This window comes from uncultured Bacteroides sp. (assembly GCF_910578895.1).
GTDB lineage: Bacteria > Bacteroidota > Bacteroidia > Bacteroidales > Bacteroidaceae > Bacteroides.
This window is the reverse complement of the sequence record NZ_CAJTSC010000022.1, coordinates 1-54,544: the sequence shown is the minus strand read 5'-3', so window position 1 is coordinate 54,544 and position 54,544 is coordinate 1. Positions and strand designations below refer to the sequence as shown.

General features: G+C 49.1%; 36 protein-coding genes. 28 read left to right on the top strand and 8 right to left on the bottom strand.

The genetic code is table 11. The annotated features are described in order from the left end of the window. Nucleotides 1-377: UpxY family transcription antiterminator (locus tag QZ327_RS07525; protein WP_294618447.1), on the bottom strand; the 377-nt coding region annotated here is incomplete at its 3' end. A gap of 769 nt (nt 378-1,146) precedes the next feature. On the opposite strand from QZ327_RS07525, the gene QZ327_RS07520 reads away from it, so the two are divergent. The 3 genes from QZ327_RS07520 to QZ327_RS07510 all read left to right on the top strand — a co-directional run bounded on the left by QZ327_RS07520 (nt 1,147) and on the right by QZ327_RS07510 (nt 2,748). Further along, nucleotides 1,147-1,326, top strand: coding sequence for a hypothetical protein (locus QZ327_RS07520; RefSeq protein WP_294618445.1), 180 nt, complete (start codon nt 1,147-1,149; stop codon nt 1,324-1,326). 248 nt (nt 1,327-1,574) lie between these two features. Beyond that, the gene (locus QZ327_RS07515; RefSeq protein ID WP_294618443.1) at nt 1,575-1,919 is read left to right on the top strand and encodes an SH3 beta-barrel fold-containing protein; all 345 of its coding nucleotides are present in this window, start codon (nt 1,575-1,577) and stop codon (nt 1,917-1,919) included. Between the two features lie 49 nt (nt 1,920-1,968). Further along, the gene (locus QZ327_RS07510) at nt 1,969-2,748 is read left to right on the top strand and encodes a DUF4373 domain-containing protein (protein ID WP_294618441.1); all 780 of its coding nucleotides are present in this window, start codon (nt 1,969-1,971) and stop codon (nt 2,746-2,748) included. A 115-nt stretch (nt 2,749-2,863) separates the two neighbouring features. Here the strand turns inward: QZ327_RS07510 and QZ327_RS07505 are convergent, their stop codons facing one another. Next, nucleotides 2,864-3,838, bottom strand: coding sequence for a type I phosphomannose isomerase catalytic subunit (locus tag QZ327_RS07505; protein WP_294618439.1), 975 nt, complete (start codon nt 3,836-3,838; stop codon nt 2,864-2,866). 193 nt (nt 3,839-4,031) lie between these two features. Between QZ327_RS07505 and QZ327_RS07500 the strand changes: the two genes are divergently transcribed. The 4 genes from QZ327_RS07500 to QZ327_RS07485 all read left to right on the top strand — a co-directional run bounded on the left by QZ327_RS07500 (nt 4,032) and on the right by QZ327_RS07485 (nt 8,967). Next, nucleotides 4,032-5,129: an aldose epimerase family protein gene (locus tag QZ327_RS07500; protein WP_294618448.1), complete on the top strand. Its 1,098-nt coding sequence runs from the start codon at nt 4,032-4,034 to the stop codon at nt 5,127-5,129. A gap of 48 nt (nt 5,130-5,177) precedes the next feature. After that, nucleotides 5,178-6,488, top strand: coding sequence for an MFS transporter (locus tag QZ327_RS07495; RefSeq protein WP_294618437.1), 1,311 nt, complete (start codon nt 5,178-5,180; stop codon nt 6,486-6,488). A gap of 44 nt (nt 6,489-6,532) precedes the next feature. Further along, nucleotides 6,533-7,687 carry a galactokinase gene (galK, locus tag QZ327_RS07490; RefSeq protein ID WP_294618435.1) on the top strand — a complete coding sequence of 385 codons (1,155 nt, stop codon included), beginning with the start codon at nt 6,533-6,535 and terminating at the stop codon, nt 7,685-7,687. A 380-nt stretch (nt 7,688-8,067) separates the two neighbouring features. Next, entirely contained in the window at nt 8,068-8,967 is a 900-nt protein-coding gene (locus tag QZ327_RS07485; RefSeq protein ID WP_294618434.1) for an Abi family protein, read from the top strand. A gap of 75 nt (nt 8,968-9,042) precedes the next feature. On the opposite strand, the gene QZ327_RS07480 is transcribed toward QZ327_RS07485, so the two are convergent. Next, entirely contained in the window at nt 9,043-9,663 is a 621-nt protein-coding gene (locus tag QZ327_RS07480; protein ID WP_294618432.1) for a trimeric intracellular cation channel family protein, read from the bottom strand. Between the two features lie 79 nt (nt 9,664-9,742). Here QZ327_RS07480 and QZ327_RS07475 point away from each other — a divergent pair, with 79 nt between their 5' ends. From QZ327_RS07475 to QZ327_RS07460, 4 genes are all read left to right on the top strand, one after another. Continuing rightward, nucleotides 9,743-10,840, top strand: coding sequence for a UDP-N-acetyl glucosamine 2-epimerase (locus QZ327_RS07475; RefSeq protein WP_294618430.1), 1,098 nt, complete (start codon nt 9,743-9,745; stop codon nt 10,838-10,840). Between the two features lie 472 nt (nt 10,841-11,312). Further along, on the top strand, nt 11,313-13,898 hold the full coding sequence (locus QZ327_RS07470; RefSeq protein ID WP_294618428.1) for a DUF5686 and carboxypeptidase-like regulatory domain-containing protein: 2,586 nt from the start codon (nt 11,313-11,315) through the stop codon (nt 13,896-13,898). 175 nt (nt 13,899-14,073) lie between these two features. Continuing rightward, on the top strand, nt 14,074-15,339 hold the full coding sequence (locus QZ327_RS07465; RefSeq protein ID WP_294618426.1) for a replication-associated recombination protein A: 1,266 nt from the start codon (nt 14,074-14,076) through the stop codon (nt 15,337-15,339). 61 nt (nt 15,340-15,400) lie between these two features. Then, nucleotides 15,401-16,357 (top strand): D-2-hydroxyacid dehydrogenase, encoded by a 957-nt coding sequence (locus tag QZ327_RS07460; protein WP_294618425.1) that lies wholly within the window; start codon nt 15,401-15,403, stop codon nt 16,355-16,357. A gap of 28 nt (nt 16,358-16,385) precedes the next feature. Here the strand turns inward: QZ327_RS07460 and QZ327_RS07455 are convergent, their stop codons facing one another. The 3 genes from QZ327_RS07455 to QZ327_RS07445 all read right to left on the bottom strand — a co-directional run bounded on the left by QZ327_RS07455 (nt 16,386) and on the right by QZ327_RS07445 (nt 20,913). Further along, entirely contained in the window at nt 16,386-17,354 is a 969-nt protein-coding gene (locus QZ327_RS07455) for a glycoside hydrolase family 43 protein (RefSeq protein ID WP_294618423.1), read from the bottom strand. Nucleotides 17,355-17,424: 70 nt separating this feature from the next. Next, nucleotides 17,425-19,404, bottom strand: a complete 1,980-nt coding sequence (locus QZ327_RS07450; RefSeq protein WP_294618421.1) for an alpha-L-arabinofuranosidase C-terminal domain-containing protein — start codon at nt 19,402-19,404, stop codon at nt 17,425-17,427. Nucleotides 19,405-19,425: 21 nt separating this feature from the next. Next, nucleotides 19,426-20,913, bottom strand: coding sequence for an arabinan endo-1,5-alpha-L-arabinosidase (locus QZ327_RS07445; RefSeq protein ID WP_294618419.1), 1,488 nt, complete (start codon nt 20,911-20,913; stop codon nt 19,426-19,428). A gap of 228 nt (nt 20,914-21,141) precedes the next feature. Here QZ327_RS07445 and QZ327_RS07440 point away from each other — a divergent pair, with 228 nt between their 5' ends. The 17 genes from QZ327_RS07440 to QZ327_RS07360 all read left to right on the top strand — a co-directional run bounded on the left by QZ327_RS07440 (nt 21,142) and on the right by QZ327_RS07360 (nt 51,797). Continuing rightward, nucleotides 21,142-25,416, top strand: a complete 4,275-nt coding sequence (locus tag QZ327_RS07440) for a hybrid sensor histidine kinase/response regulator transcription factor (protein ID WP_294618417.1) — start codon at nt 21,142-21,144, stop codon at nt 25,414-25,416. A 413-nt stretch (nt 25,417-25,829) separates the two neighbouring features. Next, entirely contained in the window at nt 25,830-29,024 is a 3,195-nt protein-coding gene (locus QZ327_RS07435) for a TonB-dependent receptor (protein ID WP_294618415.1), read from the top strand. Nucleotides 29,025-29,064: 40 nt separating this feature from the next. Next, a complete protein-coding gene (locus QZ327_RS07430; protein ID WP_294618413.1) occupies nt 29,065-30,816 on the top strand; it encodes a RagB/SusD family nutrient uptake outer membrane protein in 1,752 nt (583 codons plus the stop codon). 29 nt (nt 30,817-30,845) lie between these two features. Continuing rightward, entirely contained in the window at nt 30,846-32,624 is a 1,779-nt protein-coding gene (locus QZ327_RS07425) for a bacterial Ig-like domain-containing protein (RefSeq protein ID WP_294618412.1), read from the top strand. A gap of 79 nt (nt 32,625-32,703) precedes the next feature. Continuing rightward, on the top strand, nt 32,704-34,602 hold the full coding sequence (locus QZ327_RS07420; protein WP_294618410.1) for an arabinan endo-1,5-alpha-L-arabinosidase: 1,899 nt from the start codon (nt 32,704-32,706) through the stop codon (nt 34,600-34,602). A 219-nt stretch (nt 34,603-34,821) separates the two neighbouring features. Then, nucleotides 34,822-35,961 (top strand): aldose epimerase family protein, encoded by a 1,140-nt coding sequence (locus tag QZ327_RS07415; RefSeq protein WP_294618408.1) that lies wholly within the window; start codon nt 34,822-34,824, stop codon nt 35,959-35,961. A gap of 27 nt (nt 35,962-35,988) precedes the next feature. Continuing rightward, nucleotides 35,989-37,683 carry a sodium:solute symporter gene (locus tag QZ327_RS07410; protein ID WP_294618406.1) on the top strand — a complete coding sequence of 565 codons (1,695 nt, stop codon included), beginning with the start codon at nt 35,989-35,991 and terminating at the stop codon, nt 37,681-37,683. 90 nt (nt 37,684-37,773) lie between these two features. Beyond that, nucleotides 37,774-38,451, top strand: a complete 678-nt coding sequence (locus QZ327_RS07405) for an NUDIX domain-containing protein (protein WP_294618405.1) — start codon at nt 37,774-37,776, stop codon at nt 38,449-38,451. 5 nt (nt 38,452-38,456) lie between these two features. Then, entirely contained in the window at nt 38,457-39,140 is a 684-nt protein-coding gene (locus QZ327_RS07400) for an L-ribulose-5-phosphate 4-epimerase (RefSeq protein WP_294618403.1), read from the top strand. Nucleotides 39,141-39,177: 37 nt separating this feature from the next. Next, on the top strand, nt 39,178-40,686 hold the full coding sequence (gene araA / locus QZ327_RS07395; RefSeq protein WP_294618401.1) for an L-arabinose isomerase: 1,509 nt from the start codon (nt 39,178-39,180) through the stop codon (nt 40,684-40,686). Between the two features lie 99 nt (nt 40,687-40,785). Next, nucleotides 40,786-42,384 carry a xylulokinase gene (locus QZ327_RS07390; RefSeq protein ID WP_294618399.1) on the top strand — a complete coding sequence of 533 codons (1,599 nt, stop codon included), beginning with the start codon at nt 40,786-40,788 and terminating at the stop codon, nt 42,382-42,384. Nucleotides 42,385-42,540: 156 nt separating this feature from the next. Next, nucleotides 42,541-44,886 carry a glycoside hydrolase family 127 protein gene (locus QZ327_RS07385; protein ID WP_294618397.1) on the top strand — a complete coding sequence of 782 codons (2,346 nt, stop codon included), beginning with the start codon at nt 42,541-42,543 and terminating at the stop codon, nt 44,884-44,886. Between the two features lie 109 nt (nt 44,887-44,995). Continuing rightward, nucleotides 44,996-46,540 carry an alpha-L-arabinofuranosidase C-terminal domain-containing protein gene (locus QZ327_RS07380; protein WP_294618395.1) on the top strand — a complete coding sequence of 515 codons (1,545 nt, stop codon included), beginning with the start codon at nt 44,996-44,998 and terminating at the stop codon, nt 46,538-46,540. Nucleotides 46,541-46,717: 177 nt separating this feature from the next. Then, a complete protein-coding gene (locus QZ327_RS07375; RefSeq protein ID WP_294618393.1) occupies nt 46,718-48,727 on the top strand; it encodes a transketolase in 2,010 nt (669 codons plus the stop codon). A 118-nt stretch (nt 48,728-48,845) separates the two neighbouring features. After that, nucleotides 48,846-49,283 carry a ribose 5-phosphate isomerase B gene (rpiB, locus tag QZ327_RS07370; protein ID WP_294618391.1) on the top strand — a complete coding sequence of 146 codons (438 nt, stop codon included), beginning with the start codon at nt 48,846-48,848 and terminating at the stop codon, nt 49,281-49,283. Nucleotides 49,284-49,517: 234 nt separating this feature from the next. Continuing rightward, nucleotides 49,518-50,921: a glycoside hydrolase family 28 protein gene (locus QZ327_RS07365; protein WP_294618389.1), complete on the top strand. Its 1,404-nt coding sequence runs from the start codon at nt 49,518-49,520 to the stop codon at nt 50,919-50,921. Nucleotides 50,922-50,939: 18 nt separating this feature from the next. Then, entirely contained in the window at nt 50,940-51,797 is an 858-nt protein-coding gene (locus QZ327_RS07360) for an RNA methyltransferase (protein WP_294618387.1), read from the top strand. 292 nt (nt 51,798-52,089) lie between these two features. On the opposite strand, the gene QZ327_RS07355 is transcribed toward QZ327_RS07360, so the two are convergent. Next, the gene (locus QZ327_RS07355; protein ID WP_294618385.1) at nt 52,090-52,764 is read right to left on the bottom strand and encodes a porin family protein; all 675 of its coding nucleotides are present in this window, start codon (nt 52,762-52,764) and stop codon (nt 52,090-52,092) included. Between the two features lie 163 nt (nt 52,765-52,927). Beyond that, on the bottom strand, nt 52,928-54,481 hold the full coding sequence (locus tag QZ327_RS07350) for a DUF4595 domain-containing protein (protein ID WP_294618384.1): 1,554 nt from the start codon (nt 54,479-54,481) through the stop codon (nt 52,928-52,930). Between the last annotated feature and the right edge of the window lie 63 nt (nt 54,482-54,544).

Genomic DNA, 54,544 nt, shown 5'->3' with positions numbered 1-54,544 from the left:
CCTTTGGACAGGTTCACCTCTTCGGGCTGGATGTAGAGAAGCTGGTCACTGTAACTGCCTGCCACAGCGATGAAGCGGCGCATGTCATTCTCAGGAACGATAATCTTCCGGCCGCTGCGGGTATCCGTGATGTATTGAAGATAAGCCGCCTTGGACTTGACACGCTGCAAATCCGAAGGACACGCACGCACAAATATCAGGTTGTGTATCACAGGAACCAGGACACGCACGCGCCTGCCTTTCCGGACGGTTATCTTATGCTGCATCGGGATGAAGCACTCCAGACCCTCCTTTTCGAGCAGGCGGGAGGCATCGGGCTCCCTGCGGTACGTGGCACGCATCGCATGCCATAATTCGGTCTCTTTCGCTGCTTCCATCATGGATGATTGTTCAGAAAAGGGTGTTCTCTTGGGGCTTTGAAACCCTCGCATACACTTGGATTTCAATCAGTTGCAGACACTTTATGTCGAATACGGCAAGCTGCGTGCCTTTCTTGCCCGGGAAATTTCCGTAATGATACACTATGGTACGGATAAAGCATTATAAACGAACGGGATAGTATGCAAATACTGTTTTTTAGACGTTCGTTTAATAAACGTCAAAATTATTCAATGCGAAAGGCGGGGATTTCAGATGAAACAAATAAACGCACTATTCCTATCAAGCAGAAACAGACGCCTGTTATACAGATATTTACCAACAAACTGAAATAGCAATAAAATATATTTTTATCGAACATTTTGCACATATCAAAAATAGCACGTATCTTTGTGCACATTAAACGAACGTTTAATAAACACCACCCTACCCCCATACAAACTTTTAATTATCTGTACCTTACAACGGTGCTTACACAAAAACAACAGCAGGGCGCTTGTATATTTCAGGCATTAACGTTAACTTCGTATTTCATGACATTTTGTCCAACAGTCAGGAATTGGCAAAAAACATTTGATATGACAAAAAGAACAAACAAGAAGACAGATAAAAAAAACTGTTGGCGTAAGTAACAGAAAGAGTAAAACAACTATCAGACAAAAGGTTAAAGGAAAGCAGGGACCGAAATCCGGGGAGAAAATCAGAGGGATTTTCGGGAAGCGCAGAGAGCTTGAAGAACTGCTGCTGAAGATATTTCTCAAAGGAGACATGGCAGTGGACCCGCAATACGGAACGGCAACCCTGTGCCGGTTCATAGCCGAATTGGGCATTCTCTATTCCAAAAGCGGGAAACCGCTATCACTCAACACTATAAAATGTGACATCAGCGAGATAAAGAAAGAAAACCTGTACAAAACTACCAAAAACAGACAACAGGGAAAAAAGTAATATAAAATAACAATAAACAGCCGATAAATAACGATGGACAATCTGTCATGAAAGGCTTTATCTTTGCATCACTTTAGCAAGGATCGAGCCGCACGAATAAGAGCCTGTTAAATTTTGCTTAAGACAATATTTAAACAGGCTTGATAAGGAAGATGTCGCTTTTTTCAGAAAAGACGACATCTTTTTTTATGCAGCCCACCGGCTAAACAGCGACATAACCTATTTATAAATCCATTAATCAACCGAAAATGAAAAAAGGAAAACACACCTCGCCTTACGAGGAAACAAGAAAACGATGGAAAATCCGCATCATGCTGGAAAAGAATTACACGGAAAACTGCGCCGCATGGATGGCGGAACGCATCGAAAAACTGATTGACCACATGCGATACGGGTGCGCACTCATTGCCTATCACCGGCAGGACGGGACATTCAGACTGGTCAGGGCTACCCTGATACCTTACAAAAACGCATTCGGAAAAGAGTATGACGCCGCAAGGGTAACCGGTACGGTTGCCTATTGGGACATCGAGCAGCAGGCATGGAGAACGTTCCTGATTGAAAATTTCCTGGAATGGAGACCGGTGGGGTAGGCAAAATTTGAATTTTGAATTAAAAATTGAGGACTGAAAAACAAAGATTATGGCAATGAATTATGGGGGAATCATGTATTTCCCGCTGAACGTGAATTTCTTTGACGACGCACCGATAGAACTGGTAGAAGCCAAATGCGGACTGGCAGGAATTACAGCCGTCATGAAACTGTTGTGCAAAATGTACAAGGAAAAAGGGTATTACCTGCTGTGGGACAAAGAGCAATGCACGCTCTTTGCCCACAAAGCGGGCATCGACGAGAAAAATATGGAAAAGATAATCGGCATCCTTATAGACAAGGGATTTTTCGACCGCAAATGTTACGAAGAGCACTACGTACTGACTTCCGCCACTATCCAAAAGGTGTGGCTGGAAGCCACCAAACGGAGAAAAAGAGACCTGAAAGCCTTACCCTACCTGCTGGAAAGCTGCATGCAAAACGAAGAAAACAACATACCGGACAAGGAATATGGCAGGCAGCCTGCAACCATTTCTTCGCAAAATGCAGACAATTACGAACAAAGTAAAGTAAAGCAAATAAAAGCAGAAACGGAAGAAGGAAGTTCCGGAGAGCATTCTCTTCTGCCTGTACCGGGATACGCCTACAACAAGCAAACACACAATTACGACGGACTGGTATTCACCTTGCGGCAAATGAAAATCACAAATCCCGAAGAGGTGAATGCCATCCTGCGCCTGTCCGACTATGGAAGACTGAAAGGCTACGTATGGCAAGTGATACACAACACGCGTTGGAGCGATATCATAGCCAAAGGGAAATACCTCATTGCGGCACTTGTGAAAGAGAAAAAGAAGAAAGAACAGTAGAAGAAAAAAATGAAGTTAACATCATGTTGCCAATGATGTTAACTTCATTAAGGCAACGATGTTAACCGGTTTCACACTACGCGGTTAACTTCATTGCAGCAATCATATTAACTTCCTATACGTAAGTCTCGAGCAGTTTCACCCTTCCGCCTTCCGGCACGATTGTCACTTCCTGCACAGCGGCGGGCAAAAGCACCGTTTCGCCGGCATGCAGGGTCACTTCATTCCGGGCGTCATCCGTCAGACGGCAGGCACCCTCCACGCAAACAAAGATCACGAACGAATCCAGTTCCGAATAATCGCAAGTAATCTCTTCCGTCATATCATATACGGAGGTGGTGAAATAAGGGCTTGCCAGCACTTCTACGGGCTCGTTCTCCGTGCGGTCGTATTCCGTACGGAAATCATCCTGCACATCAGAAAAGTTAATGGCATCCATAGCCTGGCCGATATGCAAGTCACGGGGTTTGCCGTCTTTGTCCTTACGGTTGTAATCGAAGATGCGGTAAGTGATGTCGGAAGTCTGCTGGATTTCCACCACAAACGCTCCGGCACCGATGCCGTGCACACGACCGGCAGGCACATAGAACACATCACCCGGCTCTACGGCAGAAGTCTGAAGAACCTCGGCAAACGTCCCGTTATACACCCTGTCCTTATATTCCCTCGGGGTTATCTCCTCGGCAAATCCGGTAATCAGTTTCGCGCCTTTGTCTGCGGCAACCACATACCACATCTCGTTTTTACCTAATTCGCCGTGACGTTTTTTGGCGAGCTCCTCACCCGGATGCACCTGGATGGACAAATCCAACCGGGCATCAATAAATTTCACCAATAACGGAAATTTATTTCCAAACCGGGCATAGTTCGCTTCGCCCACCAATTCGTCTTTATATTTACGGACCATTTCGGGCAAAGTATATCCTTTGTCCACGCCATTGGCTACTACGGATTCACTACCTTCTACCGCCGAAATTTCCCAACTCTCGCCTACATTCGGCAAGGATTCGCTCAAATGTTTGAATGGGATAATCTTGTCGCCCCCCCAAAGGGTTTGTTTCAGGATGGGCTCAAATTTTAGAGGATACATTCGTTGTTTTTAAAATTAGTACAATTCAATACTGTTTTAGATTATACGCGACAAACATACAAAAAATATCAATTTGTCTTCTGTTTGTTAAACGCTAAACTTTCATAAAATGTTCGCCACATTTCTCCTTAATCACTTGGGGGAACAAAAGAATTTCTCTTTATTTGCAAGAAAATTAAATAATACCATGAATATGACAGACACTACCGCAACAGAAAGAAATCTGTCCGGTCTGGACAGGAAAGACTTTCAAAAGAATATAAACAACAAGAGAACAGATTTATATATCCTCAGGAATGCGCTGGGCATGGAAGTGGCGGTGACCAACTACGGTTGCGCCATTCTTTCGATTATGGTGCCCGACAAGAACGGCAACTACGCCAATGTCGTTTTAGGGCACGACAGCATAGAGCATGTAATCAACAGCCCCGAGCCATTTTTAAGCACCACAATAGGCCGTTACGGCAACCGGATTGCCAACGGGAAATTCACGTTGTACGGCGAGGAACACTCATTGGCAGTCAACAATGGTCCCAACTCGCTGCACGGCGGTCCGACCGGTTTCCATGCCCGTGTATGGGATGCGGTGCAGCCCAATGAGTCGACCGTCATTTTCAACTACACATCCCCCGACGGCGAAGAGGGCTTTCCCGGCACATTAGAGGTGGAAATGACGTACCGCCTGGAAGACGAGACGAACGCCCTGGTTATAGAATACCGCGCCACTACCGACAAAGCCACTGTTGTAAACCTCACCAATCACGGTTTCTTCAACCTGGCAGGCATTTCAACCCCTACGCCTACCGTTCTGGACAATATCCTTACCATCAATGCCGACTACTATGTTCCCATCGACGAAGTGTCCATTCCTACCGGAGAAATCCTGAAAGTGGAAGGCACGCCGATGGATTTCCGTACTCCCCACACCATCGGCGAGCGTATCGACGACAAGTTCCGGCAATTGGTAAACGGCACCGGATACGACCACTGCTATGTACTGAACAAAACGGAAAGCGGTGAACTGAGCCTTGCCGCCACCTGCACGGAACCCGTAAGCGGACGTACGATGGAAGTATATACCACCGAAAACGGCGTGCAACTCTATACGGGCAACTGGCTGAGCGGGTTTGCCGGTGCCCATGGCGCCACTTTCCCCGCAAGAAGCGCCGTATGCTTCGAAGCGCAATGTTTCCCCGACACTCCCAACAAGGCGCATTTCCCGTCGGCGGTATTGCTTCCGGGAGACGAATACCAGCAAATCACCATCTATAAGTTCGGTGTACAGGAATAAATGAACTAACTAACCTAATTTATAAACTTAATAACTTTAAACAAAATCATGACACAAGAAAAACAAAACGGTAAACTCATTGCCATCATCACGATGATTTTCCTTTTTGGAATGATCTCATTCGTTACCAATCTCGCAGCTCCTATGGGAATTGTGCTTAAGAACCAGTTCTCCGTATCCAATGCCTTAGGAATGCTGGGTAACTTCGGCAACTTCATCGCTTATGCGGTAATGGGAATACCAAGCGGCATTTTATTACAGAAAGTAGGATATAAAAAGACAGCGCTTATCGCAGTGGCTATCGGCTTCATAGGTGTGGGCATCCAATTCCTGTCCGGACACTCCAGTCCTGAAATGGCATTCGCCGTTTATCTGATCGGTGCATTCATCGCAGGTTTCTCCATGTGTTTGCTGAACACGGTTGTAAACCCGATGTTGAACAAACTGGGCGGTGAAGGCAACAAAGGCAACCAGCTTATCCAGATTGGCGGCTCGTTCAACTCCGTAATGGCAACCATCACACCGATGTTCGTGGGTATCCTCATCGCGGGCTCCATCGAGAAAGCTACCATTTCCCAGATATTCCCCGTAATGTACACGGCAATGGCGGTATTCGCACTTGCATTTCTTGTACTGCTGTTCGTCCCGATACCGGAACCCAACGCAGCTACCACTACAGAACCTATCGGCAAGCTGATGTCCGGCGCGCTGAAGTTCCGCCACTTCATCCTGGGAGCCATCGCCATATTCGTATATGTAGGTATTGAGGTAGGTGTGCCGGGCACATTGAACCTGTTTCTCACCGACCCGATAGAAAAAGGCGGTGCAGGCATCGCATCTACCATTTCCGGATTTGTAGTAGGTACTTACTGGTTCCTGATGTTGATAGGCCGTTTGGCAGGCGCATCATTGGGTGCCAAGATTTCCAGCAAGGCAATGCTTACCTTCACTTCCGCTTTAGGTTTGCTTTTGGTATTCCTCGCCATCTTCTCGTCCACCCAGACGCTTGTAGACATACCGGTGCTTCAACAAAGCGCTACCGGAGGCCTCTCTTTCGGACTTGCAAAGGTTCCCGTCAACGCCATGTACCTGGTATTGGTAGGTTTGTGCACTTCCATCATGTGGGGCGGCATCTTCAACCTGGCAGTAGAGGGCTTGGGCAAATACCTGGCAGCCGCTTCCGGACTGTTCATGGTTTTGGTTTGCGGCGGTGGCATCCTGCCCGTAATCCAGGGTCTGGTTGCCGACATTGCAGGCTTCATGCCAAGCTACTGGGTAATCATCGCAGCCCTTGCATATCTGCTGTTCTACGGACTGATAGGTTGCAAGAATGTGAACAAAGACATTAAAGTTGATTGATAATATACAGGTAATCAGATTTATTCACCTTAAAAAACAATATCATGGATATAGAATACGTAAGAAGCCGTTTCATCAAGCATTTTGACGGAACAACAGGAGCTGTTTATGCTTCTCCGGGTCGCATCAATTTAATCGGCGAGCATACCGACTACAACGGTGGTTTTGTATTCCCCGGAGCAATCGACAAAGGTATGATTGCGGAAATCAAGCCCAACGGCACAGACACAGTGAAGGCTTATTCCATCGACTTGAAAGACTATGTGGAATTCGGCCTGAACGAGGAGGATGCTCCCCGCGCCAGCTGGGCAAGATATATTTTCGGCGTATGCCGCGAAATGATTAAGCGCGGCGTGGAAGTAAAAGGTTTCAATACCGCTTTCGCAGGCGATGTGCCTTTGGGCGCGGGCATGTCCTCTTCCGCCGCATTGGAAAGCACATACGCATACGCATTGAACGACCTCTTCGGCGACAACAAGATAGACAAGTTCGAATTGGCAAAGATAGGCCAGGCAACGGAGCATAACTACTGTGGCGTCAACTGCGGTATCATGGACCAGTTTGCTTCCGTATTCGGCAAAAAAGGCAGCCTTATCCGTCTGGACTGCCGCTCGTTGGAATATCAATACTTCCCGTTCGACCCGAAAGGTTACCGTCTGGTATTGGTAGACTCCGTAGTAAAGCACGAACTTGCTTCTTCCGCCTACAACAAACGCCGCCAAAGTTGCGAAGCCGTTGTAGCGGCTATCCAGAAGAAGCACCCGCATGTAGAGTTCCTGCGCGACTGCAACATGGAAATGCTTGAAGAAGCCAAGGCTGAAATCAGTGCGGAAGACTACATGCGTGCGGAATATGTGATTGGAGAAATCCAACGCGTGCTTGATGTGTGCGACGCTTTGGGCAAAGGCGACTATGAAACGGTGGGTCAGAAGATGTACGAAACGCACCACGGCATGAGCAAACTGTATGAGGTAAGCTGCGAAGAGCTCGACTTCCTTAACGACCTTGCTTTTGATTGCGGCGTAACCGGCTCGCGCGTCATGGGTGGCGGCTTCGGCGGCTGTACCATCAACCTCGTCAAAGAGGAATTATACAACACGTTTATCGAAAAAGCCAAAGAAGAATTTACAGCCAAATTCAACAGAAGCCCGAAGATTTACGATGTTGTAATCAGCGACGGGGCACGCAGACTGGAGTAATAGAGATGTAAAATAAATACGAACAGTATTGCAAGTTAGAACAAAGCGTAACGAATCGTTTGAAACAACGTTCGTTACGCTTTGTTTATGAAACGGAGATAACATGAATTATCTTATAACCTACTCAAAGAACAAATACCGACCGAGCCGATAGCATCGCTATACATCAACAGAGCTATCAGCTTCTAACTCCGGGTCCGAAGAACGATAACTCCTTCTAACTCCCTTTAACGACTCCTATAAATAAAAAGCCGTGCGTACAGTTGAAAAAACAGTAGAGAAAATTTGGCAGGCAGAATATTTTTTTCTATCTTTGTATTACGAGAACCCCCAAGCCTCTTAACAATGCTCAAATCGGGGGTCGTTTTATTTTTATACCTATGGTAATAAATTTCCCTAAACTGTATAATACCCCGGAGACTATAGTTTCATTACTTTCCGAAAGGGGGCTTGCCATCAATGACAGGCAAGCGGCGTGCCTATACATACGTAATATAGGTTACTATCGGTTAAGCGCATACCTTTATCCTTTCCTCGCACTTCCCAAAGAACAGCAGTCTTTTAAATCGGGAAGTGACTTTGAAACAGCTATAAAACTCTACCGATTTGATAAGAAGCTCCGTATATTCCTTTTCAACGAAATAGAAAAGATAGAAATCTCTCTACGTAGCACTTTGGCAAACACCGTAGCTGAAGAAACAGGAAATATCTTCTGGATGACTGACAGTTCCATATTCGCCAACTCAGCCAAATTCAACAGGACAATGGATTTGATTGACCGAGAGCTTAATAACTCAAAGGAGGATTTCATACTACATTTCAAACATAAATACAGCAATGATTATCCTCCCGCATGGATGCTTATTGAGATACTACCTTTGGGAGTAGTGACACGTATCTATGAAAACATCAAATCCAATTCTTTAAAAAAGAAGATTGCATCGCGTTACGACCTACCCATACCCGTTTTTACTTCATGGCTAACAGTCATAACCCTTACAAGAAATTCCTGTTGTCATCATTCGAGGGTGTGGAACAGGCAATACGCCATTAATCCGATGGTCGCACGGAAGATGAGACGTCCTTGGATAAGCAATGCTATCCCACCTCACAGAACCTTTTATGAAGTCTGCATAATCAAATGGTTCATTGATATCATATCACCTGAAAATGACATGAAATCGCATTTCCAAAAGTTGTTGGAACAATACCCGAATGTTGATGGTAAGGCAATGGGAATTCCCCTAAATTGGCAGAATGAACCTTTGTGGAAAATATAATGTCTGTTGATGCTAAAAACCACATCCCCTTTTGCAAATATCGGAAACTAACGGAAAAACCGGTTCTCCGTCTCCTTACTCTTCCTCACCATTGCCCGACAGTATGGGCAGGCAAATCTTATATTTCACAGCCAGGATACGGGTAATGAACACGGCACCTCCGCCTATCAGCTGACAACCGTAAGAGTGCATGCCGGCAAGATCGCAAAGCCAATAAATGGTGCCGCCCACCACACACGCCATCGCATAAATCTCCTTGCGGAATATAAGCGGTATCTCATTGATAAAGACATCACGTATCACACCGCCTGCCGCTCCGGTAATACTGCCCATGATAATCGCCACCCAAAAAGGATAGCCCGATGCAAGGCTCTTGCCCACACCCACTACCGTAAACAGCGCCAACCCCACCGTGTCGAATATGAAGAACGTATTGTGCAGGTGGATAAGATGTTTCCCGAAGAAAATGACCCATAGCAAGGCCAGTCCGGTACATATCAGGTAGATAGGGTCGACCATCCAGCCGGGAGGCACATCCAGCAACAGGTCGCGTATCGTACCGCCACCGATGGCAGTCACGAAACCTACCACGTAGGCACCGAACCAGTCGAAACGTTTCGCCGAAGCCAGCCGTATGCCGCTGATGGCGAAGGCAAATGTACCGATGAAATCGAGTATTTGAACAAATGTAGGCATGAGAAGCGTTCTTTTTCCGCAAAGTAACAAATAATTTCCCTAAGAAAGTGTATTTTTGTCTCATCAATTTATATCGGCAATGAAAATAACCATCGTATCGGGCGCACGTCCCAATTTTATGAAGATTGCTCCCCTCTGCCGCGCCATAGACGCAGCCAGAGAGACCGGTAAGAACATTTCCTACCGTATAGTATATACCGGTCCCCGGGACGACACTACTTTGGATGCCTCGCTCTTCTCCGACCTTGCCATGCGCAAGCCCGACGCTTACCTGGGCATCAGCGGACGCGACCACTCCCAAGTTGCCGCCGCCATCATGCTGGCTTTCGAACAGGAACTCAACGAGCATCCCGCCCAAGTGGTATTGGTGGTAGACGACATGACCGCCACCATGAGTTGTGCCATCGTAGCCAAGAAACGCGGACTGAAAGTGGCGCACGTCATAGCCGGCACGCGTTCGTTCGACATGAACATGCCGCGTGAGGTGAACCGTACGATTGTAGACGCCATTTCCGACTATCTTTTCACTGCCGGAATGATTGCCAACCGTAACCTCAACCAGGAGGGAATGATACCGGAATATATCCACTATGTAGGTAATATCCTCATCGATACCATCCGCTACAACCGCCACCGGCTGGTGCAACCGCTCTGGTTCTCCAGCCTCGGGTTGCGCAAGGGCAACTATATCCTGCTCACCCTGAACCGCCACGACCTGCTGGAAAAAAAAGCCGTGCTCGGTTCACTGATGCAGACGCTGGTGGAGAAAGCAGGCGATATGCCTATCGTGGCTCCCATACATCCCTATGTGGAACGGGCCGTGAAGTCATTGGGACTGGACATGCCCCACCTGCACATCCTGCCGCCGCAAAGCTATCTGCACTTCGGTTTCCTCATCAACCAGGCTAAAGGCATCGTGACCGACTCGGGCAATATAGCCGAAGAGGCGACTTTCCTTGATGTGCCTTGCATCACGCTCAACACTTATGCCGAGCATCCCGAAACTTGGCGCATCGGCACCAACGAACTTGTCGGAGAAAACTCTTTCGCCCTTTCTGCCGCCCTTGACAAACTGCTGCATGGCGAATGGAAGCACACCACCCTGCCCGACCGATGGGACGGAAGGACGGCGGAGCGCATCGTACAGACGTTGATAACATCGGAGACAAATATTTAGGCATTTCAAATCAGTCTATATTATTGAATATCAACAGAGCTATCGGCTTTCAACTCCTCTGTCCGAAAGGCGGTAGCTCCTTTTAATTCCCGATGACTTCTCCAAATGAAAAAGCCGTGGCACTGACAAAATAATCAATCATCAAGAGCCTGTCTGAATTTCGTTCTGCATTATTTTGAGAGTTCTTTCCGAGGATGTCTTTCTGCTTTTACAAAGAACATAGCGGACTATGTGACGAATAAAAAGAGGAAAACAGCCCGGAAAAAGGCTTGGAAAGCAACCGAAGAAAAACTTTTTGAAGAAAATTTAAACAGGCTCTGACATTTGACAAGCAACAACCAACTTTAAGGATGTTTTTCTGTTATTATAAAAGAGCATAGGGGGACTCTTAAACATCCCTCTCATTCTTTAAAATATATTGGCTTCTTGATTAACAGTAAATTGCTAACTTTGCAAATTGATTATGAAACGTATGAAACGACTATATAGCTTCTCCCTGATTCTCTTGCTTCTACTATTCGTCTCTGCAGGCGCATCGGCACAGATAAAAGGGGTCATTACCGACTCTCTCACCAACGAACCGCTGATGTATATCACCGTGCAATATGAGGGGAAAGGTGTGGGCGGCATTTCAAATGCCAACGGGGAATACCAGGTAGAAACGCGCAAGGGTTGGGATGAACTGACATTCTCCGCCATAGGCTATATCACCAAGAAAGTGAAATTCGCCCCCGGCACGAAAGTGCTCGACGTAAAGCTGGCACCTGCCGACGTGATGCTGTCTGAAGTGGTGGTAAAACCCAAGAAAGAGAAATACTCGCGCAAGAACAACCCCGCCGTAGAGTTCATGAAGAAAGTCATCGAGCACAAGAAAGCCTTGAAACTCGAAGAGAACGACTACTACCAGTATCAGAAGTACGAGAAGATGAAGATGTCCATCAACGATGTCACACCCGAGAAAATGGAGAAAGGCATCTATAAGAAATTCTCTTTCTTCAAAGACCAGGTGGAGGTGTCGCCCAAGACCAACAAGATGATTCTGCCTATCTCCATCAAGGAGACGGCATCAAAGACCATCTACCGCAAGAGTCCCAAAAGCGAGAAAACCATTATCGAAGGCATGAACTCCAACGGCATCGAGGAGTTCTTCAATACGGGCGATATGCTGGGCACCATCCTTACCGATGTATTCTCCGATGTCAACATCTACGACGATGATATCCGCCTGTTGCAACGCCGTTTTGTCAGCCCTATCGGGCGCGGAGCCATCAGTTTCTATAAGTTCTACCTTATGGATACGCTTACGGTGGACAAGCAGGAGTGTGTGCACCTCACTTTCGTGCCCCAAAACTCGCAGGACTTCGGCTTTACCGGGCATCTGTACGTGGTGAAGGACTCCACCTATGCCGTAAAGAAAGCCGTGATGAACCTGCCCAAGAAGACGGGTGTCAACTTTGTGGGGAACCTCGACATCGTGCAGCAATTCGAACAGCTGCCCGACAGCAACTGGGTGCTCACCGATGATGACATGACCGTGGAACTTGCCCTGATGAAAGGAATACAAGGCATGGAAGTGCAACGCACCACCAAATACAGCGATTACCGGTTTGACGAGATAGAGCCCCGCCTTTTCCGCCTGAAAGGGAGTGTCATCAAAGAGGCCAACATGCTTGCCAAAAGCGATGAATATTGGGCGAAGGTACGCCAAGTGCCGCTCACCAAGAAGGAAAGTTCCATGGATGTGTTCATGAACCGCATCGAGCAGATACCGGGTTTCAAGTACCTCATATTCGGTGCGAAGGCACTGATAGAGAACTTTGTGGAAACGGGCAGCAAGAAACACCCCAGCAAGTTCGACCTCGGTCCTATCAACACCATGATTACCAGCAACTACGTGAACGGTACCCGTTTCCGCCTGAGCGGAATGACCACCGGCAACCTGCATCCGCACTGGAGCTTCAGCGGATACGGAGCCTACGGCACACGCGACAAGAAATGGTTCTACTCCGGAGAAGCCGCCTACTCTTTCAACAAGCGCGAATATGTCCTTTGGGAATTTCCCAAGCACTACCTCGCTTTTCGGTATACGTACGATGTGATGTCTCCTATGGACAAATATCTGGCAACGGACAAGGACAACATGTTCGTAGGCTGGAAATGGACTACCGTAGACCAGATGTCGTACATGCGCGACGCTACCCTGACCTACGAACTGGAGACCAATGCAGGCTTCTCCGTCAAGGCAATGGCACGCCACCGCAACGACCAGCCTGCCGGCATGCTGCAATATTGGAGAAACAACGGTAGTACCCCGGGCAAATGGGACGAAAAGAATACCTTGGTGCACGACATTACCACTACCGAGCTGGGAGTGACACTGCGATACTCCCCCGGTGAAACGTTTGTCAACACCAAGCAACGCCGTGTGCCCGTATCGCTGGATGCCCCCACCTTCACCCTCTCACACACCATGGGCATGAAAGGCGTGCTGGGCGGCGAATACAACTTCAACCTTACGGAAGCCGGTATCCGCAAGCGTTTCTGGTTCGGTTCATGGGGCAAGTTAGACGTCACCGCCCGCGCCGGCGCGCAATGGAACACCGTTCCGTTCCCGCTGCTGAACCTGCCGATGGCTAATCTGTCGTACATCACGCAGAACAACGAATCGTTCAGCCTCATCAACAACATGGAGTTCCTGAACGACCGTTACGCTTCACTCGCCCTGAGTTATGACATGAACGGGAAGCTGTTCAACCGTATACCCCTTATCAAAAAGCTGAAGTGGAGAGAAATGTTCCGCATCCGAGGCATGTGGGGTACCCTGACGGACAAGAACAACCCGTACAAAAGCAGTAACCCCGACCTGTTCCTCTTCCCCATGCGCGACGGTATGCCCACCAGCCACGTCATGGGACACACTCCCTACATTGAAGCCAGCGTAGGCATCTACAATATTTTCAAACTGTTGCACATAGAATATGTGCGCCGCCTTACTTATACCGATATACCGGGAGTGAAAAAGGGGGGGGTACGGTTTATGATATTGATGATTTTTTAAATTTCAGGGATTTCAGGGATTTCAGATTTTAGATTTTAAATTTCAGATTTTCCGTACAACAGGAAAAAATTATAAATCTGTGAAGTCTAAAATCCGTGAAATCTGAAATTTAAAATCTAAAATCTGAAATCTGAAGTCTAAAATTTAAAATCTAAAATCTAAAATCATAAATCCCATGTTTCCTTTAGCTGAACGGCTCCGGCCGAAGACATTAGACGAATACATCGGTCAGAAACACTTGGTAGGACCGGGTGCCGTGCTGCGCAAGATGATTGACGCAGGGCGTATCTCCTCGTTCATCCTGTGGGGACCGCCGGGAGTGGGCAAGACAACGCTTGCACAGATTATTGCCAATAAACTGGAGACGCCGTTTTACACCCTCAGTGCCGTAAGCAGCGGGGTGAAGGATGTGCGCGACGTGATAGACCGTGCCAAAAGCAACCGCTTCTTCTCGCAGGCAAGCCCGGTACTGTTCATCGATGAAATCCACCGTTTCAGCAAGTCGCAGCAAGACTCGCTGCTCGGTGCCGTGGAACAAGGCACGGTGACGCTGATAGGCGCCACTACCGAGAACCCGTCGTTCGAAGTAATCCGTCCGCTATTGTCCCGTTGCCAGCTCTACGTACTGAAATCGTTAGAAAAAGACGACTTGCTGGAACTTCTCCAACGTGCCGTAACCACGGACGTGCAACTGAAAGAGCGGCAGATAGAACTTAAAGAGACCACTGCCATGCTACGCTACAGCGGGGGGGATGCCCGTAAGTTGCTCAATATCCTCGATCTCGTTGTGCAGTCCGAAGCCCAAGACCCCGTAGTCATCACCGATGAAATGGTGACCGAACGTCTCCAGCAAAATCCCCTTGCCTACGACAAAGACGGGGAGATGCACTACGACATTATCTCCGCTTTCATCAAGTCTATCCGTGGCAGCGATCCCGACGGAGCCATCTACTGGCTGGCACGCATGGTAGAAGGCGGCGAAGACCCTGCTTTCATAGCCCGCCGGCTCGTTATCTCGGCTTCCGAGGACATCGGGCTGGCAAATCCCAATGCCCTGCTGCTTGCCAACGCCTGTTTCGATACGATAATGAAAGTGGGGTGGCCCGAAGGACGTATCCCGCTGGCAGAGACTACCATCTATCTTGCCACCAGTCCCAAGAGCAACTCCGCCTACATGGCTATTAACGATGCCCTTGAACTGGTGCGGCAGACAGGTAACTTGCCTGTCCCCCTGCACTTGCGCAACGCTCCCACCAAACTGATGAAACAGCTTGGCTACGGCGACAATTACAAATACGCCCACAACTATCCCGGCAATTTCGTCCGCCAGCAGTTCATGCCCGATGACCTGAAAGACCGCCGTATCTGGCAACCGCAAGACAACGCTGCCGAACAGAAACACAAGGAGAGGATGGAAAGGTTGTGGGGGAGGGAGTTTTGAATTTTAAATTATAAATTTTGAATTTTGAATGAGGGATGTTTAACCGTTTATAATTAATCTCATGAATATTGTAGTATTAGACGGCTATGCCGCCAATCCCGGAGACCTTTCTTGGGACGGACTGAAAAGTTTGGGAGAATGTATCGTTTACGACCGTACCGCTCCCGCTGAAGTATTGGAACGTGCTGCCGGAGCAGACATTCTGCTGACCAACAAAGTTGTGCTCGATGCGGAAACCATAGCAGCACTGCCACAGTTGAAATATATCGGCGTGCTTGCCACCGGATATAATATTGTCGATACCTCCGCTGCCAAGGAACGCGGCATCATCGTCACCAATATTCCGGCATACAGCACACCATCCGTTGCGCAAATGGTTTTTGCACACATTCTCAATATCGCCCAGCAGGTGCAGCACTACACCGACGAAGCGCGCAGAGGCCGTTGGAGCAACAGCCCCGACTTCTGTTTCTGGGACAATCCGCTTATCGAGTTGCACGGCAAGAAAATCGGTATCATCGGTCTCGGACAAACCGGCTACGCCACCGCCCGCATCGCCATCGGCTTCGGCATGGAAGTGCATGCGTACACATCCAAATCGCCTTTCCAACTTCCTCCCGAAATCAAAAAGACGGAGCTTGACGAACTTTTCCGCCAATGCGACATCATCAGCTTGCACTGTCCCCTCACCGACTCCACCCGCGAACTGGTCAACGCCGCCCGTTTAAGGCAGATGAAACCCGGTGCCATCCTCATCAACACCGGCCGCGGTCCGCTCGTCAACGAACAGGACCTTGCCGATGCCTTGAACAACGGTACTATTTTTGCTGCCGGACTGGATGTCCTTTCGCAAGAGCCGCCCCGTGCCGACAATCCGCTGCTTACCGCCCGAAACTGCTACATCACCCCGCACATCGCCTGGGCAAGTGCCGCCGCACGCAAACGCCTCATGCAAATCATGCTGGAGAATGTAAAAGCGTTTTTGGACGGAAAGCCGATTAATCCGGTTGTAAAATAATGGAAAAAATCTTTCACTATAACACCGCTCAATATATCCCTTCCGACGTCATCTGTATACGCTTCATCGTCCCGTCCCGATTATAAGACAGACGTTCGATACAGATTGAGCGGCGGAAGCTTCCGCCGGATGTATTGATGCCGCCGTTGTGATAGATGAAATACCAGTCGCCTTTGAACTCGATGATAGCCTGATGGTTGGTATTGCAGTTTCCTGCCAATTCATTCAGAATGCCTTTGTACTCCCACGGTCCCGTTATGCTGCGGCTCATGGCGTAGCATATCTTCTCGGGAAATTCGGACGCATAAGAAAGGTAATACCAGTCGCCACGCTTGTGAATCCAGGGAGCTTCCGTATAACGGGGAAGGTCGATAGGAATAATCGGACCGTCCAGTTCGATCATATTCTTTTTCAGTTTGGCAAAATAGCACTGGCTGTTTCCCCAAAACAGATAAGCCTGCCCGTCATCATCGATAATGACGGTGGGGTCTATGTCGTCCCAATAACTCTTGCTCCGCTCGGTCGTCATATCGTTGGTGACAAGGGCGGAACCGCGTGCGTCGACAAACGGACCTATCGGTGAGTCGGATACCGCCACCCCGATAGACTTGCCGGGAACGGTTTTATGCTCTACCGTCACATACCAATAAAACTTACCGTCACGCTCTATGACCTGGCTTGCCCATGCCTCACCTTTCGCCCAAGAAAAATCCTGAGCCTTTAAGGGCACGGGATGTTCCGTCCAGGTCTTGAGGTCCGGAGAGGAAAAAACGCACCACTCTTTCAGGTCGTAGTGTTCTGCGGGCGGCGGACATTCGTCGTGACCGCCGTAAATATATACCTTCCCGTCGTGCACCATTGCCGCCGGGTCTGCAATGTACTTATGCCTTACTATCGGATTTCCCGTAGCCACAAAAGTGGTGTCGCTTTGTGCCGACAGCCCTTGCGGGACTGCCAGCATCAAAGAACTAACCCAAAATACAAACCAGTTATTCATTGTTTTCGATAAATAAGTACTTAAAATAGGATAATCAATCATTGCCACGTATCAAATTCTATCCTCAAAATCAATACTTCAGGATATATACGGCAAACGTAGCAGGTTCCAAATCCACATTCAATACTTGTCCGTCAATATTCAAAGACGTTTCTTGCGGCACAATTGCCATCGGGTTCTCCACCGTATTATCCTTATCCATGTCTGCGGAAGCAAGTTTGATGCAACGTGCACCCGACAGGACCTCCTTCTTCTTCAGTCCGTCAAACCTCAACGACAAAGGTTGCGCCTTGTGCGAAGTGTTGGCTACCTTTACAATGATCTCCTTCTTGTTCTTGTCGCACACGGCACTTGCGAAGAGCCCGTTCTGTCCGTCGGCACCTGTTACGGGCTTCTTATCCATGGTCAGCGGGAGTACATTCGTTCCTTTATACGTTGCAAAAAGCTGCTGTACATAGTAGCTTACCGTACGTACGGAATTCAGATTGTCGAACCATATCATGTCCGGACGCCACTGCCAACCCTCTACATGGGCAAACAACGGTGCATAAGTAGCCATGTGCACGATATCCGCATTCCGTTCCAGCCCGGTCATAAACGCCGCTTCGAGCAGTGAAGCATGAAAATGGTTCCACTTCTTGCCCTTGCCGTGGCAGGCATATTCGCCGGCAAAGACTTTCGGACCTTTACGGTCGTAGTTGTCGTAGCGTGCTCCCTGACTGAGGAACCACGATTCGGGACGATAGAAATGCTCGTCTACCAAATCTGCTTTCAATCTCTTCATTTCAGGCCAGAGAAAGTCGAATTGCCCTCCTTCCGAATCGGGACCGGAACTGCCCACAATATGGATGTCGGGATATGCCTTACGGATTGCCTTGACAAACGGTTCCAGATGTTCGGGATACTCCTTTCCCCACTGTTCATTACCTATACCGATGAATTTCAGATTGAAAGGAGCCGGATGCCCCATATCGGCACGTACCTTTCCCCACGGCGTATCGGCAGCACCATTCGCAAATTCTATCAAATCGAGCGCGTCTTGAACATAGCTGTCCAAATCGCAAAGAGCCACATGTGCATCCGCATCCGTATTCTGGAACTGGCAAGCCAGGCCGCAACTCAACACGGGCAAAGGCTCCGCGCCAATCTCTTCGGAAAGCAGGAAAAACTCATAAAATCCCAAACCGTAACTCTGATAATAATCGGGGAAGAAACGATGCGGAAAGGTATAATGCCAACGATTTTCGTTCAGCGGACGGTTCTCTACCGCACCTACCGATTTTTTCCAGTCGTAGCGTGATGCAAGGTCCGTACCTTCTACAATACATCCGCCAGGAAAGCGGAACACGCCCGGCTTTATATCCGCCAATGCCTGTGCCAAATCCTTACGGAGCCCGTTCTCATGCCCTTTCCAGGTATCTACCGGAAAGAGGGAGACATGCTCCAAATCCACCGTTTGCGGTGAAGCCAGGAAAATGCGGAGAATAGCTTTCGGATTAGTCACTGCCGGTTTCAGCACCACTTGGTACTTCTTCCACTCCTTTGAATCGATTGTCAGGTCGGCAGTGGCAAACGCCTGTTGTTCGCCCATCGACTTCGTATCCGCCAGTTCCACACGAATCTTGCTCGCGGCTCCTCCTTCCGGCACACGCGCCCACACCGAGAAACGGTACTCCTCTCCCTGCTTCACGCCGATACCGAAAAAGCCTTCGTTATCCAGCCCCGTTTGTTTATGCGGATGTCCGGCGTATTCCAAACGTACATAATGCGGATTCCTTTCAAAAGGGCCGTCGTCTTTCAGAGATACTTTGCCAAATACCTTCCACCCCATAAAATGCTGCGGAAACTCGAACGAACGGTTCTTCACAAGTTCGGCATACAGACCGCCGTCGGCGGCATAATTGATATCTTCGAAAAACAAGCCGTACATGGTAGGCTGAATTTCCGCTCCGGGTTTTCCGGCTTGTATCACCAATTCATTTGTCTGTGCCTGGAGTGCTGTTCCTGCTGCCAGTGCCAACACAGCCAATAGTCCTTTGTATTTCTTCATAGCATAAAAATATATATATGATTATTGAATTCTCTTTCCCCATACGGACCTGCCACGGCTGTCCAAGCCTGTGAAAAGGACGGTCTCCCTCTCGTTCTCCCAATCGTGTCCGGCAAATACAAGCAGGTTGTCCACGGACTCGCCGTCCAACGTCAGGGACAACAGTTGTCCTGCTTCCGCAAACGTCCAGCTTCCTTTGTCCTCGCCCAGCAATCCGTCCTTCTTCAACGAGAACGTGCCGGAAACATTCCACTCCTCATTTTTAAGCTCGCCTTCGCCCCACAGGATTTGTCCTGCCTGCAACCGGCGTTCGTACATGGGTTCCTGCACGCGTACAATCTCCCACTCGCCTACCATATCCGCTGCCGAGAATTTACGGGGAGTGCTGCCGGTATAGCGTTCAGGCGATACCACCGGCCAGCCGTCGGGTGTGAAGAAAACCTGGCGCAGATGGAGATCCATCATCTGGTTATGCGGCGACAAACGCCCTTGATGCGCCATGAAATATTGTCCTTCGTCCGAAGTGAAGACAGCACAGTGTGCCGTACCCGCCCAACCCGGATGATTGTTGAAACGATACGGAGCTGTCAGGATAGGGAAATTGTTAGTGGTGTCTTTCAGTTCCACGCCGAAGAAATCGACAAACGGGCCTTCCGCCTTATCCGAACGTCCTACCCGTACGTTATAAGTAGTCATCAGCGGGTCGTACGAAACAAACAGGTAATACTGCTTCAATTCGGGGTTATAAATAATTTCGGGAGCTTCCAGATTATCCTTCCAATAAGCGGCGCGACGGGCGACAAGATGTCCCCGGTCTCCTTCACGGACGGGAAGTCCTGTTTCGGGATTCAACTCCACGCAATATAATCCGCCGAAAAACGAACCGTAGTGCATCCACCACTTCCCGGTAGCGGGATCTGCCATGACACTCGGATCGATGGCGTTCATCACCGAAGTATCATCGGTCTTGACCACACATCCCCGTTGCGTCCAGGGACCTTCGGGCGATGCAGACTCCGCCAACCCTATATAAGACGTCTTAAGGCCGAAAGCCGAGACGCAGTAATAAAGCCTGTATTTATCGCCGAACGGAATTATATAAGGAGCCCAGATATTGGTTGCCCCCTTCCCGTCCGCATGCGTGCGTACCCACTCCACCGCCTCTTGCGGAATTTCGGGGAAAGCCCAGCCTACAAATTCCCACTTGACAAGGTCTTTGGAGCGACGCACCTGTATGAATCCTAAGGGAACATCCTTCTCCTCGGCTTCCTTACGGTTTTCACCCAAAATGGCATCGGTGGAATACATGTAATAATAATCGCCCAGTTTACGGCACGACGGGTCGTGTACATTGTAAGTTCCCCACGAACGGTAGCTATCCATAGAAGCCAGCGCGGAATAGTCGTCCTGCCAAGGATTGGGCGAAGCCACGGGAGTAAAGACCGGAGAGTTGCAGCCGGCAAACAAGATGCCCACGGACATGGCAAGCATACATAACAATTTTCTCATAATATTAGTCAATTAAAAAAGTGGATGTTGAAAATCTATCTATATCGTTTATATCATATAAATACTTAATTATAATGCAAATGTACGCCACGCCCAAAGGTGCAGAGGTGGATATATGACCTTTTAAGGTGGACAATCTTCCAACCGCGCAAAAAAGGCAGCAGACTTTTTATGTTCATCGCAAGTAATCTATTAACTTTGCTTGTACTAATACCAACTGATAAAACCATGCGTAAGATTTTCCACCTTATTATATTATATACCGTCCTGGCAAGCCCCGCTTTCCTGCGGGCGCAGGAGTCTTTCACCAACCGGTACAACACCATTTACATCACCATGAACGAAGGGCTTCCCAATAACTTTGTCGATGATATATACAAGGACCGGCAGGGCTTTCTCTGGATAGCAATGTCGGGCGGCGGACTGTCCAGATACGACGGTTACGAATTCATCAACTTCACCCCCGCCACCCCGCATTGCCGGCTCAAAAGCAACTTCATCCGCAAAGTCCACGAAGACAACTTCCGGCGGCTTTGGGTGGTATCGGAAGGAGGGACGGACATTATCGACCTGACCACCATGCAGTCCGTAATGCCCTACGACTCCCGGAAAAAACTGGAAGCACTCATCCGGCAACCGGCATTCATGGTCACGCAAGATGCCAATGGATGCATCTGGGTGTATTGCGGGGACAGCCTGCACCGCATTGCTTTCCATAGCAACGGAGACATAGAAAACATCCATTCGCTGAAAGTACCCAATCCTTACCGGTACGACATCTACTTCAAGGACGTGGAAAACGATGGCAAAGTATGGATAGGCATCAACGGCCGGTTATGCAAAGTAGGCATGACCGCACAAGGCGAACTGAAAGAGACAGCGGTCGCAACATGCCTGAGCTTTGCGCCGGATATCTATTTTACGGATTTTATAACCAAAGAGAATGAAGTATGGATTGCCACCGACAAGGGTCTGTACCGGTATAATAAAAACGAGGACATCGTGAAACAATATGTGCATGTCCCCGGCAATCCGCATTCCCTTTCGCAAAACTTCCTGACCTGCCTTGCCATAACCAATGACAAGCAGTTGTTGGTTGCCAGCCTGAAAGGCATCAATATATACAACCCCATAAAAGACGATTTCGAACGCATAAGTGACCAGGTGTCCAATACCGGCAGCAGACTGCTGAACAGCAATTTCATCAACTGCATCACCATCGAGGGAAAACACATCTGGGTAGGAACCGAAAGTGGCGGCATCAATAAGATAACCGCCAAACGCCTGTCTTTACAAAACTACCGGCATGACAAGCAAAACCTCCAAACCATCTCACACAATCCGGTGAACGCCATCTACGAAGACCGTAGCGGCAACTTATGGGTAGGTACGGTGGAAGGAGGGCTGAATAAAAAGGCACCGGAAAGCGACAGTTTCATCCATTATACGCACGAAAGCGGCACGCTTACCCACAACTCGGTAAGCGCCATCACCGCCGACGGGCAAGGAAGGTTATGGATAGGCACATGGGGCGGCGGCATCAACCTTATCAATCCGCAAAACCCACAGCACAGAATAGAAGCGATTACGGCGGAAAACAAGGACAACTACCCCATCGACTTTATCGGAGCGCTTGCCTACGACTCCATCAACAACGGCATGTGGATTGGTGCGAACTACGGATTATTCTTCTACGACCTGAAACGAAAGCAACTCCACTCACCGTTTGCCAACCGTGCGGCAGAAAACATACGCGGTTGCATCGGCTCCATCATAGACAAGGACGGGCAGCTATGGATAGGCTGCCTGGACGGTGTTTACATCATCGACCTGCATTCCCGTTCCGCCTCATCGGCGGACGGAACATTCCGATACCGCCATCTGAAATACAAGCTGGACGACCCGTCCTCCGGACTGATAGAAAAAATATGCTGCTTCTACGAAGCCCAGGACGGCACACTATGGCTGGGAAGCAACGGCTACGGCATTTACAAACGCACAATAGACGAGCACGGAGAAGAACAATTCATCTGTTACAGTTCCCTTCACGAACTGCCCGGCAACAGTGTCCGCAGCATTCTGGAAGACGACAAAGGGTATATCTGGATAGCGACCAACAACGGCTTGTCGCGCTTTCAGCCCGATGAAAACCATTTCATCAACTACAATCGCCAGGATGGCCTTGCCGATACCCGGTTTTATTGGAATGCCGCCTACCGTTCCCGGCACAGCAAGCTCTACTTCGGCACGGTATCCGGTCTGGTAGCCATAGACTGCATGCAGCCTGCCGCTCCAGCACACACTTCCAAAGTCCGGTTTACCCGCCTGAAAGTGGGAAATGAGGAGATATTGCCCGGTAACGGATACCTGTCGCAAGACATTGCCGTAAGCAAGGCCATCAGCATCCACGAACGTGAAAAGTCTTTCTCATTGGAGTTTTCCGCGCTCAATTACGAGACGGACAATACCGCCACCTATAGTTACCGCCTGCTCGGTTTTGACAACCGGTGGATACACGTGTCCGGCAACCGGCGTTTTGCCACCTACACCAACCTGTCACCGGGCCGCTATACGCTGCAAGTAAAATATACCTCTTACGAACAAGAGCAGGACGAAGAAGAAAACATAACGGAACTCCGGATTACCATCCGCCCTTATTTTTACAAGACGATATGGTTCACGCTGATTATAATCGTCCTTGCTTCATTCGCCGCCTGGCAGTTCTACCAATGGCGCATACGGAGCCTGAAAGAACAGAAGGCAAGACTACACCAGAAGGTGGAGCAACGTACCCATGAATTGGAAAGGCAAAAACAACTGCTGGAGGAACAGACCGAAGAGCTGTCTCGCCAGAACCAAATGCTGAAACATCAGAACGAGAAAATCACCCGGCAGAAAGCGCAACTCACTAAAATGACGCGCAAGATACAGGAGCTTACATTAGACAAGATAGCGTTCTTCACCAACATCACACATGAATTCCGTACGCCGATTACGCTGATTATAGGTCCGATAGAACGCGCGTTGAAGTTAAGTTACAATCCGCAGGTCATCGAACAGCTTCACTTTGTGGAGCGCAACTCCAAATACCTGCTGTCGCTTGTCAACCAGCTGATGGACTTCCGCAAAGTGGAATCGGGCAAGCTGGAGATAGTGAAGACGAAGAACAATTTCCTGAAATTCGCCAACGAACTGATAGTGCCTTTCGAGGTCTTTGCCAAAGAGAGGGATATCACGCTGAAACGTTATTACCGCATGCCTTCGCCGGAGATATCCTACGATGAGGAAGCCATGCACAAGGTGTTGACAAATCTGCTGAGCAATGCCATCAAGTTCACTCCCAACGGCGGAAGCGTATCTCTGTTCATCGCCCTGCTGCCTGCCGCCGCTGCCGGCAAGGCAACACTTTACATCTGCATCAGCGACACCGGAAGCGGCATTCCCGATGAAGATATCGGCAAGATATTCAACCGCTTCTACCAGTCGCAAGGACAAACCAAATATCCCATGTACGGGCAGGCGGGAAGCGGCATCGGGCTTTACCTGTGCAAACGTATCGTACAAATGCACGGCGGAGAAATTCATGCGCAAAACAACCATACAAGCGGTTGTTCACTGCGTATTCTCCTGCCGGTAACTCCGGAAAACGGCACAACGGAAACCATAGCCGAAAATGTTCCGCAGCTTGCGGTCGCCAATGAGACGGTGCAGGCTCCCGAAAATTCCGGAAAATGCCTGACTATCCTAATCGTAGAAGACAACGCAGACATGCGCGGATATATCCGTTCCATTCTGCGGGACAAGTATAACGTACTCGAAGCGGCCCACGGTGGAGAAGCCCTGCGCATACTGAACTCGCAGGCGGCAGATTTCATCATCAGCGACTTGATGATGCCTGTTATGGACGGTATCGAACTGTCACGCCGGGTAAAGGAAAATTTCGCCATTTCCCACATCCCCTTCCTCATGCTCACCGCCAAAACATCGCAGGAGTCGCGTTTGGAAAGCTACCGCACAGGAGTGGACGAATATCTGCTGAAACCCTTTGACGAGACTCTGCTGCTTGCCCGTATAGAGAATATCCTTGAAAACCGCAAACGCTGCCAGAAGAAGTTTGCCATAGCCATGGATGTAGACGCACTGAACATGGAAGAAGAATCCGGAGACAAGAAATTCCTCAACCGCATCATGGATGTCGTCAAGGAGAACTACAAGAACTCCTATTTCGAGGTGAGCGACTTCTGCGAGGCGGCGGGTGTAAGCAAAAGCCTGCTGAACAAGAAACTGCAAAGCCTTGTCGGGCAATCAGCCGGTCAGTTCATACGCAACTACCGCCTGAACATCGCCCGCGAACTACTGTTGAAAAACAGGGAAAACAAAAGCATGAATATTGCCGAAATAGCATACGAGGTAGGATTTAATGATCCTAAATACTTTACCCGTTGCTTCACCAAATACTTTAATACGACACCGAGCACACTACTTAACGAGGAAATTGCATGACCTGCATCGAAGGTCTCTCAGTCGTATACTCACAGGGTATGTCGAAATTCCGGCAGAATGATACGGTTGCCGGAATTCCGGCATACATTTCAAAAGGCTGCGTGAGAGGGGATATCCGGTTCAAACTGCCGGGAAACACGATAAACTGTACTTTCTACACTCAAAACACGTTTATCCACCTCTAAAATACGTTTGTCCACCCTTGTTAACAGCGCAAGCCCTACATTTGCCATGCAATCGGTATCCAATCCGTCAAGGAAAAGAACCATGCGGCTATGTTTAATTTTAATCTTAATATTATGAAACCTGTAATCCGACTACCCGGATAGTCTATGCCACTCCGTATGTCAACCCCGACTCCGTAATACAGTTAACAACAATCTAATCTATTAACAACCTTAATACTTTTAAAAATGAGGAAACATCTATTTTTTTCCGTAATGCTTAGTCTATGTACCTTCGGAAGCATAGCGGTGTATCCCACACCCGCAATGGCTACCGTGGCACAATCTCCGACTATCAAGGTTCGCGGTCAAGTTACCGATGAACAAGGTGAACCCATGGTAGGAGCCACCATCAAGATTAAAGGCGGACAAGGCGGAACCATCACCGACCTGGATGGAAACTTCCAACTGGAAGTCGCCGGAAACGCCACCCTTATAATAAGTTATGTAGGTTATAAGGAGCGTGAAATCGCCGTTCGTAACCGTGCCATCCTCGAGCCCGTCCAACTGCAATCCGATGACCAGATGCTCGAACAGGTAGTGGTTGTGGGCTACGGTACACAAAAAAAGTCCGACCTGACAGGCTCCGTTGCCGTAGTAGACGCGGAAGCCTTGAAACAAACCTCCAACTCCAATATCTCCACCATGCTCGAAGGTAAGGTTTCCGGCGTACAAATCACTTCCGACGGACAACCCGGCGCCGATCCTACCGTTCGTATCCGTGGTGTCGGGTCTTTCGGCAGCACCGCTCCTCTTTACGTCATCGACGGTGTTCCTATGGGAACCACTATCCGCGATTTCTCTTCAAACGATATTGAAACAATCCAGGTGCTGAAAGATGCCTCGGCTGCCGCCATCTACGGTTCGCGCGCTGCCAACGGTGTGATTATCATCACCACCAAACGCGGTCAGAAAGACCAACCGCTGAAAGTGGACTACAACGGATACTTTGGTACGGACTTCATCCCTGAGGGTGTTTACGATGTAATGAATGCCGACCAGTACAGTCAATATCTCGGTCAGGCGTGTGCCAACTCCAACACTCCGTTGCCATCGGGATACAAATTGGACAGCACCACCGGCAAATACCATTTCCAGGATGCCACCAACACCAACTGGTTCGACGAGGTATTCAAAACGGGCATCCGCCAAAACCACAATGTGAACCTCTCCGGCGGAGGCGCCCATAACACTTATAATATATCTTTGGACTATTTCAACCAGAAAGGAACCCTCGAAGGCGCCGGTCCCAACTACGAACGCTACACCGCACGCGTCAACAACACGATGGACACCAAGTTCATAAAGTTCCATACCAGCCTTGTCTACTCTCACTCCGACCAAGACAACATGGGCTTGTCCAATGCTTCCGAATACGTTCAAGGTCTGTATGGCGATGTGACCAACGTGCTGCGCGGCACCCTGCTGATGCAGCCCACCATCAAGGCATACGACTCTTCCACATGGGTGCTTGACAACTTGGTGGGAATTGCCAACAACTTCAATTACGATGCTTACGGCTATGGCGTATACTACGACACCGTGCATGGAGATATCTCCGCTTCCAACCCGCTGCTGGTGAACAACCTGATGAAACGCAACACCCGTGTAGACCGTTTCGTAGGGACAGCTTCTGCAGACGTGGACATCTTCAAGATGTTTGGCTTCGACAATAAAAACCACAAACTAAACTATAAGATAAATCTCTCTTACAGCAAAACGTTCTGCAAGGATTTCACTTGGATTCCGGCATGGGTACAGAGCAACCGCGTCTACCTCGCCAAGAGCAACGAACGGTTGACCAAAGCTTCGCGTAACTATTCGGATGCCTTGATAGAAAACGTGCTCACGTATGACGGCACGATAGGCAAACACCACATCAATGTAGTGGCGGGCCAGACCTATGAAGAAGAGGATACCGACCTGCTGACCGGATGGGGAGTGAACTTTACGGAACCCTATTTCCTACAGTTGCAGAATGCTGCCGACACGTACTCCAACAGTTACGAATACAAACATGCCATCTTATCCTACATCGGACGTATCAATTACAATTACGATGACCGATACCTGCTTTCGGCAACAGTGCGCCGGGACGGCAGTTCGCGCCTGACCAGAAGCATCCGCTGGGGAACATTCCCCTCCGTCTCCGTGGGCTGGCGTTTCGATAAAGAGAACTTCTTCCCTTTCAACCAGGATGTAGTGAACATGTTCAAGGTACGTGCCAGCTATGGCGAGCTCGGCAACGAGAACATCGGCGAATATATGTATCAGGCAGTCATGTCGCGCAACAACATGACCTACAACTTCAACGGCAATGTAGTGACCGGTTCCGCCGTCTCCACTTTTGTGGACAACAACCTGGCATGGGAGAAAAAGAAAACCTATAATGTAGGTATCGACCTCGCTTTGTTCCGCAACCGGCTGGAGTTTACCGCCGAGTGGTATAAGAACACCAGCGAAGACCTGCTGTATGCCGTTCCCGTACCGGAACAAGCCGGTGTGTCCAACACTACCGTGACGATGAATGCCGCCTCCATGAACAACTCAGGCTTCGAGTTCTCCGCCACTTACCGCAACCGGGACCGTGATTTCAAGTATGAGGTATCTGCCAACCTCAGTACGTTGCGCAACCGCGTAACCTCGTTAGGTTTCGGCACCGACTCCTATATTTCGGGTGCATACATCACCAAAGTAGGTGAAGAAATCGGACAGTTCTACGGCTGGGTTTACGAAGGTATCGCCCGCACACAAGAGGATCTTGACAGCCACGCCACCCAGGAAGGCGCCCAAATCGGCGACTGCCTCTATAAAGACGTGAACGATGACGGCAAGGTAGACGCCAACGACCAAGTGGTATTGGGCAGCGGTATGCCTAAAATCAATTTCGGCGTGAACGCCCGCTTCGAATACAAGCGTTTCGACTTGAGCATCGCAACCTTCGGCGCATTGAACTATCATGTAAGCGACGACATCTACAACTCGCTCAACTCTTGCTACGGCTGGGGCAACAAAGAGGTGGGCATGCTCGATGCCAACCGCTTCAGCGAAGACGGCAGCACTTACCTTTCCAACGTGCCGCGTACTTATGTCACCAACAACGCCAGCCTGGGCTGGAACGACCTCTTCAGCCAACGCAAAATCCAGAACGCAGCCTACTGGAAGATTGCCAACATAGAACTGGGATACAACTTCCCCAACACATGGTTCGGCAATTATGTATCCGACGTACGCCTCTATGTGTCGGCACAGAACCTCCACACATTCACCGGCTATCACGGTTATAATGTAGACTATGCGGGCGGAACTTTCACTCCGGGATACAACTTCTGTTCTTATCCTACCGCACGTACTTTCATGTGTGGCGTTCATTTTACATTCTAAATCGTTACTATCCGGTATCTAAATACTAAAAACATATCTTATGAAACTAAATAAATATTTACTTGCTTTCATGTTAGGAGCCAGCACGCTGACTTCTTGCACTGACAGATTGGATTTGTTGAATCCCAACCAGCAAACCTCAAGCACTTTCGGTTTTAACGCCGATGATTTGGAGGAATGCGTGATTGCCGCTTACAACCACATCCGCATGGAAGGTTCATACGCCCGTGTAGGCTATACCATCGATGTGTGCCGCGGTGATGAAGCCTGGAACTCTTCACAAGTGTGGTATCTGCCTTTCGATGATTTGAATGCCGAAGTCACCTCGGACATTACGTGGTGGCCCTGGCGGGAATGGTACTATACCATCAATGTGTGCAACTTTGCCATTTCCCGTTGCGGTGAAGACAACAGCCAGCTCTCCGAAAAGATGAAATACATCAAAGGGCAGATGCTTTTCCTGCGCGGCCTGTCGTACTACAACCTGGTAGGTTACTATCAAAACCCGCCTCTCATCACGGATTATGCCACCTACTCTTCGTTAGAGGGACTTTATGGCGCCAACAGCACCTATGACGGCGTACTCGACCAAATCGAAGAAGATTTCAAGGAAGCGATGGAGCTGCTGCCTTCACGCGACAAAGGCAGTGAATGGGCAGGCGGACGCGCCACCTGCGGCTCTGCGGCAGGTTATTATGCCCGCGCCCTCATGATGCGCCATAAATACAACGAAGCACTCCCCGTGCTGAAGGATATCATCGGCAAGAAATACGGCACCTACCGGCTGATGGACAACTACGGAGACAACTTCCGTGAAGGTTCGGCATACGAGAACAATGCGGAGAGCCTCTTTGAAGTGCAATTCCTCGATTTCGGTTCGCAAGGCACCGACGACGAGTGGACTCCGGTGAACACAAGTCCCAACGCCACACAAGGTTCTGCCATTGAAAGCAACTTTGCTCCCGGCAACTATGGCGGCTGGGCGGATATCTCAGCCTCGCCCTGGCTCTACCAACTCTTTAAAGGAGAGCGCACCAAGAACGGCACACTCGATCCCCGTCTTTACTGGACCATAGGAACCTACGAATCCGACTGGGCGGATTTCGAATACGGCAATGTGGCTTATACGCAAACGCTCACAGCCTCCGACAATATTGTGACCAACAACACCTACGGCGGCCTGCCGATTGCCAAATTCACCAATCTCCGTACCGGGCTGTACAGTACCGTTGTCACAGGATTGCACGATGGCATCAACCTGCGCCTGATGCGCTATTCGGATGTACTGCTACGTGCTGCGGAATGTGAAAACGAAGTCAACGGTCCCACACAGCAAGCCATCGACTGGATTAACGAAGTGCGCAGACGGGCCAATCTGGCAGACCTGGAACTTGAGGACTTCAATACCGCCGACAAACTCTTCGAACAGATTGCCAATGTGGAACGTCCCAAGGAGTTCGGTTGCGAATTCGGCAGAGGCTTCGACCTTATCCGCTGGGGCTTCTTCTACGACAACGGCCGCTTACAGCAACTCAAGGAACACGGCACTGTACGCCGCTCTACGGAGAGGGTAAAAGAACCTGTCAGCTACAGCGACATGGCAAACGACCCTACACTGAAAAGTACTTTCGACACCTATCTGCCGGGACACGAATTTCTGCCCATTGTACAGCAATTGCTGAACAACAACCCCAATCTGGAAGGCAACTCCGCCAACTATAGCACGGACAACTCCTCTTACTTCCGTGACAACGGTTGGACAGTGCGTCCGGTTGTAGATTTAAGCAAATAAAATCAATCACACTCTTTAAATTCAAGACAATGAGATTACTTAAGAAAATAGCATACGCTTGCTGTTCCGTAACCTTCGGGTTGCTGACACTGACAGGCTGCACGGATGGCGAACTTTATGACGTAAACGCCCCCGACTGGATTTCCGATAAGATACAAGAAATTGAGGATTCGAAGAAACAACCGGTGGAAGACGAAGTGCTTGAAGGCATGCAGGAAGACGTGTATTCTTTCGGAAATACGGACTTCAGTTCCGGATTCTGGGCTGCTTTCTCCAAATATTACGTGATACCGGATGGCGAAAAGTGGAATGCAGTGTTCAACCTCCACATCAACCCGGCTGTCGACACTAAATATTACAAGAACTTCGCCCTTATCATCACCAACGATGTGGAGCGTGGCGGTGCAGGCTATACCGAATACGGTGCCATCCGCTTTGATGTGACGGGCAGTCCCGAAACTTACAATTCCCAATGGGGCGACCATATCGATTTCCAATATATCTCGGGCACATTGCTTCTCAATCCCGATGAAAACGAGGTAGATGCCAACCTGCAAAAGTTTGGCGGCAAGGTGACACTCACCGTAGACCGTACCAGCGCAGAGGCTTTCACCGTGAAGATGACCAACGGCGAGGTTACCAAGACGTATGCGCAGCCATATAAGGAAGAAAATCTAAATGCAGATGCAAGCAATACCAATATCCGCTGTTTTCTGGTTCCCGAAGGTTCCTACATTGACTTCCAGCAAACCAATATCGAGCCTATCGGCGGACTTACATCCGCTCAAGACAAGAACCCTGTGTCCATGGTATTGCAGGATGTACCCGCACAAATTTCTTTGGGTACCTCGTTTGAAGAGACCATAACTAATATCTCTGCCATTGTAACCTTTGAAGAGGGAGTGACTAAAACCGTAACGGCTTCCGAACTCTCATTCTCAGTCATCCCTGATATAAATCAAACGGGAGATAAGACTCTTGTAGCTGTCTACAACAAAACCTTTAAGGGTGAAAACTGCGACAAACCGATTGTGGCTAACGCGTCTTTTAAGGTTGTGGGAATACTTCAATCTATTTCAATAACCACTGTACCCTCGCGTACAAAACCCTATTACTATACCTCGGAAGATACCAAGAGTTGCACGATACCTTTCGATCCAACAGGCATGGTAGTTACGGGCACCTACTCCGACGGAAGTTCGGTAGTCATTGACAACGCGAAACTCAGCTTCTCTGCCATTCCGGCAAAGGCCGGTTCACAGCCGGTTACCATTACTGCCGGAGAAAACATCACCGCAACAGTAAATGTCACCGTCTCCGAAGCGACTGTTGTGAAAAACACAAGCGGACAGTTAGGAAATACAGACAACTCAACTCTGTGGTTTAATCCGGAGACTTACTCAGATAATTTCAATGTACCTTCAGGTCAGACAAAGTGTATTTCGTTTACAAATTACAGTAATCTGGCAGGGAACTGGAACAATTTCCTTATAGTTCTCCGTAAGAGTACCGGTGAACACTACGCAGTGGTCCGCGCTGACAATTGGGGTTGGGGCGATGGATATGACGCCTGCACTCCTAACGGCACACAAGGCGATTGGGGTACTTGGCTTGCCGGAATGAACGGAGCAAAAGTTACGGTCTACGTGACTAACTGCGGTGATGGCACCGCCGATGTTCAGGCTGTAATGGCAGGTACTACAAGTACAATCTCCACCCAATGCTATTGGGGTATCAACACCATAGATGCAAACGACTTAAACTTTGCACTGTCTGTTGACGGTTGCCATCTCGTCTTCAATAAATAAGAATAACTATTAAATTCTTTATCATCCATATCGTTCCTGTTTATCAACGGAACGATATGGATCTTAAAAACTTACCCAAATGAAAAAAACAACATTTCTCTTACTATCCCTGTTGGCAGTCTTCGCCGTCACGGCTTGCTCCGATGGGCTGGACAATATCGAATACAACAGAAACAGCGACATAGCCATAACCGTTCCCGAAGCAACTGCAACTACAAGTACTTCGCTGACCGTCACTTCATCGGTCACCGGCAATCTGAACAATGTCGCCAAGAGAGGTTTCTGTTACAGTTTAAACGCTCCCAATCCTACTATTAAAGACAATGTAGTGGAAGCAGACGAAAACTTCAGCGCCACTATTTCCGGACTGACCGGCAATACCGCTTATTATATACGTGCATACGTTTATGGCAACAGCCGTTACACTTACTCGGAAACGTTCAAGGCAACCACTACCGCCCAAAGCCTTGACGAACAGCTGAAAAACTACACGGCACCGGCATACGCAGACTATTACGTGGACATAGCCGGTTGGGACAAACGCAACGAATGGAATTTGGCAAACGTACACGACCCTACAGTAGTGCTGGCAGAAGACGGATACTATTATATGTATCAGACGGACGCCTCCTACGGCAATGCGCATATAGCCGGCGGACACTTCCACGGCAGACGCTCCAAAGACCTCGTCAACTGGGAATACTTAGGCGGAGTTATGCCCGAGTTGCCCGATTGGGTAATTACGAAACTGAACGAAATCCGCAAGGAGATGGGGCTTGCCGAAGTTTCACCCGCCACCGCAGACTTCGGTTACTGGGCACCATGTGTTCGCAAAGTGAAAAACGGCCTTTACCGCATGTACTACTCCATTGTGTGCCCCGGCACTATAGACGGTCCTAACTCTTGGAGCGAACGCGCCTTCATCGGTTTGCTGGAGAATGACAACCCCGCCAACAATGCCGGATGGGTAGATAAAGGTTACGTAATCACCAACGCTTCGGACAAAGGGCTGGACTTCCGGATTAGACCCGACGACTGGGGCAACTGCTACTACAAATGGAATGCCATCGACCCAAGCTACCTGATAGACAATGACGGGAAGCATTACCTGGTTTACGGTTCATGGCACAGCGGCATAGCCTTGGCAGAGCTAAATGCGGAAACCGGCAAAGTAAAGGCGGAACTTTCCCAACCGTGGAGTGACAACGGTGAAGGCATTGCCGCTTACGGCCGGTTGATAGCCACTCGCCAGATGAATAATCGTTGGCAAGCCTCAGAAGGTCCGGAAGTGATTTATCACGACGGATACTACTACCTGTTCCTGGCTTATGACGAATTGGGAGTAGCTTACAATACCCGCGTTGCACGTGCCACCGATATTGCAGGTCCCTATCTGGATATGGATGGCAAGGATGTGACTGCAAACGGTGGCGACATCCTGCCGGTCGTGACCCATCCTTATAAATTTAAGAACAGCCACGGCTGGGTGGGTATTTCACACTGCTGTATCTTCGATGACGGAAACGGCAACTGGTTCTTTGCCTCACAAGGCAGGTTTCCGGCAAATGTGGAAGGTAACGAATACAGCAACGCCCTTATGATGGGACATGTGCGCAGCATCCGTTGGACGAAAGACGGTTGGCCGTTAGTTATGCCCGAACGTTACGGAGCCGTGCCGCAAGTAGCCATTACCGAAGAGGAACTTATCGGAAACTGGGAACACATCGATTTGTCCTACCGGTTCGGTGTCCAAAAAGAATCGGTTACGATGACACTGGCAGCCGACCATACCATCACCGAAGGAACGTGGAAAGGCGGTACATGGAGCTATGATGCGAAGAGTCAAATTCTGACAGCCAACGGCATTGACCTCTACCTGCAACGGGAAGCAGACTGGGAAACCACTCCCCGAACACATACCATCGTCTACTCCGCTTATGGAAATAACAAGACCTATTGGGGCAAGAAAGTAAAGTAAACATCACCTGACATGCCGAAACGGGTGTGGGTCAATACTCCGATAGTCGTATCATTCTGTCATTCAGAACAAAATGATAGCCGATTTTAGTATTGACACACACCCGTTTTTTCTTTTTATGTTACATAACATATTAAAGTGTACATATTACACCAAACAAAAGTGTTACTTTTACACCCGAAAGAAGATAAGAATCTAATTTTCAAATTAAATATAACCATGAAGAATCACATTCTTATTGCCGGAATAGCTACATTGATGTTAGCTTCCTGCGCTCAGAAAAGTCAAACGGAACTTACTCTTTCCGGACTGAATCCGACAAAATTTCAAACCGTAGTGAATGATGCCCCAACCGCTCTTTATACATTAAAGAACAAAGCAGGCATGGAAGTATGTATTACCAATTTCGGCGGACGTATCGTATCCGTTATGGTACCGGACAAGAACGGAGATATGCAGGACGTTGTCCTCGGTTTCGACAGCATAGCCGACTACATCAATGTACCAAGTGATTTCGGCGCATCCATCGGACGTTATGCCAACAGAATCAACCAAGGCAAAATAGTATTGGACGGCGACACGATTCAATTGCCGAAAAACAATTTCGGACACTGCCTGCACGGCGGTCCTAAAGGATGGCAATATCAGGTGTATGAAGCCAACCCAATTGATGGAACGACCCTGGAGCTGACGCGCATTTCTCCGGACGGAGACGAAAAATTTCCGGGCAACGTCACTGCCAAAGTCCTGTTCAAGCTGACGGAAGACAACGCTATAGACATCAAATACAGTGCGACAACAGACAAGAAAACGGTCATCAACATGACCAACCATTCTTATTTCAACTTGTCGGGCAATCCGTCCAAAGCAGCCACAGATCATATTTTATATGTAAACGCAGACAGTTACACCCCTGTAGACAGTACTTACATGACTACCGGAGAGATAGTGACCGTGAAAGATACTCCGATGGATTTCACGACTCCTAAAGCCGTAGGACAGAATATCGCCGATTTTGACTTCGAACAAGTGAAGTTCGGCAACGGATACGACCACAACTGGGTACTCAACACCAACGGCGACATAAAGCAGGTAGCCGCCAAGCTGACTTCTCCCGAAAGCGGCATCACATTGGAAGTATATACCGACGAACCGGGCATTCAAGTATACACGGGCAACTTCCTGAACGGAACCGTAAAAGGCAAGAAAGGTATCGTTTACAACCAGCGCGCTTCCGTATGCCTGGAGACACAGCACTATCCGGACAGCCCCAACAAGCCGCAATGGCCTTCCGTGGTTCTGGAACCGGGACAAACTTACAACAGCGAGTGTATTTTTAAATTCTCGGTAGAGAAATAAACAATAACCTTTTAAATCATTATTATCGTGGGAACATTAGATTGGTTAGTCATTGGAATTTTCTTCCTGGCTCTGATAGGAATTATCGTTTGGGTGGTCAGACAAAAGCAGAACGACTCGGCAGACTATTTTTTAGGCGGACGTGACGCCACTTGGATTGCTATCGGTGCATCCATTTTCGCATCCAACATCGGTTCGGAACACTTGATCGGATTGGCAGGCGCCGGCGCATCCAGCGGTATGGCAATGGCACACTGGGAAATACAAGGCTGGATGATTCTTATTCTCGGTTGGGTATTCGTCCCGTTCTATTCGCGAAGCATGGTATATACAATGCCCGAATTTCTGGAGCGCCGCTACAACCCGCAGTCGCGTACAATTCTTTCTGTTATCTCATTAATCAGCTACGTGTTGACTAAAGTGGCTGTTACCGTATATGCTGGCGGTCTCGTATTCCAGCAGGTATTCGGTATCAAGGAGTTGTGGGGAATCGATTTCTTCTGGATTGCGGCAATCGGTCTGGTATTGCTGACGGCGCTTTACACAATCTTCGGTGGAATGAAATCCGTGCTCTACACATCCGTACTGCAAACCCCTATCCTGCTTTTAGGTTCGCTGATAATCCTTGTACTCGGTTTTAAAGAACTGGGCGGTTGGGACGAAATGATGAAAATATGCGGCGCTGTCACTGTCAACGAATATGGAGATACCATGACGCAACTTATCCGCAGCAACAGCGATCCTAATTTCCCGTGGTTGGGCGCGTTGGTAGGTTCGGCGATTATCGGTTTCTGGTACTGGTGTACCGACCAGTTCATCGTGCAGCGCGTGCTTTCCGGCAAGAACGAAAGAGAAGCCCGTCGCGGTACCATCTTCGGCGCATATCTGAAACTGTTGCCCGTATTCCTGTTCCTGATTCCGGGTATGATTGCTTTCGCTTTGCACCAGAAATACATTGGAGCCGGTGGCGAAGGTTTCCTTCCCTTGCTTGCCAACGGCAATGCCAATGCAGACGCCGCCTTCCCTACACTGGTAGCCAAGTTGCTTCCTGCGGGAGTAAAAGGCCTGGTGGTTTGCGGTATTCTTGCCGCTTTGATGAGTTCGCTGGCTTCCCTGTTCAACTCTTCCGCCATGCTCTTCACAATTGACTTTTACAAACGGTTCAAACCGAATACTCCGGAAAAGAAGCTGGTAGGTATCGGACAAATGGCAACGGTGGTTATCGTGATACTGGGTATCCTGTGGATTCCTATCATGCGCAGTGTGGGTGACGTACTCTATACTTATCTGCAAGACGTACAGTCCGTATTGGCTCCGGGTATCGCCGCCGCATTCCTTCTGGGTATCTGCTGGAAACGGACTTCTGCCAAAGGCGGTATGTGGGGACTGATTGCCGGTATGATTATCGGTCTTACCCGCCTGGGAGCAAAAGTATATTACAGCAACGTAGCCGTAACAGACGGTTCCATGTTTAAATATCTGTTCTACGATTTGAACTGGCTGTTCTTCTGCGGTTGGATGTTCCTGTTCTGCATTATCGTAGTAATCCTGGTCAGCTTGATGACCGAAGCGCCAAGTGCCGAAAAGATACAAGGACTTGTGTTCGGCACATCCACCCCCGAACAGAGAGCAACCACGCGTGCCAGCTGGAATCATTGGGATGTTATCCACACGATAATCATTCTGGCCATTACAGCTGCATTCTATTGGTATTTCTGGTAAACATCAAGTATCAAAGATAAGGCATAAACTAATTCCCGACATTTGCTTAATGCAGATTAGGATAAGATTCAAATTATAAAAACAAAAGACATGAGTAGTTACTACAGTTCCAATCCCCGATTTTATGTAGGTATCGACTGTATCATTTTCGGTTTCAACGAGGGTGAGTTAAACCTGCTGCTGCTGAAAAGAAACTTCGAACCCGCAATGGGCAACTGGTCGTTGATGGGCGGGTTCGTCCAAGAGAACGAGAGTGTGGATGATGCCGCCAAGCGGGTTCTCGCCGGGCTGACGGGATTGGACAATGTATATATGGAGCAGGTAGGTTCTTTCGGCGCCATCGACCGCGACCCGGGAGAGCGTGTAATCTCCATTGCCTACTATGCGCTGGTAAACATCAATGAATACGACAAGGATTTAGTACAGCAGCACAACGCCTTTTGGGTAAACATCAACGAGTTGCCGCCTCTTATCTTCGACCATCCCGAAATGGTGGAAAAAGCACGCGCGCTGATGCAGCAGAAAGCATCTACAGAGCCTATCGGCTTTAATCTGTTGCCCCAGATGTTTACACTCTCGCAACTGCAAAGCCTGTACGAAGCCATCTATGGAGAAGCCATCGACAAACGTAACTTCCGCAAGAGGATAGCCGAAATGGATTACATAGAAAAGACGGATAAAATTGATAAAACAAATTCCAAACGCGGTGCCGCTTTATACAAATTCAATGAAAAGGCATATCGCAAGGCACCGAAGTTTAAAATTTAGCCATTATGTTAGAAGAACTGAAAGAAAAAGTATTTCGTGCCAACCTTGATTTGGTGAAGCATGGACTCGTCATCTTTACCTGGGGGAATGTATCCGCCATCGACCGTGCAACGGGACTGGTCGTTATCAAGCCCAGCGGAGTAAGCTATGACGATATGAAAGCAGAAGATATGGTTGTCGTCGACCTCGACGGCAATGTGGTGGAAGGTAATTTAAAACCTTCTTCCGACACTCCTACCCACATTGTGCTTTACAAAGCGTTTCCGGAGATTGGCGGTGTGGTACATACACACTCCACGTATGCCACAGCCTGGGCACAGGCGGGCTGCGACATTCCCAACATAGGAACGACCCATGCAGACTACTTCCACGATGCCATCCCCTGCACCGACAGCATGACGGAGGAAGAGGTGAAAGGAGCTTATGAACAGGAAACCGGAAACGTAATCGTGAAACGGTTTGAAGGCTTGAACCCGGTTCACACACCCGGAGTGTTGGTAAAAAACCATGGTCCTTTCTCTTGGGGAAAAGACGCGCACGATGCAGTACACAATGCCGTAGTCATGGAGCAGGTTGCCAAGATGGCTTCCATAGCCTATGCCGTCAATCCGCATCTGACGATGAATCCGCTGCTTGTAGAGAAACATTTCAACCGCAAGCATGGACCGAACGCTTATTACGGGCAATAAACAATTAAAAATCAACAACTAAAAACTTAAAAACAGTATGAACGCATTTGATCAATATGAAGTATGGTTCGTAACAGGAGCACAGCTTCTGTACGGCGGCGACGCAGTTATCGCAGTAGACGCACACAGCAATGAAATGGTAAAAGGCCTGAATGACTCCGGCCGTCTGCCTGTAAAGGTGGTATATAAAGGTACCGTAAACTCATCCAAAGAGGTAACCGCCGCTTTCAAGGCTGCCAACAATGACGAGAAATGTATCGGTGTCATCACCTGGATGCACACTTTCTCTCCTGCCAAAATGTGGATACACGGCCTGCAGGAACTGAAGAAACCGCTATTGCACTTCCATACACAATTCAACAAAGAAATTCCTTGGGATACGATGGATATGGATTTCATGAACCTGAACCAGTCTGCTCACGGCGACCGTGAATTCGGACACATCGTTACCCGTATGCGCAAAAACCGCAAAGTCGTTGTAGGACACTGGCAAGATGAAAAAGCACAGAAACAGATTGCCGCATGGATGCGCGTGGCAGCCGCATGGGCGGATGCACAAGACATGCTCATCATCCGATTCGGCGACCAGATGAACAACGTGGCGGTAACGGACGGTGACAAGGTCAGTGCCGAACAAGTATTGGGCTATCATGTGGACTACTATCCCATCAACGACGTAATGACCTACTATAACGCTGTTGACGATGCCGATGTAAAAGCCCTCGTAGCCGAATACTTCAAACTTTACGACCACGATGCCGCACTCGAACAGGAAGGAACCGAAGCCTACACTAAGGTATGGAACTCTGCAAAAGCGGAAATTGCCATCCGTCGCGTATTGAAAGACACCGGTGCCAAAGGTTTTACAACCAACTTCAACGACCTGGGCGACTTCGACCAGATTCCCGGTCTTGCCTCTCAACGCCTGATGGCGGAAGGTTACGGCTTCGGAGCAGAAGGCGACTGGAAAACCGCCGCCCTCTACCGTACTACCTGGTTCATGAGCCAAGGCATGCCCAACGGATGTTCCTTCCTCGAAGACTATACCCTGAACTTCGACGGTGAGAAGAGCGCTATCCTGCAAGCACACATGCTGGAAGTATGCCCATTGATAGCAGAACAGAAACCGAAACTCGAAGTACACCGCCTGAGCATCGGTATCGACAGCGAAACAGCCCGTCTTGTATTCACCAGCAAGCAAGGCGAAGGGGTAGCGGCAACCATTGTGGACCTCGGCAACCGTTTCCGCCTTATCGTAAACAAAGTGGAATGTATCAAGAGCAAACCGCTGCCGAAACTTCCCGTAGCAAGCGCATTGTGGATTCCGATGCCTAACCTCGAAGTGGGTGCGGCGGCATGGATTCTGGCAGGTGGCACGCACCACACCAGCTTCTCTTACGACCTCACCGTAGAATACTGGGAAGACTTTGCAGAAATGGCAGGTATCGAAATGATAGTCATCGATGAAAATACCACTATCAGCGAGTTCAAGAAAGAACTGCGCATGAACGAGGTATATTATATGCTGAATAAAGCACTTTGCTGATATTGACGAGGGTGTGCCAAAACCTTGACAGCCTATTTGGTTTTGGTACACCCCCATTTATAATGAACCACTCCTCCCCTTTTATAACAATTTAATCACATGACATTAGATCCAAAATCAACAATCGAAGCAGGCAAAGCCATTCTCGGCATAGAGTTCGGTTCGACACGAATAAAAGCCGTTCTGATTGACCAAGAAAACAAGCCCATTGCCCAGGGAAGCCATACTTGGGAAAACCAATTGGTCGACGGGCTTTGGACATACAGCGTCGAAACTATCTGGTACGGGTTACAGGATTGCTATGCAAACCTTCGCGCCAACGTGAAGAATTTATACGATACGGAAATAGAAGCGTTGGCCGCTATCGGTGTCAGTGCCATGATGCACGGTTACATGGCATTCAACGGAAAAGAGGAAATCCTTGTTCCGTTCCGCACATGGAGAAACACCAACACAGCCCAGGCGGCAGCGGCTTTGTCCGAACTGTTTGTCTACAATATCCCGTTAAGATGGAGCATTTCCCACTTATACCAAGCTATCCTGGATAATGAGGAACATGTTAAGGAGATTGATTATCTGACAACACTTGCCGGATTTGTACATTGGCAGATAACCGGCCAGAAGGTGTTGGGCATAGGCGATGCATCGGGCATGCTTCCCATAGATCCCGCCACCAAGAACTATTCCGCCGAAATGGTAGCGAAGTTCGATGAACTGATCGCTCCGAAAGGTTATGACTGGAAACTTACGGATATTCTGCCCAAAGTATTGCCGGCAGGCAAGAATGCCGGTTTCCTCACCCCGGAAGGAGCCAAAAGGCTTGACGTATCAGGCCATCTGAAGGCAGGGATACCGGTATGCCCGCCCGAAGGAGATGCCGGAACAGGCATGGTGGCGACCAATGCCGTAAAACAACGTACGGGAAACGTATCGGCAGGCACATCCTCATTCTCCATGATTGTTTTGGAAAAGGAGCTGTCGAAACCATACGAAATGATTGACATGGTAACGACTCCCGACGGCAGCCTCGTGGCAATGGTACATTGCAACAACTGTACTTCCGACCTCAATGCCTGGGTCAACTTATTTAAGGAATACCAGGAACTGCTGGGTATCCCCGTAGACATGGACGAGGTATACGGCAAACTCTATAACCATGCACTGACAGGCAATGCCAATTGCGGCGGTCTTATTGCATACAATTACATTTCCGGCGAACCCGTGACAGGACTTGCGGAAGGACGACCGCTGTTTGTGCGTTCGGCAAACGACAAATTCAACCTTGCCAACTTCATGAGAGCCCATCTGCATGCTTCGGTGGGAGTCCTTAAAATCGGCAACGACATCCTGTTCAAGGAAGAGAAAATCAAAGTAGACAGAATTACGGGACACGGCGGCCTGTTCAGAACCAAAGGTGTAGGCCAAAGAATTCTTGCCGCAGCCATAAACTCACCCATTTCCGTCATGGAAACGGCGGGTGAAGGCGGCGCTTGGGGTATTGCCCTGCTCGGTTCTTACCTTGTGAACAATGACGGACAACAAACACTTGCCGATTTTTTGGACGAAAAAGTGTTTGCAGGCGATGCCGGTGTAGAAGTGTCGCCGACTGCCGAAGACGTGGAAGGTTTCAACGCATACATAGAAAATTACAAAGCAACCTTGCCCGTCGAAGAAGCAGCTGTCAATTTCAAAAAGTAATTCCTGCAAAAACAGGCTCTTGGCAAAATTCTTCTCCAAGAAAAGGGAAGACCCTGGCTCAAGAGCGGTCATGAACACAAATGTAACGGGAGGCAACTCCCGCTACATTCGTTCATATAAAAAAGTTTTTCTTCATACTATAAAAACCTGATACAAATGAAATCATCACTCACCTGTCTATTACTTCTTTTCTTTCTCTTTACCGGAAAAGCCCAGACAAGACAAGCAGTGTCCTATTTTCCTCTCCAAGATGTCAGACTGTTGGACAGCCCTTTCTTACAGGCGCAGCAGGCCGACTTAAAATACATAATGGCAATGAACCCGGACAGGCTGCTCGCTCCCTTTCTGCGCGAAGCCGGACTCACCCCTAAGGCACCAAGTTATACCAACTGGGAAAATACCGGTCTGGACGGACACATCGGCGGACATTATATCTCCGCACTCTCCATGATGTATGCCGCTACCGGAGACACAGCCGTGTACAACCGGCTGGATTATATGCTGAACGAACTACATCGCGCGCAGCAAGCCGCAGGCAACGGTTTCATCGGAGGAACGCCCGGAAGCCTGCAACTTTGGAAAGAAATCAAAGCAGGGAATATCCGTGCCGGAGGTTTCAGCCTTAACGACAGATGGGTACCCCTATACAACATACACAAGACTTATGCCGGACTTCGTGACGCATACCTTTATGCCGGGAGCGACCTTGCCCGCCGGATGTTGATTGCCCTCACCGACTGGATGGCAGATGTCACATCCGGACTCACCGACCGGCAGATGCAAGACATGTTGCGCAGCGAACACGGAGGACTGAACGAAATATTTGCCGATGTTGCCGACATTACGGGAGATAAGAAATACCTGGAACTGGCACGCAGATTCTCCCATGAAATCCTCCTTGAACCGCTCACCCGGGATGAGGACCGCCTGACAGGCATGCACGCCAACACACAGATACCGAAAGTCATCGGCTACAAACGTATCGCCGACTTCACGCAAGACCGCGACTGGGACCATGCTGCACGCTTCTTCTGGAACACGGTCGTTGATCACCGTTCCGTCTGTATCGGTGGTAACAGCGTGCGCGAGCATTTCCATCCGGCAGACAACTTCACATCCATGCTCAATGATGTACAAGGACCGGAAACCTGTAACACTTACAACATGCTCCGCCTGACAAAGATGCTTTTCCGGACCTCTCCCGACATCCGCTTCGCCGATTATTACGAACGTGCCTTATACAACCATATCCTTGCCTCACAGCAGCCTGAAAAAGGCGGTTTTGTATACTTCACTCCCATGCGTTCGGGCCACTACCGCGTTTATTCGCAACCGGAAACATCCATGTGGTGTTGCGTGGGCTCCGGACTGGAGAACCATACCAAGTACGGAGAGTTTATTTATGCCCACGCAGAAGATACCTTGTACGTAAACCTGTTCATCCCTTCCCGGCTGACCTGGAAAGAGAAAAAAATCACACTGGTGCAGGAAAGCCGCTTCCCCGATGAAGAACAAATCAGATTCAAGGTGGAGAAGAGCAACAAGAAAGCATTCAGCCTGAAGTTCCGTTATCCCTCTTGGGCAAAAGGAGCGAGTGTATCCGTCAACGGCAAAATACAGGATATAAATGCCGCATCGGGAGAATACCTGACAATCCGCCGCAAATGGAAAGCCGGAGACGAAATCACACTGAACTTGCCCATGCAAGTCACTTTGGAGCAGATACCCGACCAGGCGCATTATTACGCTTTCATGTACGGTCCCATCGTTCTTGCCAGCCCTACCGGCACGGAAAACATGGACGGACTTTATGCCGACGACAGCCGCGGCGGGCACATCGCCCACGGCAAACAGGTTTCCCTGGAAGAAATGCCTATGTTGATAGGCGCTGCCGCATCACTGCCGCAAGCACTCCGCAAAACGGATGACAAGCAACTGTCATTCAGCTATACCGGAAATGTCTATCCCGCACGAAAAGAGGCATTGAAACTGATACCTTTCTTCCGTCTGCACGATTCACGGTATGCCATCTATTTTCATCAGGTGACCGCAACGGAAGCCGAAAGTATCCGAAAAGAGACGGAACTGAAGGAACGCAAAGCCATGGAACTTGCCAACCGGACGATAGACGTTATTTTCCCCGGCGAACAACAACCGGAATCCGACCACGGCATCCGATACGAACAATCGGAAACGGGAACGGACAACGACCGGCATTTCCGGCGTGCCGAAGGTTGGTTCAGCTATAATCTGAAAGTGAAGAAAGAAGCAAGCCAACTGACAGTCACCGTGCGGAAAAGCGATCCGATGAAACTTGCAATCACTCTCAACAACGAGAAACTGACCGTCGCTCCCGTCATCAGCCAACCGGACAAGGAAGGTTTTATAACCCTCTGTTATCCCCTATCCCGGAAATTAAGTACCGGCAGTTGTCCGATACTTTTCAGTCCGGACGGAACGGAACGGACTCCTGCCATCTACGAAGTCCGCTTGCTCAAATAACCGTATATCCCGACAGGAATATCAGTAACACTTAAAAGTACTAATAATCAATTATCTTAATGCAGGTACAGTCTGCCATTTTACAAACATCATATAACTAATAACCATTATGAGAAACAAACTATTATTCAGCAGTCTCCTATTCGCTGCATCCGTATCTGTGTCCGCACAACAGAGTGCAACAATCACGCTTCATGCCGACCAAGGCACACAAGTCATTCCCAAAGAAATCTACGGCCAGTTTGCCGAACATCTGGGCACCTGTATCTACGGCGGGCTTTGGGTAGGTGAAAACTCCGACATACCCAACATCAACGGTTACCGTACCGATGTATTCAACGCCTTGAAAGACCTTCAGGTACCCGTTCTCCGCTGGCCGGGCGGCTGTTTTGCCGACGAATATCACTGGATGGACGGTATAGGTCCTAAAGAAAACCGTCCTAAAATGGTCAACAACAACTGGGGCGGCACTATCGAAGACAACAGTTTCGGTACACACGAATTTCTCAATCTTTGCGAAATGTTGGGATGCGAACCCTACATCAGCGGAAACGTGGGTAGCGGAACCGTAGAAGAACTTGCCAAATGGGTGGAATACATGACTTCCGACGGCGACTCCCCCATGGCAAACCTGCGCCGGAAAAACGGCCGCGACAAAGCATGGAAAGTGAAATACCTCGGTGTAGGAAACGAAAGCTGGGGTTGCGGCGGCAGCATGCGTCCCGAATACTATGCCGACCTTTACCGCCGCTACGCAACCTACTGCCGCAACTACGACAGCAACCGCCTGTTCAAGATAGCCAGCGGCGCCAGCGATTACGACTATGAATGGACCAAAGTCCTGATGGACCGCGTAGGCAGCCGCATGAACGGTGTTTCACTCCACTACTACACCGTTACCGGCTGGACCGGCAGCAAAGGTTCCGCCACCGAGTTCAATAAAGACGATTACTACTGGACCATGGGCAAATGCCGCGAAATAGAAGACGTCATCCGCAAGCACTGTGCCATTATGGACGAATATGACAAGGACAAGAACGTAGCCCTTATGCTCGACGAATGGGGAACATGGTGGGACGAAGAACCAGGTACGGTCAGCGGACACCTCTACCAGCAGAATACCATGCGCGATGCGTTCGTGGCTTCCCTTTCGCTCGACATCTTCCACAAATACACCGACCGCCTGAAAATGGCAAACATCGCCCAGATTGTCAACGTGTTGCAATCCATGATTCTGACCAAAGGCAAGGATATGGTGCTGACTCCCACCTACCATGTATTCAAGATGTATAAAGTGCATCAGGATGCCACTTATCTGCCCATCGAGCTGGCTTGTAAGCAGGTACCAGTACGCGACAACCGTACATTACCCCTTGTCAGCGCCACTGCATCCAAAGACAAGAACGGAAAAATCCATATTTCTTTGTCAAATGTTGATGTAGACAACGAACAGGAGGTTATTGTAAATCTGCCGGGCATCCAGGCTAAGAAAGCAGTGGGAGAAGTGCTTACCGCCGCACGGATTACGGACTACAATTCTTTCGAAAATCCCGACAAAGTGAAATTAATTCCTTTCAAAGAGGTAAAAATCAGCAAAGGGGTTCTGAAAATAAAACTCCCTGCCAAATCAATTGTCACCGTTGAGTTACAGTAAATCACCGGTAAAGAGTTATTGTAACTGAAACAAGAAGCCCGTAACAGTGACAAGAAAAAAGAGCGACTTTCTATGTTGCGGATTACACATAAAGAGTTATCTTTGTCCTGTTAAAATTAACAAGCAAGAAATCAACCCACTTACAGAGTATTCAAATTATAACTATATTTTAAGTATATGAACGACAAGAAACTTATGAACCTCGCAGCGGACAACATCCGTATCCTTGCTGCTTCTATGGTTGAAAAAGCCAATTCCGGTCATCCCGGTGGCGCTATGGGTGGTGCCGACTTTGTGAATGTACTCTTCTCCGAGTTCTTGGTATACGATCCCGAAAATCCCGCTTGGGAAGGCCGTGACCGTTTCTTCCTCGACCCGGGACACATGTCGCCGATGCTTTATTCCACATTGGCGCTGACAGGCAAGTTCACACTGGACGAACTGAAAGAGTTCCGCCAATGGGGCAGCCCTACTCCGGGACATCCCGAACGCGACCTCATGCGCGGCATTGAAAACACTTCCGGTCCGTTAGGACAAGGCCATACCTTTGCCATCGGAGCAGCCATCGCCGCCAAGTTCATGAAAGCCCGTTTCGAAGAGGTAATGGACCAGACGATTTACGCATATATCTCCGACGGTGGTGTCCAGGAAGAGATTTCACAAGGTGCAGGCCGCATTGCCGGCGCATTGGGACTGGACAACCTCATCATGTTCTATGATGCAAACGACATCCAGCTTTCTACCGAGACTAAAGACGTAACCATCGAAGATACTGCCAAAAAATACGAGGCATGGGGCTGGAAAGTCATCACTATCGATGGTAACGATGCCGATGCCATCCGTGGTGCAATCAACGAAGCAAAAGCAGAAGCAGAACGTCCTACGCTGATTATCGGCCACACCGTTATGGGTAAAGGTGCGCGTAAGGCAGACGGCAGCAGCTACGAAGCCAACTGCGCTACGCACGGTGCTCCTTTGGGCGGTGACGCGTATGTAAATACAATCAAGAATTTGGGTGGTAACCCGGAAAATCCGTTCGTCATCTTCCCCGAAGTGGCGGAACTTTATGCCAAGCGTGCCGCCGAACTGAAGAATATCATGGCAGAGAAATATGCCGCCAAAGCCGCATGGGCACAAGCCAATCCTGAAAAGGCAGCCAAGTTGGAACTGTTCTTCTCCGGCAAAGCTCCCGAAGTGAACTGGGCAGCTATCGAACAGAAAGCCAATGCCGCCACACGTGCCGCATCGGCAACCGTGCTCGGCGCTCTTGCCACTCAGGTAGAGAACATGATTGTAGCCTCTGCCGACTTGTCCAACTCCGACAAGACCGACGGCTTCCTGAAAAAGACCCACGCTTTCAAGAAAGGCGACTTCAGCGGTGCATTCTTCCAGGCAGGCGTATCGGAACTGACAATGGCATGCTGCTGCATCGGTATGGCACTGCATGGCGGCGTTATCCCCGCTTGCGGAACGTTCTTCGTATTCTCCGACTACATGAAACCCGCCGTACGTATGGCTGCCCTCATGGAAACTCCCGTGAAGTTCATCTGGACACACGATGCCTTCCGCGTAGGCGAAGACGGTCCTACCCACGAACCGGTAGAGCAGGAAGCACAAATCCGCTTAATGGAAAAACTGAAGAACCACAAAGGACACAACTCCATGTTGGTACTCCGTCCCGCCGATGCGGAAGAGACGACCGTGGCATGGAAACTTGCCATGGAGAACGTATCTACTCCGACAGCCTTGATATTCTCACGCCAGAACATCAACAACTTGCCCGCAGGAAACGACTACAGCCAGGCAGCCAAAGGCGCTTACATCGTAGCAGGTTCGGACGAAAACCCGGATATCACACTCGTTGCTTCCGGTTCCGAAGTATCTACATTGGTGGCAGGCGCGGAACTGCTGCGTAAAGACGGCATCAAACTGCGCATCGTATCCGTTCCGTCCGAAGGGCTGTTCCGCAGCCAGGCTCCGGGCTATCAGGAAAGCGTAATTCCGGCAAATGCAAAGGTATTCGGTCTGACAGCCGGTCTGCCCGTCACACTGGAAGGACTGGTAGGTGCCAACGGTAAGGTTTGGGGATTGGAATCATTCGGTTTCTCCGCTCCTTACAAAGTGCTCGATGAGAAACTGGGCTTCACGGCAGAGAACGTATACAAGCAGGTAAAAGCAATGCTTTAATCATACAGTAAAACCGTGATAGGGTAATGATGCGATAAAGCGGAAAGTATGTAAAGATACCATACTGCATTATCACATCATTGCTCTATCGTTTTTTCACATTATCACTTTATTTCATATGAAAACTATTGGACTTTGTTCCGATCATGCCGGATTTGAACTGAAACAGCATGTCCGCAGTTGGCTGGAAGCCAAAGGCTGGTCTTATAAGGATTATGGTACCTACTCTACCGAGAGTTGCGATTATCCCGATTTTGCCCACCCGCTGGCACAGGCTGTCGAGGCAGGCGAGTGTTATCCGGGAATTGCCATCTGCGGTAGCGGAAACGGCATCAACATGACGCTCAACAAACATCAGGGCATCCGCGCAGCTCTTTGCTGGACTTCGGAAATCGCTCATCTGGCGCGCCAGCATAACGATGCCAATGTCCTTGTCATGCCGGGACGCTTCATCAGCACGGAAGAGGCGGATATGATTATGACCGAATTCTTCGACACAGCATTCGAAGGCGGACGCCATCAGCAGCGGATAGACAAGATACCGGTAAAAGGATAATTCCCGGATTAAAAGGGATATCTATCCGACCGGCTTTATCGCATCGGACGGAATTATTCATGAAGGTGTGCCGGAACAATTTATGCACTATCGTTCCGACACACCTCATATTTTTTCCATCTCAATCAATTATTACACCCTTTCAGTCAAAAACTAACCTCTGTCATCGGGATAATTTTCCTACTTTTGTCAACGTAATCGGTTTACCATTTAAAAAACATAAAAGAAAAACGCATGAAGAAAGTAATCGGAATCATTTCCCTGCTTCTGTCGGTAACCCTGGCAACCGCCAATCCGATAGACTTTGACAAAGCCTTCAAGGAAAGTGCCAAAATTGAAAAACAAATCAAGAAAACCTCTTTCCCCAACCGTACCTATCTCATCACCGACTTCGGTGCCAAGCCCGATATGCCGGACGAACCGTGCCACGAGGCAATCAACCGTGCCATCGTAACATGCAGCCTGAACGGCGGCGGAACAGTCATAGTGCCCAAAGGAACGTTCTACACCGGACCTCTCACCTTAAAGAGCAACGTGAACTTCCACGTAGAAGAAGGTGCCGTGTTGAAATTCTCTACCGACCAAAGCCTTTATTTTCCCGCCGTCATTACCCGCTGGGAAGGGCTGGACTGCTACAATGCCCGCCCGTTGATATATGCGTATGGCGAAACCAACATTGCCATTACCGGCAAGGGCACCATCGACGGACAAGGTTCCAAAGAAGCCTGGTGGCCGATGTGCGGCGCCCCGCGCTATGGCTGGAAAGAAGGAATGGTGGCACAACGCAACGGCGGACGCGAACGCCTGCTGATGTATGGCGAGACATCCACTCCCGTATACAAGCGCGTCATGAAACCCGAAGACGGCATGCGCCCGCAGCTCATCAACCTCTACTCCTGCAATACGATATTGATAGAAGATGTCACCCTGCTGAACTCCCCATTTTGGGTCATCCACCCGTTGCTGTGCGAGAGCCTTATCGTACGTGGCGTGCATGTATTCAACCGAGGTCCCAACGGCGACGGTTGCGACCCGGAATCCTGCAAGAACGTACTGATAGAGAACTGCACATTCGATACGGGAGACGACTGCATAGCCATCAAGTCCGGACGCAACCAAGACGGACGCAAGTGGAATATCCCCAGCGAAAACATCATCGTGCGCAACTGCTTCATGAAAAACGGTCACGGCGGCGTAGTCATCGGCAGCGAGATATCCGGCGGATACCGCAACCTGTTCGTAGAGAACTGCCGCATGGACAGCCCTGATTTGGACCGTGTCATCCGCATCAAGACCAGTACTTGCCGTGGCGGATTGATAGAGAACGTATTTGTGCGCAATGTCACCGTGGGACAGTGTCGCGAAGCGGTACTGCGCATCAACCTGCAATACGAAAACCGCGAGAAGTGCAACCGAGGCTATACTCCCACCGTGCGCAACGTACACCTCAAGAACGTGACATGCGAGAAGAGCAAACTCGGCGTACTCATCATCGGGCTTGACGATGACAAGCACGTATACAACGTAAGTGTGGAAGATTGCCGCTTCAACAATGTCAAGGAGGGCAGCAACCGGATAAACGGGGCAAAAGATGTCTACTTCAAGAACCTGTATATAAACGGGGAACTTGTAAAATAAGAGTAAAAAAACAGCAATATGCCTATTATCGAAATATCATCCCTCTCCCACCCCGGCGTAGAAATCTTCAGTACGCTTACCGAAGCCCAGCTGCGCAATCGCATCGAGCCTTCCAAAGGTATTTTCATCGCAGAAAGCCCCAAAGTCATTTCCGTTGCCTTGAATGCCGGCTACAAACCTTTGGCGCTTTTGTGCGAGCAGAAACACATTGCAGGCGATGCCGCTGCTATCATTGAGCGTTGCGGAGACATCCCGGTCTATACAGGCAACAGAGAACTGCTTGCCACGCTGACCGGATACACGCTGACACGCGGTGTCCTCTGCGCCATGCACCGCCCCAAGCCGCGCAGCGTGGAAGAGGTATGCAGGGAAGCCCGCCGCATCGTGGTGATAGACGGAGTGGTGGATACTACCAACATCGGAGCCATCTTCCGCTCGGCGGCTGCCCTCGGCATAGATGCCGTATTGCTCACTCCCACTTCCTGCGACCCGCTCAACCGCCGTGCGGTAAGGGTATCTATGGGTTCCGTATTTCTGATGCCGTGGACTTGGCTGGACGCTCCTCTCGGCAGGCTGAACGATTTAGGTTTCCGCACGGCTGCCATGGCACTTACCGATGACTCTATCTCCATCGACAATCCTGTTTTAGCCGCCGAACCCAAACTTGCCATCGTAATGGGAACCGAAGGAGACGGGCTGGCGCACAAGACCATCGCCGAAGCCGACTATGTGATCCGTATACCCATGTCGCACGATGTCGATTCGCTCAATGTGGCTGCCGCCGCTGCCGTGGCATTCTGGCAACTCCGCGCAAAAGATGCCGGAAACAGGGAGTCCTCTTTTTATTCACCACATAGCCCGCTATGCTCCTCATAAAAATAGAAAAACATCCTCGAAAAGAAGGCTCAAAGAGGGTGTGTCAAGCTAAAATGTCTCCTCCGAAAAGTTATAGATTGTAACCATGACATTTAAAAAGAGTCGTATCAAACTCTGTATTGAGTAATGATACGACCCTTTTTAGTATTTTGAGGGTACTCAAATTTTAAATTATAAGTTCATATCTTCAAAAATTAAGTTTTGAACACACCCTCTTTTATACTAAAAAGGGCACCCTGAAGTGCCCTTTTCCGACATTTTATGGTATTACTACAGCATCGGCTGTTTTCTTTTAGAATGTGTAGCCTACACTGATAGCAAAGTTTCTGTTTCTGATTTTCTGGCCCTTGTCATTTTCACCGGTCCATGCTTTCTTATCCGCGATATTGGCAAGACCTAAATCGTACTTGATACCGAAGTAAATCTTGTTATAGGTGATACCTGTTCCGAAGCTCAGACCGGCATCGAATCTTTTGAGACCGCCTTTTTCCTCATCGCTATCTTCGTCTGCCACGCCGAAAGCGTCATACTTATATTCAATTCCGTCAAAGTCAGTTCCTTTTACTTTGCCGCCTACTCCTACTGCAAAGTACGGACCGGCATTGATTTGCCACTGCACATTGTCGCTGAGGTTGAAACGGTAAGATGCCAGGATAGGCAGTTCAAGATAGTTCAGGTTGTATTTTTCTTCGTAACCCATTCCTTCTTTATCTTCGGATTTCAATCCTTTTGTAGTGAAATAAAGTCCGGGTTGCAGGTAGAACTTCTCGCTGAGTTCCACATCGGCAATGACTCCGACATGGAAACCGACTCTGCTTTTGAAGTCAACGTCTTTCATCTCGTCCTTGAAGTCGCCGCCTGCATTGGCAACATTCATTCCGGCACGTACACCAAAATTCACACCCTGTGCGTTCACACCATTTACCGCAGCCAGTACGCATGCGATAACAATCAATAATTTTTTCATACTGTAATAAAATTAACTGTTCTTGCCTGCCCATTCCCCGAAGCAGGCTTTCTTATTCAAAAAAAGGAAGACACGGGGAATTGCTTTAAGCGACATGCCTTAAAGGTGTCCTCCGATTGTTTACAATTTTCTTGGAATAGATGTACAGACAAGGCACGTCCGGTTATTTGCCAAACGTAAAGCTTGTTTTAAATCCATTCGAGTAAAAGGCGTTTTCTTCCCAGCGATATTCATCCATACGAGTCCCGCTCTCATAGTCGTATGATGCAGAGGGCAACTCTTTGGAAGGCATGCCAAGCATACCCGTCCAATAAAGAAACTCCAGTTCTCTAAAGTGAAGGGCACGATAAGTCCATTCAAAGAACATGATATTATTGGTGTTAGGGATTTCTGAATATTCGAACCTATAATCACTTGGCGCGTATCCATCATCAGTGCTTACACGGACAAGATTTCCGTTCTCCCACACCAAAGCGGTTTTAGAACTCTGCTCCTCCCACGTATAAGCAATGTAGTTGCAATGTCTCTCCGCATCGTATTGGAAAGCATAATGCATAGGTTGTTCGCCTCCAAGCCAGAATGTGCAGTTTGTAATCAAACCTTTCTCTCCATCCCAGTTAGATAATTTGGCTTCCATTCTCATGCCCTCAGCTACAATCTCCACATCCGATTGTGTGTAAGTGAAAGTGATCACATTACCTCTATCTACTATCTTGGTGAGGTATCCGTCGGTATAGGTATAGACAGCCCCGTTTATCTCCTTCGGAAAGTTTCCTTTGAACACCCGGTTTGCCGGTGTGTCCGGCAGCGGTTGCTCCTCTGTTGCATCATCCTTGTCTTCCTCGCCCGATGCCGGGGAGTTCTTGTCTTCAAAGACAGAATAGACTTCGATACGTATTCCATTATCAATGCCAGTTTCATAAACAGTCATCGTATTTCCGGAGAATGACACTTTAATGATACCACTCTCATAGTCATAACCTGTCAGGTATGAGCAGCGGATGGTACCGTTCGCCTGGTTTTCCCATCTCCAAACCCCTGCCTCCAGGTCACCGTATCCAAAAAACTGCAAGTAAGTTCCTGATTTCGAAAACATCACCTCCAAATATTCAGATTCACTTTCGGGCCAGTCAGCAGACGGATACTCATCATAGGATATGGTATCTTTCGTCGCTATCTCAATCTCCATGTCAATACATTTCTTCAAAACCCACGTGCGGCACAACGCATTGGTCATTTCGTCGTCGTCCACAGTCGGGGCTTTCTTTGCGGTAAACACCATTTCGGGTGCTCCGGTTGGGGTAATCTTAAGTTCGGTGATTTGCCCGTTCTTACCGTCGGACACCAGTTCCAACACGCCAAATCCCTCCAAATCGAACTTACCATCGGGTGTAACGGTATATGTTCCGTATATCACCCCATTGTTCTCGCTTGCCCTGCTTTGAACGGCATCCATTGCACGACGCGTCATTATAAAAGGACTTGCAGCTACTGCACGGGAGCGGTAATCGCTGCGCGTCACAATGTAGTTTCCACTCGCTCCAAGTTCCACACTGCTGTAGGGCGATGCATCGTCCGTAATCTCATACTTTCCGCTATTCTTCTCGAATTCAGGCGGAACAAGCGTAGAGTCTGTCAGCGGGGGCACCCCGTCTTCGGAATCGCATGACACAAAAACCTGAACTGTCAGTATCAATACAAATACAGACAAAATCATTCTAATAACGGTTCAGTTTGAAAACTTGGGGGAATTAGTTAAAACCCCTATCTTTGGTGTATG

Coding starts and splice junctions, on each gene's coding strand:
- QZ327_RS07520 (WP_294618445.1), top strand. CDS start 1,147: ATGGCAGTGGACCCGCAATACGGAACGGCAACCCTGTGCCGGTTCATA.
- QZ327_RS07515 (WP_294618443.1), top strand. CDS start 1,575: ATGAAAAAAGGAAAACACACCTCGCCTTACGAGGAAACAAGAAAACGA.
- QZ327_RS07510 (WP_294618441.1), top strand. CDS start 1,969: ATGGCAATGAATTATGGGGGAATCATGTATTTCCCGCTGAACGTGAAT.
- QZ327_RS07505 (WP_294618439.1), bottom strand. CDS start 3,838: ATGTATCCTCTAAAATTTGAGCCCATCCTGAAACAAACCCTTTGGGGG.
- QZ327_RS07500 (WP_294618448.1), top strand. CDS start 4,032: ATGACAGACACTACCGCAACAGAAAGAAATCTGTCCGGTCTGGACAGG.
- QZ327_RS07495 (WP_294618437.1), top strand. CDS start 5,178: ATGACACAAGAAAAACAAAACGGTAAACTCATTGCCATCATCACGATG.
- galK (WP_294618435.1), top strand. CDS start 6,533: ATGGATATAGAATACGTAAGAAGCCGTTTCATCAAGCATTTTGACGGA.
- QZ327_RS07485 (WP_294618434.1), top strand. CDS start 8,068: ATGGTAATAAATTTCCCTAAACTGTATAATACCCCGGAGACTATAGTT.
- QZ327_RS07480 (WP_294618432.1), bottom strand. CDS start 9,663: ATGCCTACATTTGTTCAAATACTCGATTTCATCGGTACATTTGCCTTC.
- QZ327_RS07475 (WP_294618430.1), top strand. CDS start 9,743: ATGAAAATAACCATCGTATCGGGCGCACGTCCCAATTTTATGAAGATT.
- QZ327_RS07470 (WP_294618428.1), top strand. CDS start 11,313: ATGAAACGACTATATAGCTTCTCCCTGATTCTCTTGCTTCTACTATTC.
- QZ327_RS07465 (WP_294618426.1), top strand. CDS start 14,074: ATGTTTCCTTTAGCTGAACGGCTCCGGCCGAAGACATTAGACGAATAC.
- QZ327_RS07460 (WP_294618425.1), top strand. CDS start 15,401: ATGAATATTGTAGTATTAGACGGCTATGCCGCCAATCCCGGAGACCTT.
- QZ327_RS07455 (WP_294618423.1), bottom strand. CDS start 17,354: ATGAATAACTGGTTTGTATTTTGGGTTAGTTCTTTGATGCTGGCAGTC.
- QZ327_RS07450 (WP_294618421.1), bottom strand. CDS start 19,404: ATGAAGAAATACAAAGGACTATTGGCTGTGTTGGCACTGGCAGCAGGA.
- QZ327_RS07445 (WP_294618419.1), bottom strand. CDS start 20,913: ATGAGAAAATTGTTATGTATGCTTGCCATGTCCGTGGGCATCTTGTTT.
- QZ327_RS07440 (WP_294618417.1), top strand. CDS start 21,142: ATGCGTAAGATTTTCCACCTTATTATATTATATACCGTCCTGGCAAGC.
- QZ327_RS07435 (WP_294618415.1), top strand. CDS start 25,830: ATGAGGAAACATCTATTTTTTTCCGTAATGCTTAGTCTATGTACCTTC.
- QZ327_RS07430 (WP_294618413.1), top strand. CDS start 29,065: ATGAAACTAAATAAATATTTACTTGCTTTCATGTTAGGAGCCAGCACG.
- QZ327_RS07425 (WP_294618412.1), top strand. CDS start 30,846: ATGAGATTACTTAAGAAAATAGCATACGCTTGCTGTTCCGTAACCTTC.
- QZ327_RS07420 (WP_294618410.1), top strand. CDS start 32,704: ATGAAAAAAACAACATTTCTCTTACTATCCCTGTTGGCAGTCTTCGCC.
- QZ327_RS07415 (WP_294618408.1), top strand. CDS start 34,822: ATGAAGAATCACATTCTTATTGCCGGAATAGCTACATTGATGTTAGCT.
- QZ327_RS07405 (WP_294618405.1), top strand. CDS start 37,774: ATGAGTAGTTACTACAGTTCCAATCCCCGATTTTATGTAGGTATCGAC.
- QZ327_RS07400 (WP_294618403.1), top strand. CDS start 38,457: ATGTTAGAAGAACTGAAAGAAAAAGTATTTCGTGCCAACCTTGATTTG.
- araA (WP_294618401.1), top strand. CDS start 39,178: ATGAACGCATTTGATCAATATGAAGTATGGTTCGTAACAGGAGCACAG.
- QZ327_RS07390 (WP_294618399.1), top strand. CDS start 40,786: ATGACATTAGATCCAAAATCAACAATCGAAGCAGGCAAAGCCATTCTC.
- QZ327_RS07385 (WP_294618397.1), top strand. CDS start 42,541: ATGAAATCATCACTCACCTGTCTATTACTTCTTTTCTTTCTCTTTACC.
- QZ327_RS07380 (WP_294618395.1), top strand. CDS start 44,996: ATGAGAAACAAACTATTATTCAGCAGTCTCCTATTCGCTGCATCCGTA.
- QZ327_RS07375 (WP_294618393.1), top strand. CDS start 46,718: ATGAACGACAAGAAACTTATGAACCTCGCAGCGGACAACATCCGTATC.
- rpiB (WP_294618391.1), top strand. CDS start 48,846: ATGAAAACTATTGGACTTTGTTCCGATCATGCCGGATTTGAACTGAAA.
- QZ327_RS07365 (WP_294618389.1), top strand. CDS start 49,518: ATGAAGAAAGTAATCGGAATCATTTCCCTGCTTCTGTCGGTAACCCTG.
- QZ327_RS07360 (WP_294618387.1), top strand. CDS start 50,940: ATGCCTATTATCGAAATATCATCCCTCTCCCACCCCGGCGTAGAAATC.
- QZ327_RS07355 (WP_294618385.1), bottom strand. CDS start 52,764: ATGAAAAAATTATTGATTGTTATCGCATGCGTACTGGCTGCGGTAAAT.
- QZ327_RS07350 (WP_294618384.1), bottom strand. CDS start 54,481: ATGATTTTGTCTGTATTTGTATTGATACTGACAGTTCAGGTTTTTGTG.